50 protein-coding genes and 2 tRNA genes (2 of these 52 only partly in view) are annotated in these 55,373 nt (G+C 72.0%); 22 read left to right on the forward strand and 30 right to left on the reverse strand.

Annotated elements, in window-relative coordinates; genetic code table 11:
* Together IEX47_RS11240 and IEX47_RS11245 are read left to right on the forward strand one after the other, a co-directional pair.
* A protein-coding gene (locus IEX47_RS11240) for an anthranilate synthase component I family protein (RefSeq protein ID WP_188784107.1) crosses the window boundary here: on the forward strand, positions 1–11 show its final stretch. Its footprint begins 1,231 nt before the window's first position; 11 of the gene's 1,242 nt are visible here — the last part of the coding sequence; its start codon lies beyond the left edge, outside the window; its stop codon occupies positions 9–11.
* A 158-nt stretch (positions 12–169) separates the two neighbouring features.
* Positions 170–1,075: an endonuclease domain-containing protein gene (locus IEX47_RS11245; protein WP_188784108.1), complete on the forward strand. Its 906-nt coding sequence runs from the start codon at positions 170–172 to the stop codon at positions 1,073–1,075.
* A 102-nt stretch (positions 1,076–1,177) separates the two neighbouring features.
* Here the strand turns inward: IEX47_RS11245 and IEX47_RS11250 are convergent, their stop codons facing one another.
* The 7 genes from IEX47_RS11250 to IEX47_RS11280 form a co-directional block, all read right to left on the reverse strand.
* Positions 1,178–2,551: a HAMP domain-containing sensor histidine kinase gene (locus IEX47_RS11250; protein ID WP_229662814.1), complete on the reverse strand. Its 1,374-nt coding sequence runs from the start codon at positions 2,549–2,551 to the stop codon at positions 1,178–1,180.
* Positions 2,548–3,255, reverse strand: coding sequence for a response regulator transcription factor (locus IEX47_RS11255; RefSeq protein ID WP_229662815.1), 708 nt, complete (start codon positions 3,253–3,255; stop codon positions 2,548–2,550). The genes IEX47_RS11250 and IEX47_RS11255 overlap by 4 nt, the downstream gene beginning before the upstream one ends.
* Before the next feature lie 63 nt (positions 3,256–3,318).
* Positions 3,319–3,930 carry a UdgX family uracil-DNA binding protein gene (locus IEX47_RS11260; RefSeq protein WP_188784109.1) on the reverse strand — a complete coding sequence of 204 codons (612 nt, stop codon included), beginning with the start codon at positions 3,928–3,930 and terminating at the stop codon, positions 3,319–3,321.
* A 19-nt stretch (positions 3,931–3,949) separates the two neighbouring features.
* Positions 3,950–4,804: a fructosamine kinase family protein gene (locus IEX47_RS11265; RefSeq protein ID WP_188784110.1), complete on the reverse strand. Its 855-nt coding sequence runs from the start codon at positions 4,802–4,804 to the stop codon at positions 3,950–3,952.
* Positions 4,801–5,298 carry a low molecular weight protein-tyrosine-phosphatase gene (locus IEX47_RS11270; RefSeq protein ID WP_229662816.1) on the reverse strand — a complete coding sequence of 166 codons (498 nt, stop codon included), beginning with the start codon at positions 5,296–5,298 and terminating at the stop codon, positions 4,801–4,803. The genes IEX47_RS11265 and IEX47_RS11270 overlap by 4 nt, the downstream gene beginning before the upstream one ends.
* A complete protein-coding gene (locus IEX47_RS11275) occupies positions 5,295–5,675 on the reverse strand; it encodes a phage holin family protein (protein WP_229662817.1) in 381 nt (126 codons plus the stop codon). The genes IEX47_RS11270 and IEX47_RS11275 overlap by 4 nt, the downstream gene beginning before the upstream one ends.
* Positions 5,676–5,918: 243 nt before the next feature.
* Positions 5,919–10,991: a DUF7927 domain-containing protein gene (locus IEX47_RS11280; RefSeq protein WP_188784111.1), complete on the reverse strand. Its 5,073-nt coding sequence runs from the start codon at positions 10,989–10,991 to the stop codon at positions 5,919–5,921.
* A gap of 406 nt (positions 10,992–11,397) precedes the next feature.
* On the opposite strand from IEX47_RS11280, the gene IEX47_RS11285 reads away from it, so the two are divergent.
* The 3 genes from IEX47_RS11285 to IEX47_RS11295 are packed head-to-tail and all read left to right on the forward strand — an operon-like array spanning position 11,398 to position 14,812.
* A complete protein-coding gene (locus IEX47_RS11285) occupies positions 11,398–12,531 on the forward strand; it encodes a thiamine pyrophosphate-dependent dehydrogenase E1 component subunit alpha (RefSeq protein WP_229662818.1) in 1,134 nt (377 codons plus the stop codon).
* Positions 12,528–13,505: an alpha-ketoacid dehydrogenase subunit beta gene (locus IEX47_RS11290; protein WP_188784113.1), complete on the forward strand. Its 978-nt coding sequence runs from the start codon at positions 12,528–12,530 to the stop codon at positions 13,503–13,505. Before IEX47_RS11285 ends, IEX47_RS11290 begins: the two co-directional genes overlap by 4 nt.
* Positions 13,505–14,812: a dihydrolipoamide acetyltransferase family protein gene (locus tag IEX47_RS11295; RefSeq protein WP_188784114.1), complete on the forward strand. Its 1,308-nt coding sequence runs from the start codon at positions 13,505–13,507 to the stop codon at positions 14,810–14,812. Before IEX47_RS11290 ends, IEX47_RS11295 begins: the two co-directional genes overlap by 1 nt.
* 251 nt (positions 14,813–15,063) lie before the next feature.
* Here IEX47_RS11295 and IEX47_RS11300 read toward each other — a convergent pair whose 3' ends face one another.
* Together IEX47_RS11300 and IEX47_RS11305 are read right to left on the reverse strand one after the other, a co-directional pair.
* Complete coding sequence (locus IEX47_RS11300; protein WP_188784115.1) at positions 15,064–16,569, reverse strand: carboxyl transferase domain-containing protein; 1,506 nt, start codon at positions 16,567–16,569, stop codon at positions 15,064–15,066.
* Between the two features lie 95 nt (positions 16,570–16,664).
* On the reverse strand, positions 16,665–18,518 hold the full coding sequence (locus tag IEX47_RS11305) for an acyl-CoA dehydrogenase (RefSeq protein ID WP_188784116.1): 1,854 nt from the start codon (positions 18,516–18,518) through the stop codon (positions 16,665–16,667).
* 163 nt (positions 18,519–18,681) lie between these two features.
* Between IEX47_RS11305 and IEX47_RS11310 the strand changes: the two genes are divergently transcribed.
* Positions 18,682–19,140, forward strand: coding sequence for an RrF2 family transcriptional regulator (locus IEX47_RS11310; protein WP_188784117.1), 459 nt, complete (start codon positions 18,682–18,684; stop codon positions 19,138–19,140).
* Between the two features lie 9 nt (positions 19,141–19,149).
* Here IEX47_RS11310 and IEX47_RS11315 read toward each other — a convergent pair whose 3' ends face one another.
* From IEX47_RS11315 to IEX47_RS11330, 4 genes are all read right to left on the reverse strand, one after another.
* A complete protein-coding gene (locus IEX47_RS11315; protein WP_188784118.1) occupies positions 19,150–19,737 on the reverse strand; it encodes a hypothetical protein in 588 nt (195 codons plus the stop codon).
* A gap of 86 nt (positions 19,738–19,823) precedes the next feature.
* A complete protein-coding gene (locus tag IEX47_RS11320; RefSeq protein WP_188784119.1) occupies positions 19,824–20,447 on the reverse strand; it encodes a DUF2461 domain-containing protein in 624 nt (207 codons plus the stop codon).
* Between the two features lie 9 nt (positions 20,448–20,456).
* Positions 20,457–21,311: an NAD-dependent epimerase/dehydratase family protein gene (locus tag IEX47_RS11325; RefSeq protein WP_188784120.1), complete on the reverse strand. Its 855-nt coding sequence runs from the start codon at positions 21,309–21,311 to the stop codon at positions 20,457–20,459.
* Between the two features lie 152 nt (positions 21,312–21,463).
* Positions 21,464–22,360, reverse strand: coding sequence for a MerR family transcriptional regulator (locus IEX47_RS11330; RefSeq protein WP_188784121.1), 897 nt, complete (start codon positions 22,358–22,360; stop codon positions 21,464–21,466).
* 269 nt (positions 22,361–22,629) lie between these two features.
* Between IEX47_RS11330 and IEX47_RS11335 the strand changes: the two genes are divergently transcribed.
* From IEX47_RS11335 to IEX47_RS11345, 3 genes are read left to right on the forward strand one after another with little or no spacing between them, the layout of a single operon-like run.
* The gene (locus IEX47_RS11335) at positions 22,630–22,869 is read left to right on the forward strand and encodes a hypothetical protein (RefSeq protein WP_188784122.1); all 240 of its coding nucleotides are present in this window, start codon (positions 22,630–22,632) and stop codon (positions 22,867–22,869) included.
* 1 nt (position 22,870) lies between these two features.
* A complete protein-coding gene (locus IEX47_RS11340) occupies positions 22,871–23,737 on the forward strand; it encodes an FHA domain-containing protein (protein WP_188784123.1) in 867 nt (288 codons plus the stop codon).
* Positions 23,734–24,039: a sigma factor gene (locus tag IEX47_RS11345; protein WP_188784124.1), complete on the forward strand. Its 306-nt coding sequence runs from the start codon at positions 23,734–23,736 to the stop codon at positions 24,037–24,039. The genes IEX47_RS11340 and IEX47_RS11345 overlap by 4 nt, the downstream gene beginning before the upstream one ends.
* 60 nt (positions 24,040–24,099) lie before the next feature.
* On the opposite strand, the gene IEX47_RS11350 is transcribed toward IEX47_RS11345, so the two are convergent.
* Together IEX47_RS11350 and IEX47_RS11355 are read right to left on the reverse strand one after the other, a co-directional pair.
* Positions 24,100–24,175 (reverse strand) — tRNA-Gly (locus IEX47_RS11350).
* A gap of 38 nt (positions 24,176–24,213) precedes the next feature.
* Positions 24,214–25,008: an SGNH/GDSL hydrolase family protein gene (locus IEX47_RS11355; protein WP_188784125.1), complete on the reverse strand. Its 795-nt coding sequence runs from the start codon at positions 25,006–25,008 to the stop codon at positions 24,214–24,216.
* Between the two features lie 17 nt (positions 25,009–25,025).
* On the opposite strand from IEX47_RS11355, the gene IEX47_RS11360 reads away from it, so the two are divergent.
* The 3 genes from IEX47_RS11360 to IEX47_RS11370 are packed head-to-tail and all read left to right on the forward strand — an operon-like array spanning position 25,026 to position 26,792.
* Positions 25,026–25,904 carry a hypothetical protein gene (locus tag IEX47_RS11360; protein ID WP_188784126.1) on the forward strand — a complete coding sequence of 293 codons (879 nt, stop codon included), beginning with the start codon at positions 25,026–25,028 and terminating at the stop codon, positions 25,902–25,904.
* Between the two features lie 58 nt (positions 25,905–25,962).
* The gene (gene dcd, locus IEX47_RS11365; protein ID WP_188784127.1) at positions 25,963–26,538 is read left to right on the forward strand and encodes a dCTP deaminase; all 576 of its coding nucleotides are present in this window, start codon (positions 25,963–25,965) and stop codon (positions 26,536–26,538) included.
* Positions 26,538–26,792: a Pr6Pr family membrane protein gene (locus IEX47_RS11370; protein WP_188784128.1), complete on the forward strand. Its 255-nt coding sequence runs from the start codon at positions 26,538–26,540 to the stop codon at positions 26,790–26,792. Before dcd ends, IEX47_RS11370 begins: the two co-directional genes overlap by 1 nt.
* Here the strand turns inward: IEX47_RS11370 and IEX47_RS11375 are convergent.
* Positions 26,773–27,630, reverse strand: a complete 858-nt coding sequence (locus IEX47_RS11375) for a helix-turn-helix domain-containing protein (protein WP_188784129.1) — start codon at positions 27,628–27,630, stop codon at positions 26,773–26,775. The genes IEX47_RS11370 and IEX47_RS11375 overlap by 20 nt on opposite strands.
* A gap of 102 nt (positions 27,631–27,732) precedes the next feature.
* Between IEX47_RS11375 and IEX47_RS11380 the strand changes: the two genes are divergently transcribed.
* Together IEX47_RS11380 and IEX47_RS11385 are read left to right on the forward strand one after the other, a co-directional pair.
* A complete protein-coding gene (locus IEX47_RS11380) occupies positions 27,733–28,365 on the forward strand; it encodes an NAD(P)-dependent oxidoreductase (RefSeq protein WP_188784130.1) in 633 nt (210 codons plus the stop codon).
* A gap of 188 nt (positions 28,366–28,553) precedes the next feature.
* Positions 28,554–29,516 (forward strand): siderophore-interacting protein, encoded by a 963-nt coding sequence (locus tag IEX47_RS11385; protein ID WP_229662819.1) that lies wholly within the window; start codon positions 28,554–28,556, stop codon positions 29,514–29,516.
* A gap of 6 nt (positions 29,517–29,522) precedes the next feature.
* Here the strand turns inward: IEX47_RS11385 and IEX47_RS11390 are convergent, their stop codons facing one another.
* The 3 genes from IEX47_RS11390 to IEX47_RS11400 form a co-directional block, all read right to left on the reverse strand.
* Complete coding sequence (locus IEX47_RS11390) at positions 29,523–29,975, reverse strand: SRPBCC family protein (RefSeq protein ID WP_188784131.1); 453 nt, start codon at positions 29,973–29,975, stop codon at positions 29,523–29,525.
* Positions 29,976–30,332: 357 nt separating this feature from the next.
* Positions 30,333–33,881: a (Fe-S)-binding protein gene (locus IEX47_RS11395; protein ID WP_229662820.1), complete on the reverse strand. Its 3,549-nt coding sequence runs from the start codon at positions 33,879–33,881 to the stop codon at positions 30,333–30,335.
* A gap of 116 nt (positions 33,882–33,997) precedes the next feature.
* Positions 33,998–35,212 carry an MFS transporter gene (locus tag IEX47_RS11400; RefSeq protein ID WP_188784132.1) on the reverse strand — a complete coding sequence of 405 codons (1,215 nt, stop codon included), beginning with the start codon at positions 35,210–35,212 and terminating at the stop codon, positions 33,998–34,000.
* A gap of 92 nt (positions 35,213–35,304) precedes the next feature.
* Between IEX47_RS11400 and IEX47_RS11405 the strand changes: the two genes are divergently transcribed.
* The gene (locus IEX47_RS11405) at positions 35,305–35,625 is read left to right on the forward strand and encodes an ArsR/SmtB family transcription factor (protein ID WP_188784133.1); all 321 of its coding nucleotides are present in this window, start codon (positions 35,305–35,307) and stop codon (positions 35,623–35,625) included.
* A gap of 4 nt (positions 35,626–35,629) precedes the next feature.
* Here IEX47_RS11405 and IEX47_RS11410 read toward each other — a convergent pair whose 3' ends face one another.
* Both IEX47_RS11410 and IEX47_RS11415 read right to left on the reverse strand, forming a co-directional pair.
* Positions 35,630–38,125 carry an amidohydrolase family protein gene (locus tag IEX47_RS11410; RefSeq protein WP_188784134.1) on the reverse strand — a complete coding sequence of 832 codons (2,496 nt, stop codon included), beginning with the start codon at positions 38,123–38,125 and terminating at the stop codon, positions 35,630–35,632.
* The gene (locus tag IEX47_RS11415; protein ID WP_188784135.1) at positions 38,122–39,507 is read right to left on the reverse strand and encodes a YncE family protein; all 1,386 of its coding nucleotides are present in this window, start codon (positions 39,505–39,507) and stop codon (positions 38,122–38,124) included. Before IEX47_RS11415 ends, IEX47_RS11410 begins: the two co-directional genes overlap by 4 nt.
* Positions 39,508–39,638: 131 nt before the next feature.
* Here IEX47_RS11415 and IEX47_RS11420 point away from each other — a divergent pair, with 131 nt between their 5' ends.
* On the forward strand, positions 39,639–40,859 hold the full coding sequence (locus IEX47_RS11420) for a PucR family transcriptional regulator (RefSeq protein ID WP_188784136.1): 1,221 nt from the start codon (positions 39,639–39,641) through the stop codon (positions 40,857–40,859).
* Here IEX47_RS11420 and IEX47_RS11425 read toward each other — a convergent pair.
* From IEX47_RS11425 to IEX47_RS11435, 3 genes are read right to left on the reverse strand one after another with little or no spacing between them, the layout of a single operon-like run.
* Entirely contained in the window at positions 40,835–42,097 is a 1,263-nt protein-coding gene (locus IEX47_RS11425; protein WP_188784137.1) for an MFS transporter, read from the reverse strand. The genes IEX47_RS11420 and IEX47_RS11425 overlap by 25 nt on opposite strands.
* Positions 42,098–42,110: 13 nt before the next feature.
* Positions 42,111–43,310 carry an MFS transporter gene (locus IEX47_RS11430; RefSeq protein ID WP_229662821.1) on the reverse strand — a complete coding sequence of 400 codons (1,200 nt, stop codon included), beginning with the start codon at positions 43,308–43,310 and terminating at the stop codon, positions 42,111–42,113.
* 33 nt (positions 43,311–43,343) lie between these two features.
* The gene (locus IEX47_RS11435) at positions 43,344–43,808 is read right to left on the reverse strand and encodes a SixA phosphatase family protein (RefSeq protein ID WP_188784139.1); all 465 of its coding nucleotides are present in this window, start codon (positions 43,806–43,808) and stop codon (positions 43,344–43,346) included.
* Positions 43,809–43,850: 42 nt separating this feature from the next.
* On the opposite strand from IEX47_RS11435, the gene IEX47_RS11440 reads away from it, so the two are divergent.
* Positions 43,851–44,309, forward strand: a complete 459-nt coding sequence (locus tag IEX47_RS11440; protein WP_229662822.1) for a low affinity iron permease family protein — start codon at positions 43,851–43,853, stop codon at positions 44,307–44,309.
* 73 nt (positions 44,310–44,382) lie between these two features.
* Here the strand turns inward: IEX47_RS11440 and IEX47_RS11445 are convergent, their stop codons facing one another.
* The 3 genes from IEX47_RS11445 to IEX47_RS11455 all read right to left on the reverse strand — a co-directional run bounded on the left by IEX47_RS11445 (position 44,383) and on the right by IEX47_RS11455 (position 48,443).
* On the reverse strand, positions 44,383–47,253 hold the full coding sequence (locus tag IEX47_RS11445) for a PKD domain-containing protein (RefSeq protein WP_188784140.1): 2,871 nt from the start codon (positions 47,251–47,253) through the stop codon (positions 44,383–44,385).
* A 119-nt stretch (positions 47,254–47,372) separates the two neighbouring features.
* Positions 47,373–47,446: transfer RNA gene (locus tag IEX47_RS11450), tRNA-Pro, on the reverse strand.
* A 73-nt stretch (positions 47,447–47,519) separates the two neighbouring features.
* The gene (locus tag IEX47_RS11455) at positions 47,520–48,443 is read right to left on the reverse strand and encodes a metallophosphoesterase (protein WP_188784141.1); all 924 of its coding nucleotides are present in this window, start codon (positions 48,441–48,443) and stop codon (positions 47,520–47,522) included.
* Positions 48,444–48,470: 27 nt separating this feature from the next.
* Here IEX47_RS11455 and IEX47_RS11460 point away from each other — a divergent pair, with 27 nt between their 5' ends.
* Positions 48,471–48,929 carry a GatB/YqeY domain-containing protein gene (locus IEX47_RS11460; RefSeq protein WP_308423273.1) on the forward strand — a complete coding sequence of 153 codons (459 nt, stop codon included), beginning with the start codon at positions 48,471–48,473 and terminating at the stop codon, positions 48,927–48,929.
* Between the two features lie 72 nt (positions 48,930–49,001).
* Here the strand turns inward: IEX47_RS11460 and IEX47_RS11465 are convergent, their stop codons facing one another.
* Complete coding sequence (locus tag IEX47_RS11465; RefSeq protein WP_188784143.1) at positions 49,002–51,392, reverse strand: penicillin-binding protein; 2,391 nt, start codon at positions 51,390–51,392, stop codon at positions 49,002–49,004.
* A gap of 170 nt (positions 51,393–51,562) precedes the next feature.
* Here IEX47_RS11465 and IEX47_RS11470 point away from each other — a divergent pair, with 170 nt between their 5' ends.
* Complete coding sequence (locus IEX47_RS11470) at positions 51,563–51,841, forward strand: WhiB family transcriptional regulator (RefSeq protein WP_188784144.1); 279 nt, start codon at positions 51,563–51,565, stop codon at positions 51,839–51,841.
* A 7-nt stretch (positions 51,842–51,848) separates the two neighbouring features.
* Here IEX47_RS11470 and bagB read toward each other — a convergent pair whose 3' ends face one another.
* Positions 51,849–53,084 (reverse strand): ArsA family ATPase, encoded by a 1,236-nt coding sequence (gene bagB / locus IEX47_RS11475; RefSeq protein ID WP_188784145.1) that lies wholly within the window; start codon positions 53,082–53,084, stop codon positions 51,849–51,851.
* A 64-nt stretch (positions 53,085–53,148) separates the two neighbouring features.
* Positions 53,149–54,168, reverse strand: a complete 1,020-nt coding sequence (gene bagA, locus IEX47_RS11480) for an ATPase BagA (RefSeq protein WP_188784146.1) — start codon at positions 54,166–54,168, stop codon at positions 53,149–53,151.
* An 89-nt stretch (positions 54,169–54,257) separates the two neighbouring features.
* On the opposite strand from bagA, the gene IEX47_RS11485 reads away from it, so the two are divergent.
* From IEX47_RS11485 to IEX47_RS11495, 3 genes are all read left to right on the forward strand, one after another.
* Positions 54,258–54,713, forward strand: a complete 456-nt coding sequence (locus IEX47_RS11485) for a carboxymuconolactone decarboxylase family protein (RefSeq protein WP_229662823.1) — start codon at positions 54,258–54,260, stop codon at positions 54,711–54,713.
* A gap of 70 nt (positions 54,714–54,783) precedes the next feature.
* On the forward strand, positions 54,784–54,939 hold the full coding sequence (gene sp36, locus IEX47_RS11490; RefSeq protein WP_120059925.1) for a Sp36 family protein: 156 nt from the start codon (positions 54,784–54,786) through the stop codon (positions 54,937–54,939).
* Between the two features lie 3 nt (positions 54,940–54,942).
* Positions 54,943–55,373 carry the 5' portion of a RidA family protein gene (locus tag IEX47_RS11495; RefSeq protein WP_188784147.1) on the forward strand. Its footprint extends 31 nt past the window's final position, so only the first 431 of its 462 coding nucleotides appear in the window; the start codon lies at positions 54,943–54,945; its stop codon lies beyond the right edge, outside the window.

Raw genomic sequence — 55,373 nt, forward strand, 5'->3', positions numbered from 1 at the left:
TCGACGCCTGAGCTGTCCGCCCCGCTGCGTCTGCTGATCGTGCAGCGGTTCGGGTCGTCCGGCGGCGCAGTCGGTGCCCGAACCACTGCACGGGATGCGCTTTCGCGCGTGCGCACGGCCTGTGGAGAGCGGTTTGCCCAGGTCGCGGCAGGTCCGCAGAGTCAGGGACGTGAGTGCATTCGACGACCGCGTGCCGTTCGCCGTGGGCGATGCTCGAGCCGCGGGCATCACCCCCGGACTCCTCCGCGGGCCTCGCTACCGGCAGGTCCTGAGGGGTGTGCACGTGCGCGCGGACGTCGCGGACTGCGTCCAGGTGCGCGCCCGTGCCGCACTGCTGGTGCATCCGCCGTCGGCGTACGCCAGCCATGAGACGGCCGCCGAGCTGCTCGGCGTACCGGTCCCGCCGTCGTCGCTGACGCATGTCACCGTGTCCGCGCGCGCCGACCGTCGACCTCGCGACGGCCTCGCGGTCCACGTAGGCGGGGCCGGTGCGACGGCGGTGGTCGGAGGCGTGAGGGTGTCGTGCGGCACCACGCTGTTCCGGGAGCTCGCAGCACGCCTCGAGCTCGTCGACCTCGTGGTCGCTGCCGACCACCTCCTGGCGAGACGGTGGTGCACGCCAGCCCAGCTCGCCGCCACTGCACACGGGCTCAGGGGTGTCGCGCGCTCTGTCGCGGTCCGCGCGGCAGCCCTTGCGGACATGGGCAGTGAGTCGCCGACGGAGTCGCGGCTCCGGGTGCTGCTCGTCCTGGCAGGATTCCCGCCGCCGGTCGTCAACGGGGTCGTCAACGGCGGCGGGTACCGGCTCGACCTGAGCTGGCCCGCGCTACGGCTGGCGGTCGAGTACGACGGGCAGCACCATCGCGGCGACCTGGGCCAGTGGGGCCATGACCTCCAGCGACGGGAGTGGCTGGACACCAACGGATGGCGACTCGTGGTGGTCATCGCGACCGACCTGTTCCGGCGCCCGGACCGCGTGCTCGCGCGCGTCCAGGAGGCCTGGGCGTCCTGCGGGGGTACCCCGTTCGCGCCGTCGCAGGAGTGGCGCCGGCACTTTCGGGTGATCGGCTCGTGACCAAGGAACTGATCGTGCAGCGGTTCGGGTCGTCTGCCGACTGCCGGCGGACCCGAACCGCTGCACGGTCACCGGTGCGGGCCGCGCGTGACGGGGCTGCCGTCAGTCCGGCGAGACCTTGCCGGGGATCCGGAGGATCAGCTGCGCGCCGCCACCGGGCGCCTTGCCGGCCTCGACGCGACCGGAGTGCCGGAGCGCGATCTGGTGGACGATCGAGAGGCCGAGGCCCGAGCCCGGCATGCCGCGCGACTCGGGCGAGCGCCAGAACCGGTCGAAGACGTGGGGCAGGTCCTCGTCGGAGATGCCCGGACCCTCGTCGACGACGCGGAGCTGGCCGGCGGAGAGGGTGACCGTCACGGTGCCGCCGGCGGGCGACCACTTGGCGGCGTTGTCGAGCAGGTTCAGCACGGCCCGCTCGAGCGCAGCGGACTCACCCGTCACCCACCAGTGGTCGGCGTCCACCTGGAAGTGGACCTCCGGCGCGCGGCGCTTCACCCGCACCAGCGCGCGCTCGACGACCTCGGCCAGGTCGACCGGCTCGACGACGTGGGTCAGCGACTCCTCGCGGCCGAGCTCGACGAGGTCGCCGATCAGTGTGGTCAGCTCCTCGATCTGGGCCTGCACGTCCTCGAGCAGCTCCTCGCGGGCGGCGGCGGGGATGTCGACCTCACCCGACGAGGCCTGGGCCAGCAGGTCGAGGTTCGTGCGGAGCGAGGTGAGCGGCGTACGGAGCTCGTGGCCGGCGTCCGCGACGAGCTGGCGCTGGCGGTCGCGGGAGGCGGCGAGCGCCGTCAGCATCTGGTTGAACGCCGAGGCGAGGCGCGCGATCTCGTCGTTGCCGCCGACCTCGATCGGGCGGAGGTCCTCGGTGCGGGCGATGTCCTCGGCGGCGCGGGTGAGGCGGCGTACGGGCCGCAGGCCGGAGCGGGCGACCGCCCAGCCGGCGAGGCCGGCGCCGATGACGCCGGCGCCACCGAGCAGCAGCATGACCAGGCCGAGCCGGCGGAGCACGCGGTCCTGCGCGTCGAGCGACTGGACGAGCACGACGGCACGGCCCTGGTCGCCCTCGGTGGGCCAGGTGGCGGCGCGGTAGCGGTGGCCGTCCTGCGTGATCGTGCGGACGACGCTGGCGCGCTGACCCTCGGCGACGTCGAACTCCGGCTCGCCGAAGTTGGGTGACCCGCCGTAGTCGGCGGAGTAGACGAGGTGCTCGTCGGTCACGAGGAAGAGGCGGACGTCGGAGGCGCCGAGGAGCCAGGTGGGCACGTTGTACTTGGTGCCGCGCACCTCGACCTCGCGAACGGTCGTGGCCACGGCCTTGGCACGCGCGATGAGCGAGGCATCGAGCGAGGCCTGGGTCTGCAGCCGCACCGTCATGAAGGCCCCGAAGGCGACGAAGGCGATCGCGATCGCCACCGCCATCGTGGTCAGCATGGTGACGCGGCTGGCGAGGCTGCGGCGGTACTGGAGGATCACGGACCCTCGCGCAACACGTAGCCCACGCCGCGCACCGTGTGGATCAGTCGCTGCTCGCCCTCGGCCTCGGTCTTGCGGCGGAGGTAGCCGACGTAGACCTCGAGCGAGTTGGCGGTCGTCGGGAAGTCGTAGCCCCAGACCTCCTCGAGGATGAAGCTCCGCTCGAGCACGCGCCGCGGCCGCCGCAGGAACATCTCGAGCAGCGCGAACTCCGTGCGGGTCAGCTCGATCCGCCGGTCACCGCGGCGTACGTCGCGGGAGGCGAGGTCCATCGTCAGGTCCGCGAAGCCGAGGGTCTCGTCGGTCTCCTGCTCGGCCGGGACGACGCGGCGGAGCAGCGCGCGGAGACGGGCCAGCAGCTCCTGCAGCGCGAACGGCTTGGTCAGGTAGTCGTCGGCGCCCGCGTCGAGCCCGTCGACCCGGTCGCCGATCGCGTCGCGCGCCGTCAGCACGAGGATGGGTACGTCGTGCCCCGCCGCCCGCAGCGCCCGGGTCGCCTCGATGCCGTCGAGCCGCGGCATCATCACGTCCATCACGACGACGTCGGGCTTCACGCTGCCGATGCCGGCCAGCGCCTCGGCGCCGTCGGAGGCCATCGAGACCTGGTAGCCGTTGAACTCGAGCGACCGCCGGAGCGACTCACGCACCGCGCGGTCGTCGTCGACGACGAGCACGTGCGGCTTGGGGGCGGGCGTGGTGGGCACGGGGAAACAATGCCACTGCCTCCTGAAGTCGCGCTGAGAAGTCGCGCGACCCAGGCAGCGACCTCAACCCGCCGCGCGGACCGCCACCTGCAGGTCGCCGACGAGCGCGGCGTACGCCTCGGGGAACTCCGGCTTGCCGCGCAGCCGGACCACCGCGGACGGGTGCGTCGTCAGCAGGACCTGGCGTGCGTCGAGCTGCTGCAGGGTGCCGCGCTCAGCGCCGACCTTCACGGTCCGACCGAGCACCGCGCGTCCGGCGGTCGCGCCGAGCACGACGACGACCCGTGGGTCGACGACCTCCAGCTCGGCGTCGAGCCACGGGTGGCACGCCTCGATGTGGCCGACGTCGGGCTTCTTGTGGATCCGGCGCTTGCCGCGCTGCTCGTAGCGGAAGTGCTTCACGGCGTTGGTCAGGTAGACCCGCTCACGGCGCGTGCCCGCGTCGACCAGGGCCTCGTCGAGCAGCCGCCCGGCCGGCCCGACGAACGGCTCGCCGTCGCGGTCCTCGTGGTCACCCGGCTGCTCGCCGACGAGCACGAGCCGCGCCGTGGGCGGTCCCTCGCTGAAGACGACCTGTGTCGCGGGCTTCCAGAGCTCGCAGCCGCGGCAGTCGGGTGCGGCGTGCTGGAGCTCCTCGAGCGTCGGATCGGCGGGGACCCAGGCTGATGCGTCCATGACCGCCCCGTACCCCGATTCAGAGGAAGGCGCGCGCCAGCCGTGCGGCCCGGTCGCCGTAGCTGCCACCGAACATCGCTGCGTGCACCAGCAGCGGGAAGAGCTGGTGCAGCCCGATGCGCTCCTCCCAGCCGTCGGCCAGCGGGAAGACCTCTTGGTACGCCGCGAGGACGCGCGGCAGCTGCGGCAGCCCGAAGAGCGCGAGCATCGCCAGGTCGGTCTCACGGTGGCCACCGTGGACCGCCGGATCGATCAGGTGCGCGCGCCCGTCGGCGCCCCAGAGCACGTTGCCGTTCCACAGGTCACCGTGGAGCAGCGCGGGCGGCTCCACCGGCACGAGCGCGGCGAGGCGGCCCATCGCTGCGGCCACCGCCTCGGCGTCGTCGGCGTCGATGGCACGGCGTTCGAGCGCGAGCCGGAGGTACGGCGCGACCCGCTGGCCGGCGTAGAAGTCCGCCCAGGTCGCAGCCGTCGCGTTGGAGAGCGGCAGCCGGCCGATCCAGCCGTCCTTGTCGCCGCCGAACCCCGCACACGGCGCCTGGTGGAGCGCGGCCAGGTCGCGGCCGAGCTGGTCGGCGGCGTCGGCTGTCGGGCGCGCCGGCTCGATCCACGGCAGCAGCAGGCATGCCTCGTCGTACGCGAGGGGGGTGGGGACGGGTGCTCCCGCCTCGGCGAGCCGCTGCAGGCCGCGGGCCTCGCTGGCGAAGAAGCCGGGCGGCGGCCCGGCCTGCGACTTGAGGAGCACGACGCGGCCGTCGGAGAGACGCAGCCGGGTGGCGGTGTTGATGTCGCCGCCCGCGACGGGGGCCGTCGAGACGACCGCCGTGCCGAGCAGCTGCTCCGCACGTCGCGCGATCGCCGACTGCCGGGTCACGGCTGCGGCACCCCCGCGAGCTCCTTGACCAGGACGTCGGCGGTGCGCTCGATCATGGCCAGCACGTCGTCGAAGCCCTGCGGCCCGCCGTAGTACGGATCGGGCACGTCGCCCTCGCCCTCCGGGTCGAACGCGCGGAACATCAGCAGCCGCTCCTCCGGGACGCCGAGCGCGCGGAGCTCGTCGTGGTGCGAGGAGTCCATCGCCAGCACCACGTCGTACGCCGAGGCGTGGGCGCCGCGGAACTGCTGCGCGCGGTGCCTGCTGGCGTCGTAGCCGGCGGCGGTGAGGGTGGCGGCCGAGCGCCGGTCCATCGGCTCGCCGACGTGCCAGCCGCCGGTGCCGTAGGAGTCGACGGTGACGTCGAGCCCGGCAGTCGCGACGCGGTCGTTGAGCACGACGTCGGCGACGGGCGAGCGGCAGATGTTGCCCAGGCAGACCACCGCGACCCGGTAGCCCGGGCCCTGTGCGGGAGGCAGCGCTGCGGTCGTCACGACCTGTCCTCGTCGGGGAGGAACGCGCGGGTCAGCGACGCGACGAGCGTGATGACCAGGCTGCCGAAGAGCGCCGTCCAGAAGCCTTCGGCGTGGAAGCCGACGTCGAGCTGGTCGGCGAGCCAGCTGGTCAGCAGGAGCATGAGGGCGTTGATGACGAGGACGAAGAGCCCGATCGTCAGGATGATCACCGGGAACGAGAAGAACTTCACGACCGGCTCCACCAGCGACGTGACCAGGCCCAGGAGGACCGCGGCGCCGAGCAGCGGCACGAGCTTGTGCTGCCAGTCGGCTCCCTCGACCGAGATGCCGTCGAAGAGCCAGGCGGCCGCCGCGAGTCCGGCCATGGTCGACACGATCCAGATGAGGAGCTTCACGCAGCCAGATTAGGCCAGCGCCCGTGAACGGCACGCGTCGTCGGGGCGGCGAGGTCCCGGGCGTCCGGGTGCACAGGGGCCGCGACTCTGGTGCACGTGCACCAAAGTCGACCCGACACCGCCCACCGGGAGGTCGATTCAGGGGCACGTGCACCTGAGTCGCCCCCAGGCATCCGCACGACCAACGGCGCGTGGCCCGGACCCTGGCGAACCAGGACCCGGGCCACGCGTCGTACGGGCGGGTCACTCCTCCTTGCGGCGGCGGGTGAGGATCAGGCCGGCGCCGATCAGCACGAAGGCGGCGAAGCCCAGGGGCAGGATCGAGGCGGGTGCTCCGGTCTGGGGGAGCGGCGACCCGTGCGGCGTACCTGCCGGCGGCGGCGTCGAGCCGGGGACGAAGACCTCCGGCGGGGCCGTCATGGAGGCCGTCACGACCACCTCGTTGGAGGTGAGGGTGTGGTGGACCATCGGCAGGGTGGCCATCACCGCGGAGGCCACACGGGCACCCGCTCCGCCACCCGCCGTCCGGGCCAGCCGTGCCACCTGGCCGGCGTCGGAGGCCTCGACGGCCTCGTCCCAGGCGAGGTAGCCGATGTTCCACAGCGTGGAGGTGTAGGTCTCCTCCGGCTGCAGGACCAGGTCGGACGGGGGCTCCGGGAAGACGACGTCCATGACCGCGGTGCCGCCGATGGTGTCGCCGGCTGCCGGGGTGATGTCCCCGATGTCCCACGTGACCAGCTGCGTCACCGGGTCGACCGTGACCGTGCAGGTCAGGCCCTCCGCACACTTCGCGGAGCCGGGGACGAGCGTGGCGTCGAGGGTCGAGACGTTGTCCTCGGGGTTGAAGCCGGGCACGTAGTCGGTGACCTCCACGTTGTGGAAGTTCTTCGGCCCGGTCGCGGCGACCCGGACGACGTAGCGGACCGTGTCGCCGAAGCCGACCTTGCCGTCGCTCTCGACCCAGCTGCCGCCGACCTTCTCGTACTGCTTCTTGGCAACGATGGCGAGCTGGCCCTCGGCGAAGTCGGTCACCACGATCGGTGCCATCTGTCCGCCGCTGACGAAGTTCAGCTCGTCGACCTGGACGCCCATCACCGGGTCCTTCGGCAGGTCGTAGCCGGCAGGTGCACCGGTCTCGACCAGCAGGTAGCACCCGTGCTGGAGGTCGTTGAAGAGCGCCTGCCCATCGGCCTCCGTGACCGCGGTGCCCACGAGCACCTGGCCGTCGGCGCCCGGCTCGACCGAGAAGTCGCAGCCACCCTCGGGCACGGGGCCCAGTGACCAGACCTGGAACGTCGCGCCGGCGAGCACCTCGTCGGTCTCGAGGTCGCGCTTCTCCACGACCATCGTGGTGACCGGCGGGGTGAGGGTCGTGGTCTCGCACTCGGCGTTGTCGTCGGTGCCGCCGGGCACGTCGCCCGGGGGCACGCACTCGCCGCCGTCGTCGGGCGCCGGGGTGGCGATGTTGTGGAGCGTCGCGTCCCAGGCACCGGCGTTGATCTCGACGACGTACGACACGGTGGTGGTGTCGCCCGGTGCGAGGTCGGAGATCGCCCAGCTCAGCGTCGTCCCGTCGAGGGACAGGCCGTCGCCGAGGGAGACGATCGTGGCGTCGTCGAGGACGTCGGAGAGGTCGTCGGTGATGACCGTGTCGACGAGCGCGTGCTCGGTGTCGTTGTGGACGGTGAGCGTGTACTTCAGGTGCTCACCGGGCTCGGCCAGGCCGTCGCCGTCGCCGGGCTCGTCGAGCAGTGCGACGTCCTTGTCGAGCGTGTAGTGCGGCGTGTAGTGCTCGGTCTGGTCGCACGGCTGGTCGTCGACGACCAGGCACGGCACCGGGCCGGGCGTCAGGACGTTGTCGATCTCGGAGTTCCACGCGTCGGCCCCGACGGTGACCGTGTAGGTCAGCGTCAGTGGGGTGTCGCCCAGCTCGTCGACGTGCCAGGTGATCACGCCGTTGCTGATCGTGGCCTCGGCGGGCAGGCCCGAGACCCAGCCGTCCTGGACACCGGTGAGGGTGTCGGTGACGTCGAAGTCCTCGACCGGGACGCCGTTGCCCACCTTGGAGAGCGTGACCGTGTAGTCGATCTGCTCACCGGGCTGGACCGTGGAGCCGCTCGGCGGGTCGGACGTCTTGGAGACCGTCCACTCGCTCGGGATGGCGTGGTTGGTGATCGTGCAGGTCACGCTCGTCGCGAGCGGCACCGTCACGGTCGACCCGCTGAGGTCGAGGGTGTCGTCGCCCGCCACACAGCTCCAGCCGGCCAGGTCCGCGGCGTACGTCGTCGGGCCGGTCTCGGAGAGCACGTAGTCGCCCGCGCTGACCGCCGAGCTGGCGCCGCCCGCTCCGCTGAGGGTCGGCTCGCCCTCGAGCGTCGGGTCGGCCGTCAGGGTGAACGCCGAGGCGGCCGTCTCGTCGCCCGTGGTGCCGTGGTCGATGACCTTGACCAGGGTCAGCTCGGAGGCGCACTGCACGGTGTTGAGGATCGTGTAGTGGTTCGTGCCGGCCCAGACGGTGGTGTCGTACGGCAGGCTCTCGTCCGCGGTGGAGCCGTGGCTCTCCACGAGCCGCGAGCCGGTCTGGCGGCAGAGGTCGTTGCCGATGGTGACGTCCTCGCCGAGCGTGAGCGGGGCGCCGCGCAGGAAGCCGCCGATCGCGGTGTCCCAGTCCTTCGGCTGGCCGTTGACCATGAGCTGCGCGTCGAGCTGCAGGTTCGACGGCTGCGTCCCGTCGAGCATCGGGTCACCACCGTTGACCGACCAGTACTTGTCGACCTCGACGGTGGCAGGCACCGCGACGTTGACGATCGTGCAGGTGATGTCGTCGGCCACGGCCAGGGTGACGGCGTCACCCGTCACGGCCACCGGGTCCTGCGAGGAGTCGACGCACTGCCAGCCATCGGCCCGCGCCTCGTAGCCGATCGGACCCGTCTCGCTCAGGTCGTAGGTGCCGACCATGACGTCTCCGCTGACCGTGGGGCCGGGGCCGCTGAGCGACGCCCGCCCGTCGATCTCCGGGGTCGCCGTCAGCGTGAACTGCGAGGCGTCCGTCAGGTCACCGGTGTCGCCCGGGTCGACGATCTTGACCAGCGTCAGGTGCGGCGCGATCGCGGTGTTGGTGATCTGGCAGGTGACGTCCTGGCCCATCGCCAGCGCGACCGATCCGTCGGTCACGGCCACCGGGGTGGCCCCGGCGAGGCAGCTCCAGCTGCCCGCGGCGTACGTCGTCGGGCCGGCCTCGGTGAGCGCGTAGCTGCCGGCCTTCGTGGCGCCGGAGACGCCGGTGGCGCCGGAGATCGTCGCCTGGCCGCTGATGCCCGAGGGGGTGGCGGTGAGCGTCCACGCGGTCGCGGCAGTGGTGTCGCCGGTGCCGTTGTGGTCGACGTTCTTGACCAGGGTCAGGCTGCCCGGGCTGTCGTGGTTGGTGAACGTGCAGGTGCGCGTCTGTCCCGCAGGCACCTGCACGCTCGTGACCGGGCCGGACCCGCAGTCGATGCCGGTCAGCGTGTAGTGCGCCGGACCGCCGGTCTCGGAGAGGTCGTAGGTGGCACCTGCGGCCACCTGGAAGGTGTGACCAGCGGTGGAGCCCGCAGTGGTCAGGTCGGCACCGCCGCCGGCGGGGGATGCGACGAGTGTGAAGTCGCCCGGTACGGCGGTGCCGCCGTTCGTGTTGGCCACGGCCTTCTTGAGCACGAGCGCGCCACCACAGGTGACCTCGTTGGTGATCGTGGCGTGGTTGGCGCCGCCGCCGAGCGTGACGTCGTGGGGGAGCGTCGTGCTGTCGGGTGTGGTGCCGTTGACCTCGGTGACGCTGCCGTGCGTCGTACCGGCCCAGTCGCAGAGGTCGTTGCCGAAGCTGACGGACTCGCCGAGCGAGACCGACGTGCCCTGGAGGTAGCCGCCGAGCGCGGTGTCCCACGGCTGGTTCGCGCCGTCGACGGTGAGCTGGGCGCCGAGGCCCAGCACGGCGGGCTCGGAGCCCTCCTGCACGGGGTCACCGCCGTTGATCACCCAGTACTTGTCGACCTCGAGCGAGGAGGTCCTGCTGTTGGTGAACGTGCAGGTCACCGCCTCGTCGTCGGCCAGGATGACGCTCACCGCGTCACCGCTCCGGGTGACCGCCTTGCTGCAGCTGATGCCGGTGAGGTTCCACCCGTCGGGGATGTTCACCTCGCCCGCGGTGGTGGTGCCCGGGGGCACGCGGTAGGTCACGCTGTTGGGCAGCGTCGCGTCGTCGTCGTCGTCGAGGTCGAACGTCGCGTCGAGGTTGTTGGGCGCCGCGAGCGTGAAGTGGAAGTCCTGCGCGGCGTTCGGCTGGGCGTCCTTGACGATCGTGATCGTGCCCGCGTCGACGGCGTCGGCCATCAGCTGGTTGTCGCGGTTGCCCGCGTCGCAGCCCCAGGTGCCCGTCGTGCTGGTCAGCGAGAAGTGGTACGGCGCGCCGCTGATCGAGCCGGCGCCGCTGCCGGGGCCGTAGTCGAGCTCGGAGGCGATGTGGCCGCTCCAGAGCAGGGTGGCGGTGGCGTCCGTGGCGTCGGTGATCGTGAACGTGATGAGCACCGAGATCGTGCCGGTCGGCGTCGTCGTGGGCGCCGGCCCGTCGAACCCGGTCGGGTCGGTGGTGCTCGACCAGGTCGCCGTCGCGCCGGTGCTGCCGGTGATCGCGAGGTCGGCGACGTAGTCGTAGGCGTACTTGCCGTTCTTGGTGCGGTCGAACGTGAAGCCGAGCGTGTACGTGCCCGGCACGAGGCGCCCGAGCTCGACCTTCTGCGGCACGTAGTCACCCTCGGCGTAGTTGCTGTTCTGCTGGTTGAGGGCACCGTTGAGCCAGGTCCCGCCGCCGCTCTCGAGCGTGTTCTGGTCGAAGTCGGTGACCGTGCAGTCCGGGTCGGCGGTCGTCGCCGCGGACGTGACCGACGAGGTCTTCAGCGAGGGCTTCCCGCTGCCGGTGGTGCTGCCACCACTGGTGTCCGTGCCGCTCGTGCCGCCGGTGGTGTCGGTCGTCGTGACGTCGGGCGTCGTCTGCTGGTCGGGCGCAGGTGCTTCCTGGGCCGTGGGCGACGGCTCCGTCGGGGCAGGCTCCTGGGCCGCCGACGTGTCCGCCGGCGGCTGGTCAGCTGTCGAGTCCGGTGGCGGATCCACCACCTCCGTCGCTGTCACGTCGCCTGACGCGGTCGCCGCGTCGTCGGCGTACGCCGGAGCGAGCGTGAGGAACGGGACGGTCAGGAAGGCGATCGCAAGCGAGAGCGCCATCCGGAGCAGGCGTACGACGGGTCGCGGACCGGCAGAGCGGTCGCGGGGTGAACTGGTGGTCACGGTCTATCCCCCAACGGTGCAGGTCCTCCGTCGCCCGAGCGGCGTGGCCTGGATGAACTGCACGCCCCGCCGTTGCCGTGGTCGCGGCGATGGTGAGGCCAGAGGCGTCGCGCCCGAGAGAAGCCCCCATGGCTCCCGGCGACGACATGTCAGCGCTTCGATACTTGTGCCGCGCAGGCTCGTGCCGCACTGGGGGACGACCCCGGGCCCTCCTCCGGGGGCACCGGTGCTGGGGGACCCCAGTGCCGGATGGGCGACCCCGGCCCTCGGGTTGACCGCGCCCCGCCGAGTTTGCTGCGCGACACCACGGGAGATGGGTACGTTTGACCTGTGGCCCGGCCCACACCAGTCCTGGTCACGACGTCCGCGACGGCGACCCCGTCACGGCAGATTCAAGGGAGTCGACGTGTCTGACCCGATCCAGCTCCTCACGGCCGACGGCACCCGGGTGGAGCACCCGGACGTCGCCTTCACGCCTGACGCCGCCCTGCTCGCCCAGCACGGCGACGAGGCTGGCGTCCTCAAGGCGCTCCTGCGCGACATGAGCCTGCTGCGGCGTTTCGACGTCGAGGCGACCGCGCTCCAGCGCCACGGCGAGCTCGGCCTGTGGCCGCCGAGCCTGGGCCAGGAGGCCGCGCAGATCGGCGCCGGCCGGGCCCTCGCCCGCCAGGACCACGTCTTCCCGACCTACCGCGAGCACGGCATCGCGTGGTGTCGCGGCATCGACCCGGTCGGCCTGCTCGGCCTCTTCCGCGGCACCGACCACGTCGGCTGGGACCCGGTCGAGAAGGGCTACGAGCCGGTCACGATCGTCATCGGCGCCCACGCGCTCCATGCGGTCGGCTACGCGCTCGGTGTCGTCCATGACGGCGCTGTGGGCACCGGCGACGCGGCGCGCGACACGGCCGTCATGGCCTGCTTCGGCGACGGCGCGACCTCGCAGGGCGACGTCAACGAGGCGTTCGTCTTCGCGGCGTCGTACCACGTCCCGGTCGTCTTCTTCGTGCAGAACAACCACTGGGCGATCTCCGAGCCCCTCGCCCGGCAGACCCGGATCCCGATCGCGCAGCGCGCCGACGGCTTCGGCTTCCCGAGCTACCGCGTGGACGGCAACGACGTCCTCGCGACGTACGCCGTCGTACGCCGGGCGCTCGAGCACGCGCGCTCGGGCCAGGGCCCGGTGCTGGTCGAGGCGGTGACCTACCGGATGGGTGCCCACACGACGACCGACGACCCGACGCGCTACCGCACCGACGACGAGCTCGAGTCGTGGCGCCGCCGCGACCCGATCGACCGGCTGGCGGCGCACCTGCGCGCCGAGGGGATCGCTGACGACGCGTGGTTCACGGCGCTCGACGCGGAGGCCGAAGAGCTCGGTGCCGACATCAGGGCGCGCTGCAAGGCGCTGCCCGACCCGTCGCCGCTCGCCTCCTTCGACGAGACCTACGTCGAGCTCACCCCCACCCTCGCCGCCCAGCGCGCGGAGGTGGTCGAGCTCATGGACCTCGACGGCGCCGAGCACGAGGAGGTGGCCCGATGACCACGCTGACGATGGCGAAGGCCCTCAACGCCGGGCTCCGGCGCGCGATGGAGGGTGACGACAAGGTGGTCCTCCTCGGTGAGGACATCGGCCGCCTGGGTGGCGTCTTCCGGATCACCGAGGGCCTGCAGAAGGACTTCGGCGAGAACCGCGTGCTCGACACCCCGCTCGCCGAGTCGGGCATCGTCGGCACCGCGATCGGCCTGGCGCTGCGCGGCTACCGCCCGGTGGTGGAGATCCAGTTCGACGGCTTCGTCTACCCGGCGTACGACCAGATCGTCTGCCAGGTCGCCAAGCTCCGCACCCGCTCCGGCGGCCGGCACGCGCTGCCGATCGTCATCCGGATCCCGTACGGCGGCGGCATCGGCGCGGTCGAGCACCACAGCGAGAGCCCCGAGGCGCAGTTCGCGCACACGCCGGGTCTCAAGGTGCTGACGCCGTCCAACCCGGTCGACGGCTACTGGATGCTGCAGCAGGCGATCGCCCACGACGACCCGGTCGTCTTCCTCGAGCCCAAGCGGCTCTACCACTCGATGAAGGCCGAGCTCGATCCCGCGCTCGAGCCGGGGCCCCTCTTCGCCTCACGCGTGGTCCGCCAGGGCACCGACGCGACGCTGATCGCCTACGGGCCGACGGTGCAGACCTGCCTCGCCGCTGCCGAGCAGGCCGCGGAGGAGGGTCGCTCGCTCGAGGTGATCGACCTGCGCACGCTCTCGCCGCTCGACCTCGGTCCTGCGGTCGCGTCCGTGACGAAGACCGGCCGCGCCGTCGTCGTCCACGAGGCGCACCGGTCGTTCGGCGTGGGCGCCGAGGTCGCCGCCGCGGTGACCGAGCACTGCTTCTACGCGCTCGAGGCGCCCGTGCTCCGGGTCTGTGGCTACGACACCCCCTACCCGCTCTCCCGCGTCGAGCACGAGTGGCTCCCCACCGTCGACCGCGTGCTCGACGCCGTCGACCGGGCGGTGGCCTTCTGATGGCGGACTACCTCCTGCCTGACGTCGGCGAGGGGCTGACCGAGGCCGAGATCCACGCCTGGCACGTCGCTCCGGGCGACGTCGTGAAGGTCAACCAGGTGCTGCTCGAGATCGAGACCGCCAAGTCGATCGTCGAGCTCCCCTCGCCGTTCGCGGGCACGGTCGAGTCGCTGCTGGTCGACGCCGGCCAGACCGTCACCGTCGGCACCCCGCTGGTCCGCATCGCCGACCCGTCGGCGCCGCCGACCTCCACCAGCCCGCCGGCCCACACCGAGGACGTCGCCACCGGCACCGCGGAGCAGGGCGGCGGCTCCGACGGACCCGAGACGCTCGTCGGCTACGGCCCCCGCGAGACCGTGTCACGCCGCCGCCGGCGGGGCGGGGTCCATGCCAACGCCCTGGCGCCTGCGCGCCCGGCGCCGGCCCCCGTCGCGGTGCCTGCCCGTGCCCTCGCTGCTCCGCCGGTCCGGCTGCGCGCGCGTGAGCTGGGCGTCGACCTCAACCAGGTCCGGTCCTCTCGTGCCGACGGCGTCGTCACGATGGGCGACCTCGCCGCACACGCGAGTGGCGCGGCCGCAGCACCCGAGATGCCCGAGCTGAAGGACCGCGAGTACCGCGAGCCGGTCAAGGGCGTACGCCGGATGATGGCGCAGGCGATGGTGGAGTCGGCGTACTCCGCTCCGCACGTCACGCTCACCGTCGAGATCGACACCACCCACTCCGTCGACCTCGTGCGCGAGCTGCGCCAGGACCCGCGCTACGCCGGCGTCCGGCTCACCACGCTGACCCTGATGGCCCGCGCCTGCATCCTCGCGCTGCGCGAGTACCCCGAGCTCAACGCGCGCTGGGACGGCGAGGCGGTGACGTTCCGCCGCTACGTCAACCTCGGCATCGCGGCCGCCACCCCGCGCGGGCTGATCGTGCCCAACATCAAGGACGCCGCCGACCTCTCCGGGCCCGACCTCGCCCGCGCCGTCGAGGGGCTGACCGAGACCGCCCGCGCCGGCAAGAGCCAGCCCGCCGACCAGACCGGTGGCACGTTCACCATCACCAACATCGGCGTGCTCAAGGTCGACTCCGGCACCCCGATCATCAACCCCGGGGAGTCCGCGATCCTCGCGGTCGGCGCCATCCGGCGGAAGCCGTGGGTGATCGTCACCCGCGACGGCGGCGAGGCGATCGCGATCCGCGACGTGGTGACCTTCTCGCTCTCCGTCGACCACCGCTTCATCGACGGCGAGAAGGCCTCGCAGTTCCTCGCCGTGATCGCGGCGTTCTCCGAGAACCCCGCCGGCCTCGGCCTGTAAGGGCGCGTCTCCCCACGACGTACGCCGGTGCCGGCCCCCTCGAGGGGACCGGCACCGTGAGGGCGGGTCCGGCGGCGGTCCCACGGCCCGGGACCGTCACCGGACCCCGCGGTGGGAAGCCACGCGGTGCGTAACGCACGTGGCTGCCCGCCGCAGGGACAGGGAGGCTGACGCCGTGGCCGCAGTACCCGGCCCGTGGGTGGTCACACTCGCAACCGGAGGTTTCCGCAGAAGATTTCTGGCGGTGCCCGTCAGAAGGCGTAGCGCGCCGCGCGGTCGGCGGCCGAGCCGGCGCCACGCTCGCGGAGAGCGGCGAGCTCCGTCGCCACGACGGAGCCGAGACGGTCGAGGAACGCCGCAGCCTCGTCGGCCGCGTCCGGCAGCTCGGGTACGACGACGTCGACCGCACCGCGGGTCGCCAGGCCGGTCGCGAGCACCTGCTGCGAGCGGGCCATCTCGGCGGCGTGGTCGGTGTCGCGGTGGACGATCGCCGACGCGCCCTCGGGCGGGAGCGGGGAGAGCCACGCGTGCTGCGCGGCGACGACGCGGTCGGCGGGGAGGAAGGCGAGCGCCGCGCCGCCGTTGCCCTCGCCGAGCATGAGGCACAGGGTGGGCGCGGTGCACGTGACGAGGTCGGCCAGGCAGCGCGCGATCTCGCCGGCGATGGCCCCCTCCTCGGCGGCCGCCGACAGCTCGCCGCCCTTCGTGTCGATGACGGTCAGCACCGGGAGCCGCAGCTCGGCGGCCACGGCGATGCCCCGGCGCGCGGTGCGCAGCTCGGCCGGCCCGAGCCGGTGGCCGGCGGCCTCCGCCGCGCGGTCCTGCCCGACGACGACGCACGGCTGTCCGTCGAAGCGGGCGAGCGCGAGCAGCAGCGCCGGGCCGGCCTCGCCGGCCTGGGTGCCGGAGAGCTCGACGACGTCGGTGGCCCGGGCCGCGAGCAGGTCGCGCACACCCGGTCGCTCGGGGCGTCGGGTCCGCGTGACCGCGTCCCACGCGTCGAGCTCGGCGAAGCCCGCCGCAGCCGGCTCGCCGGTGCGGAGGTCGGCGCCGGTCAGCTCGTGGTCCGCCGGCTCGTGGTCCGCCGGGGTGAGGGCGCGCAGGACGGTGGCGAGCCGCTCGCGCAGGTCGTCGGGTGCGACGACGGCGTCGATCACGCCGACCTCTGCGAGGTGCTCGGCGACCTGGACGCCGGGCGGGAACTCCTCGTCGTACAGGGCGGAGTAGACACGCGGGCCGAGGAAGCCGGCGAGCGCGCCGGGCTCGGCGTACGTGATCTGGCCGAGCGAGCCCCACGTGGCCATGACGCCGCCGGTGGTCGGGTTGCGGAGGTAGGCGACGTACGGCAGGCCGGCGGCGCGGTGCGCGGCGATGGCCGCGCCGATACGCACCATCTGCACGAACGCCGGTGTGCCCTCCTGCATGCGCGTGCCACCCGAGCAGGTGAGGCCGACGAGCGGCAGCCCCTCCTCCGTGGCGCGCGCGATGCCGGCGACCAGCCGGTCCGCCGATGCCCGGCTCACCGAGCCGGCGAGGAAGCCGAACTCGCTCGCGATCACCGCGACGGGCTGGCCCTCGATCGTGCCGCGCCCGCTCAGCACCGACTCGTCGAGGCCCGACTTCGCCTCCGCCCGCTCCAGCTCCGCGACGTACGCCGGGGCGAGGCCGCTGCGGTCGGCCGGAGCGTCCCAGCGGGTCCAGGAACCGGCGTCGAGCAGGCGCTCGATCAGGTCGGGGGCGGTGTGGCGGTCGGTCACGCGGGTCACCTTAGGGGTCGGGTCGGCCGACAGGCCTCGGGATGGGCGACGCCCCGGCTGCCAGGGGCAACCGGGGCGTCGGGTGGAGCGTCAGATCAGAACGCAGCCTCGTCGAGCTCCATGAGCTCGAGGTTGGTCGCCTTGGCGATCTCGAGCTCGGCGGCGATCTTCGGGAGGACCTGCGCGGCGAAGAACTTCGCGGCCGCGACCTTGCCCTCGTAGAAGGACTTGTCCTTGCCGGAGGCGCCGGCGCCCAGGGCGTCGAGGGCGACCTCGGCCTGGCGAACCAGCAGCCAGGCGCAGACGACGTCGCCGAGGGCCATCAGGACGCGGGTGGTGTTCAGGCCGACCTTGTAGATCGACTTGATCTCGTTCATCGCGTTCATCAGGTCGTTGACCGCGAGCTGGACCAGCTCGCCGGCCTGGGCCAGACCGGTCGCGAGGAGCTCGCGCTCGACCTTGAGCTCGGCCGAGCCGTTGTCGATCGTGTTCTGGATCTCGGCCTGGATGTGGCCGAGCGCCACGCCCTGGTCCTTGACGATCTTGCGGAAGAAGAAGTCCATGCCCTGGATCGCCGTGGTGCCCTCGTAGAGGGTGTCGATCTTGGCGTCACGGATGTACTGCTCGATGGGGTACTCCTGCAGGAAGCCGGAGCCACCGAGGGTCTGGAGCGACTCGGTGCCGAGCAGCGTCCAGGCCTTCTCCGAGCCGTAGCCCTTGACGATCGGGAGGAGCAGGTCGTTGACCTTCGCGGCCAGCTCGGCGTTGTCGCCACCGATGAGGACCTGGTCCTTCCAGTACGCCGTGTAGACGTACAGCGCGCGCATGGCCTCGGCGTACGACTTCTGCGTCATCAGCGAACGACGGACGTCGGGGTGGTGCGTGATGGTGACCTTGGCGGCGTTCTTGTCCGCAGCCTCGGTGAGGTCGGGACCCTGGACGCGGAGCTTGGCGTACTCGAGGGCGTTGAGGTAGCCGGTCGAGAGCGTGCCGATCGCCTTGGTGCCGACGAGCATGCGGGCGTTCTCGATGACGTCGAACATCTGGCGGATGCCGTCGTGGACCTCGCCGAGGAGGTAGCCGACGGCCGGCTCGCCGCCGCCGACCTGCGGGTCGCCGAAGGTGACCTCACACGTGTTGGAGGCCTTGATGCCCATCTTGTGCTCGAGGTTGGTGACGTAGGCGCCGTTGCGCTCGCCGGTCAGCTCGCCGCTCTCGAGGTCGAAGTGGAACTTCGGGACGAGGAAGAGCGAGAGACCCTTGGTGCCCGGGCCGCCGATGCCCTCGACGCCCTTCGGGCGGGCGAGGACGAGGTGCATGATGTTCTCCTGCAGGTCGCTCTCACCGTTGGTGATGAAGCGCTTCACGCCGGAGACGTTCCAGGTGCCGTCCTCGTTGGGGGTGGCGAAGGTCTTGCCGGCACCCACGTCGGAGCCCGCGTCGGGCTCGGTGAGGACCATCGTGGCGCCCCACTGGCGCTCGACCATGTGCTGGGCGATCTTGATGTCGCGCTCCACGCCGTTGGCGTTGTGGTAGACGACGGAGGCGAAGAACGGACCCGCCGAGAACATGTAGATCGGGGCGTGGGCGCCGAGGATCATCTCCGCGGCGGTCCAGACGACGGTGGCGGGAGCCGGCTGGCAGCCGATCTCCTCGGGCAGGCCGAGGGCCCAGAAGCCCGACTCCATGTAGGTGTCGTAGGACTTCTTGAACGCCGCCGGGACCGGCGCGGTGTGGGTCGTGGGGTCGAAGACCGGCGGGGTGCGGTCGGACTCGACGAACGACGCGGCGAGGTCCTCGCGGGCGATGCGCTCGATCTCCTTGAGGGACTCGAGAGCGGTCTCCTGGTCGAAGCCGGAGAACGCCGGGGCGTCCATGTACTCCTGGACCTTGAAGACCTCGAACAGGTTGAACTCGATGTCGCGGAGGTTGCTCTTGTAGTGGCTCACTGATGCACCTTTTCGGGTGAGGAGATGCGGGGATGGGACGAGCGCATTACTCGCCAGTAACATAATGATGCAACGCCGAGTTACAGCATGCAAGGCAGCGGCCGGATGATCTGGGCCACCTTCGCTCCCGACAAAGTCGAGCGATTCCTGCGACAATGCGGCCATGCGAGTCTCCGCCAAGTCCGACTACGCCCTGCGTGCGCTCATCGAGATCGCGTCGCGTGACGACGCGCGCCCCGTGAGCGCCGAGGAGCTGGGCCGCCTCCAGGAGATCCCGCACGGCTTCCTCCAGGCGATCCTCGCCGACATGCGGCGTGCCGACATCGTGGTGTCGCAGCGCGGCCAGTCCGGTGGCTGGCGCCTCGCGCGCCCGGCCGAGTCGGTCACGATCGCCGACGTGATCCGCGCCGTCGACGGGCCGCTCGTGTCGGTCTACGGGCTGCGGCCCGAGGCGGTCAGCTACAACGAGAAGGCCGACGGGCTCCAGCAGGTCTGGATCGCGGCGCGCTCGGCCCTGCGCGACGTCTTCGAGAAGGTCACCATCGCCTCGCTCGCGGAGCGCTCGCTGCCCGACGAGGTCACCTCGCGCACCGCCGACGAGGACGCCTGGCAGCCGCACTGATCGGCGAGGTCAGGCGGAGCGGAGCTCCTCGAGCTGCTCCTTGAGCTCGGCGCGCTTCTTCTTCAGCTTGCCGATCCTCTTCTCGAGGTCGGCCTCGTGCGCCTCGCGGGCCTGCTCGACCGCCCGCGCGAGCACGGCCTCGAGGCCGTCGCCGGCTTCGAAGGTCACGACGTGGAGCCGGGTCGGCTTCACCTGCGTGGCCCACGCGTCGATCAGGTCGTCGAGCCCGGGCTGGCCGCGCTCCGCGGTGATCACCACGTGGGTGCGGAACCCGCTCATCGCGTCGAGCAGCAGGGAGCGCTGCGTCGCGTCGATGCCGGCGTACGCCGGGTGGCCGAGGATGACGGCCGCCTTGCGCTTCTCGGCCCGGCGTACGACGCGGGCCAGGCTGCCCTCGACGTCCTTGCGCGTGAGGCCCTCGGCCTTGTGGGTGCGGAGCAGCTCGATCGCCGAGCGGTCCAGGTCGGCCTGGTTGACGTCGGGCGTGGTGAGGCCGGCGGTCGTGAGCAGGTCCTGGGCGCCGGTCAGCGTCTCCTGCAGGCGGTCCGCGGAGGGGAGCGCGGGACCGACGAGGAGGAAGGCGTTCTTCTTGGCCATGGGTCCAGCGTCGCAGCGTCCGGCGGCATGCGGGTGAACAGGCCGGAAACGGACGTGCGTCGGGCGTGTGAGGCCCGACTCACGGCTCAGAGCGCGGCGAGCCAGTCGACGAGGGCCCGGAGTCGGCGCCAGTCCTCGCGGACCACGTCGATGAGCTCCGCGGTGTGGATGACCGGCTCGAAGCCGAGCAGCCGCCCGGCAAAGAGCTGCTTGTGGCGCAGCAGCTCGATCCGCGGGTGCTCCTTGTCGTAGCCGCGCGGCGCGGTCTTGAGCGTCTCGCCGCCGATCTCGAAGCCGCCCTGCTCCAGCCCCTTCATGATCGAGGCGAGCTGGGTGCCGCGCTTCTCCTCGGCCACGGCTTCGCGGTACGCCGCCATCCGCTCGCCGCTCGCCTCGTAGAAGCCGGCGCCCGTGCGGACACCGCGCGCGGAGAGCTCGAGGTACCACCCGGTGGCCGGGACGACACCGACGAACGCTCCCTGGTGGGTCTTGTACGGCGTCTTGTCCTTCGCGAAGCGCACGTCGCGGTAGGGACGGAACACCTTCGCGGTGCCGAACTCCTGCTCGAGCGCGGCCGTCAGGGCCTTCATCGGCGCCTCGACGGCCTCCTTGTAGACCGCCTTGTGTGCCTCCCAGAACGACTTCGTGTTGTCGACCTCGAGGTCGTCGTAGAAGTCCAGCGCCGCGGTCGGGAAGCCTTCGAAGCTCATGCGGCCAGCCTAGGGGTGGCGCGTTCCCTGTCCGGCGAGGATCGCGCGGTACCCCTCGGCGTACGTCGGGAAGGCGGGGGCCCAGCCCGTCGCGCGCAGGCGGGCGTTGCTGCAGGCGCGGTCGGCGCCGCGGCTGCTCGGCTTCTCGGCCTGCTGGGGCTCGGGGGCGCCCATCGCGGCCGCGAGCCGGCGGACCACCTCGCCGTACGGCGCGGGCGCGTCGTCGACGACGAGGTAGGTCTCGTCAGGGGCCGGGCCCATGGTCGCGAGGTGGACGATCGCCGCAGCCGCGTCGTCGCGGTGGATGCGGGCCGTACGCCGGTCGGGGGTCGGGATCGCGGCGGTGCCGGAGCGGACCAGGTCGAGCAGCCGCGTGCGGCCGGGGCCGTAGATGCCGCCGAGACGGAGCACGCTCGCGCGGGTCGGCGTTGCCGCCAGGCGGTCGAGGAAGAGGCGCTCGGCCTCGAGCATGACCGTGCCGTTGAAGGCCGTCGGCTCGGTCGGGGAGTCCTCGTCGCAGTCGCCGGAGAACGAGCCGTAGACGGCAGTGGAGCTGACGAAGAGCGCCCGTCGCGGTGTCACACCGTCGCGATCGAGCGCGTCGAGGACCCGCTCGGTGCCGTCGAGGTAGGCGGCGCGATACGCCTCCTCGCTGTGGCCGTCGGCGGCGAGCGCAACGACGAGGGTGTCGACGTCGGAGGGGACCCGCGGGGCCTTGGTGCGCAGGTCGGCCGCGACGCCCTCGAGGGCAGCCGGCAGCTTCTCGGGAGAGCGGCGCCACCCCGTCACGTGGTGACCGGCAGCGACGAACCGGAGACCGGCTTCGGTGCCGAGGTCCCCGCAACCGGCGATCAGGACTGACATGAGCGCGGATGACGAGACGCGAACCCGCGACATCGACCTCGGGAAGGGCGCCTGTCGCGTGGTGGTCCCTGGTCCCCTCACCTCCTGCGGGTGTTCTCGATGGTCGGTCTCGTGACGGTTGATGACGCTACCGGCACATCGTGGCGGGCGCGTCAGGTCGGCCGGGCGGCGGCGAGGCGCTCGGCGAGGAAGGCGGCGCCGGGGCCGACCTGGTGCCCCAGCCTGACGCACCACGGCGGCGCGGATTCCTGCGCCGAACCGCCGACGGCCACGAGAAGGTCCGGGCGGGCCGCACGAAGGGCCTCGGCGATCTCCCGTACGGCGCTCGCATCGGCCTCGGTGGGCGCAGCCAGGACGGCGCAGGACACTTCGCCGACCGCTCCGGTGGTGGCCGCGGTGATCCACTCCGCGGTCGGGACGTCGGCACCCAGGTAGATCGTGGAAAGCCCGGCGCGCCGCGCAGCCGTGGCGAAGGCGAGGAGGCCGAGCTCGTGCCGGGCGCCCGGAGGCAGGCCGATCAGGAGCCGAGGTCCCATCAGGTTGTCGCCCGCGGCGTCGTAGGCGGCAGAGAGACGACGAGTGATCGCGTGGGCGGCCATGTGCTCGCCCGCCACCGTGATCTGCTGCGACTTCCATGCCGCCCCCAGCGCGTGGAGCGCAGGCAGCAGCCACCTGTCCGCGACGGCCTCGAACGACGCCGCGCCGAACTGCCGGTCGAGCAGTGCGCCGAGCGCCGGAGCGTCGAGCGCCGCGGCGACCCGGATCAACGCAGCCGTGTCGTCTCCGTCCTCCGCGCCGGAGTCGACCGGGGCCGGGCGACGCTCTTCTGACGCCATCCGTCGGCGCATCTCGTCGGCGGCCGCCTGCGCGGGCCAGCCGTCGTCGATGAGCGCACGCATCAGGCCCAGCGCATGCAGGTCGCGTCCGTCGTACAGGCGGTAGCCGGACGCCGTGCGTTGAGTGGCGCCGACGCCGTAGCGACGCTCCCACGCGCGGAGCGTCGACTCGCTGATGCCGACCTGCTCCGCGGCGCGCTTGATCGTGTACACGAACCCGTCCGCTCAGCCAGAAGCCGCGCGCAGCGCAGCAGCTCGTTGGGTACTTCTCACGCCTGCTCCAACCTTGGACAACTCCTCGACAGTGTCCCGCGCAGCATACGCGCGGTCCGGTGCGCCGCCCCGAGCAGATGACCGCGCCTCCGCGCTCCAGCCAGGCCGTGCGACGACACGACGACGACGCCGAAATAACCTTTGACAAACCTTGTACGTAGATCGTACGTTCCTTAGACAAAGTCATCAACGTCACGTGAGGAGTCGAGATGAACCTGAGCAGCCAGCGACCCGACAACGGGAGCGACGAGATCGTCGACTGGACCGACCTCGGCATGCGGATGTGGAACTTCCTGACCGGCCGGGAGGCAGCGATCAACTACGAGTTCCACGACATGGTCGTGGAGGTCCCGCGTGACACCGGCAGCAACGCGCCCCGGGCCACCTGGCGCGTCGACGGGCTGCTCCGGGTCACCACCGACGACAACGCGACCCAGCGGCCGGCCTGACATGTTCACGCGCGTCACCGCGGACCTCCGGTTCAGCGTGGGGACGGCCGACGGCCGGACGGTCGACGGCCGAGTCCACGGCGACGGACGCCGGCTGCAGCTCGAGATGGCCGACCCGGCCGCATTCGCCGGCTTCGCGGACGCGCCTGCCGTGGCAGGCATCGCCGAGGCGCTGGCGCACCGTGGCCTCGTGCTCGACGTGATGGAGGGTCCGGGCAGGCGACTGCTCTCGCTCGGTGCCGTCCATGCGCCGTGGTGGCAGCGCAGGATCACCGGGTCGAAGCGGATCCGGCTCGCCGGATGGCGGGCGCTGCGCGCCCCCAGTCGCGCGCGGCTGCGTGAGCTCGCCGGCCGGGTCCAGGGCAAGGAGCCTGCAGGCGGACTCCTGCCGCCCGCCACGCCGTTCCCGCTGGCGCCGACCTTCGCCCGTCGCGTCCACGTTCGTCCGACGGGAACCAACGACCCCGCCCGTGGAGGTCAGCCGCGACTGGTGCTGGTCCGCGACTCCTACCGGCCCGGTGAGCGCCAGCCCATCTACTGGCTGGCGGAGGGGTCCTGCCGCATCGGTAGCGGCGCCGACTGCGACATCCGTCTGCCGGGCCTGCGTGAGCTGCACGCCGAGGTCATCCACGACGACAAGGACGAGTTCGTCGTGGTGGCACACGCCCCCGCCACCTACGTCCATGGTGCGCCGGCGATCCGGGCGGTCCTGCGGACCGGAGCCAGGCTGCAGGTCGGCGCGTGGACGCTGGCCTTCGCCCGCGCCGAGTACGCCGACCACGGACGCCCGTTCGCGGGTCGGCTCGGCGGCGAGATCGGGCACCAGCGTCCACAACCGGCGCTGTCCCAGCGTGGGGGGTCGAGATGAGCGACGCACCACGCGCGGGGAACTGCCCCGTGGCGGCAGCGCGCGGACTCCTGCTGCAAGCCGGCCGCGGGGACCGCGACGCCTTCGCCGAGCTGTACGACGCCACGTCCGGCCTGGCCTGGCGGTTCGCTCGCTCCCTCGCCGGTGAGGCGAATGCGGCCGAGGTGCTGGTGCAGGGCTATGTGGAGGCCTGGCGTGCCGCACCCCGGTTCGACCCGGCGCAGGGCTGCGCTCTCGCGTGGCTGCTGCGCCACGTGGAGCGCGCCGCCAGCGAGCAGTGGTCGGGCGGGGTCGCTTCCTAGTGTCGTCCGATCGGGATCGCGACCGACGGTGACCCGGGAGCGAGGCGCACATGTGGAACGTGGAGCGGATGACGAGACTCGAACTCGCGACATCGACCTTGGGAAGGTCGCGCTCTACCAACTGAGCTACATCCGCATGCCCCGCTGCGTTGCCGCGAGCGGGACGACGCGATGCTACCGGACCGTGTCGGGGGTCACCGAGGAGGCCGGGGTGATCGGCTGCAGGGTCGGTCGCTTCGGCGTCACGCCGTCGCCGGACGAGCGCCCGGTGATCCGGCGGTGCACCCAGGGAGCGAGGTGCTCGCGGGCCCACTGGGCGTCGGTCGCGAGCTGCTCGCGGCGGGTCAGCTCCGGGACGTCGGGGAACGCCGGCGGCACGGTGCCGTGCTCGATGCCGAGCGCGTCGAGCACCTGGACCGCCATGTACGCGTGGCCGACCGGGCTCATGTGCAGCCGGTCGACGTCCATGATCTGCGCAACCTTCCAGCCGCGCATGCGCCACATGTCGACGAGCGTCGCGCCGTGCTTCTCGGCGATCTCGCGCGCCCACTCGTTGAAGACCGCGACGCGTCCGCGCGCGAACTTCAGCGACGGGTTGAGCCCCGGGTCGGCGATGGTGAAGAGCGCGACGTGGGCGCCCGCAGCGGTCAGCCGCCCCACCCCCTCGTCGTACGCCGCGGCGAGGGCGTCGAGGTCGACCCGCGGTCGCAGCACGTCGTTGCCGCCGCCGTGGATCGTGACCAGGTCGGGCTGCAGGGCGATCGCCGGCTCGAGCTGCTCCTCGAGGATCGCCGGCAGCTTGCGGCCGCGGATCGCGAGGTTGGCGTAGCCGAAGTCGTCGGTCCTGCTGGCCAGGACCTCGGCGACGCGGTCGGCCCAGCCGCGGACGCCGTTGGGCCGCGACGGATCGGCGTCACCGACACCTTCGGTGAACGAATCTCCCAGAGCGACGTACCGGTGGAACTCCATGGCCCCATGATGACGGAATGGTGCAACGGACTGCCGGTCGGACCGCCCTGCTCGTCGCTGCGTCGGCAGCCGTCGTGGGGGTCCTGGCCGTGGGCACGATCGCCGGTACGCCGTCCGCACCGCGGCCCGGGGATGCGCCGATGTCCGCGAACCCGACGCCACGCTCGCAGGCGGCGCTCTTCTCCTGCCCGTCGCAGCACCCGGTCTTCACGCGGCACGCCCCGCCGATCATGGACATCCAGGAGGAGCGGGCGAAGGCGCACGCCGTCGAGCAGGCGTCGGGCACGGGCTGGAGCGTCGCCTTCGCCCAGCCCACGCGGCTCGGGGTCTTCGCCTTCGTCGACGGCGACCTCGAGGCCGCACGTCCGGTGCTGACAGGGCTCGGGGCGACGCACGTCTACCGGCGCGACATGGGGCCGGAGTTCGGCGACGGCCACGACGAGGACGCACTCGTGGACCAGGCCATGCAGTGGGCCCTCGAGAAGCCGATGCAGGACGTACGCCGTGCCCTCCGCCGCCTGCCGAAGGACGGCGAGCTGGCCTACTGGGACGCGGCCGGAGCGATCTTCGTGCAGTGGAAGTCGCCGCTGCCGCCGCAGGTCGCCGCGCTGGCCGAGCTGCACCGGCCCGACGGCGTCCTGGTGGTCGTCGAGGAGACGCCCTACTCCCCGCGCGAGATCGTCGCCGCGCAGAATCGGGTCTTCACGCGGCGGCACGAGAAGGAGGTCGGGGCGCGGTTCGTCATGGCCGGCGCCTGCGGGGACAACTCCGGGGTCCTGCTCGGTGTCGAGCCGGACAGCCTGCGGAACCGCCGGTCCGAGCTTCAGGAGAAGCTGGCGCGCATCGCCGGCATGCCGGTCCACGTCGTCCCGCAGGCGCCGATCCGGGGATTCTGAGGCTGCCCGCCACCCGGGCGCCCGGCCGCGGGGCGCGGCGTACGACTAATCTGCGGACATGCTGCTCTCCGACCGGGACATCCTCGCCGAGATCGACGACAAGCGGATCGTCATCGAGCCCTACGACCCCGCGATGGTGCAGCCGTCGAGCATCGACTTCCGGCTGGACAAGTTCTTCCGGGTCTTCGACAACCACAAGTACCCCACCATCGACCCCGCGGCGGACCAGTCGGACCTGACCCGCATGGTCGAGGTCGAGGGCGACGAGCCGTTCATCCTGCACCCGGGTGAGTTCGTGCTCGGCTCGACCTTCGAGGTCGTCACGCTGCCCGACGACCTCGCGGCGCGCGTCGAGGGCAAGTCGTCGCTCGGCCGCCTCGGGCTCCTGACCCACGCCACGGCCGGCTTCGTCGACCCGGGCTTCTCGGGCCACGTGACGCTCGAGCTCGCCAACGTCGCGACGCTGCCGATCAAGCTCTACCCGGGCATGAAGATCGGCCAGCTCTGCTTCTTCAAGCTCACGTCGCCGGCGCTGCACCCCTACGGCTCGGAGAAGTACGGCTCGCGCTACCAGGGCCAGCGTGGCCCGACCGCGTCCCGCTCCTACGCGAACTTCCACCGCACCGAGATCTGATGCTGACCGCGCGGCGGGCCCACCTGGCCGTCGCGCTGGTCGCCAGTGCGGGGCTGGTGCCGCCTCTCCTCTGGCTGGCCCACACCCTGGTGCGGGGGGCTGTGACCGGCTTCTACCCGTATCCGTTCCTCGACGCCGGTGAGCGCGGCTACCCCGTGGCCCTCGCGACGTGCCTGGGCGTGGCCGTGCTCTTCCTGGTGCTGGCGTGCGCAGCAGCCCGCCTCGACGATCGGCTCAGCGCGCGGAGGTCCTGAACGCTGCTGGTGTGCGGCCGTCGCGGAGCCGGAACCAGGCTCCGAAGTTCGAGGCGTCGTCGAACCCGATCGTCTCGCCCACCCGCGCGACGCTGAGGTCGCTGTGCGCGAGGAGGCGGCGGGCCTCGAGGAGGACCCGCTCGTCGACGAGCTCCTTCGGCGTGCGGCCGGTGGCGGCGCGGGTCGCGCGGGCCAGGGTGCGCGTCGACCAGCCCAGCCGGGCGGCGTACCAGGCGACGTCGTGGTGGCGCGTGTGCTGGGCCTCGAGCAGGTCGCGGAAGGCGAGCCACGCCTCCGAGCCACTGGGCGCGTCCGGCCGCGAGCTCGCCTGGGCGGTCAAGCGGAGGAGCAGTGCGGCGAGGAGGTGGGTGAGGGCCGGTGCGCGGAGCGAGCGCGGCATCGCCTCGTCGGCGGCCAGGTCGGCGATCTCCTCCGCCAGCGCCGGTACGCCGGCGGCAACGGCGTCCTCGGGCGACCACCAGCGAGCGCCGTCCGGCGAGCTCGCCCCGGTGAGCTCGGCCGTGCCCGGGTCGAGCAGGCCCGCCGGGAAGATCACCACCCTCCCGTCGTACGCCGCGAGGTCGCCCCACCGCTGCACCTGCCCGGGCCGGACCCAGAGCACCGAGCCGGGCGTGAGGAGATGGTCGGTGAAGTCGAGCATGTGGGTGCCCGTGCCGCTGGTCGGCAGCAGGAGGAAGTGGAACTCGGGACGCTGCACGTCGGCGAAGGCGGCAGCCCCGGCCCGCTCCAGCATCGACGCGATCGTCGTCGCCTCGACCTCGCCGGCCTTGCCCTCGGGTGGCTGGTAGGCGACGGGGGAGATGGGTTGCTGTCGCACATTCACCATCGTAGGTCGTGCAGTGACCGTGTGTGCGCGGTTGACGGCCGCCAGACTGGAATCACCAGAAGGAACTGATCCACCATCGAAAAGGACACTGACATGACCAGCATCGCAATCCTCGGCGGCACCGGCTACGCGGGCTCCCACATCGCCCGCGAGGCGGCGAGTCGCGGGTTCGACGTCACCGCCGTCTCCCGCTCAGCCGCTGAGGTCCCCGCCGGTGTGACCCACCGCGTCGGCTCGCTGGCCGACGCCGACCTGGTCCGCGAGCTCGCGGGCAAGCACGACGTCCTCGTCGTCGCGACCCACGCCCTCGGCGAGCCCGACCTGCGCGAGGCGCTGCCCCAGCTGATCGAGGCGGCCCGCGACGGCGAGGCGCGCCTGGCGTTCGTCGGCGGCGCCGGCTCGATGCTGGTGGCCGAGGGTGGCCCGCGCCTGGTCGACACCGACGCGTTCCCGGCGGAGTACAAGGGTGAGGCGCTCGCGCACGGCGAGGTCCTCGAGGCGCTGCGGGCGCAGTCCGACGCCGACTGGTTCTACGTGTCCCCGGCTGCCGTCTTCGGCTCCTGGGCTCCGGGCGAGGCGACGGGCTCCTACCGCACCTCGGCGGACGTCCTCCTCGCTGACGAGCAGGGCAACTCCGAGATCTCCGGCGCCGACTTCGCGAAGGCGTTCGTCGACGAGATCGAGACGCCGGCCCACGTCAACCAGCGCTTCCAGGTCGCGCACTGACCCTCCACTGCCAGTAAGGCTCGCCTAAGTAAGGTTTGCCTTACATACTGGACGTGCCACTCCCGGTCGGTCATCACGGAAAACGCCTGCGCCACCAGGCCGGCCGACCGGGCTCCCGACGGCCGCCCCGCTCACCTCGTGCGGGGCGGCCGTCGACAACCCCGGCCACGAGCCGGAGATGGAGAAGCATGTCCACGCAGGTCGCCCCCGCGCTCCCCATGACGCTGACCGAGGTCCGTGTCGCCGCCGTCGAGCAGCTGTCACCCTCCTTCGTCCGGGTCGAGCTCGCCTCCCCGGACCTCGCCGACTTCGGCGTCGAGGGCCAGCCCCTTCTCGACCAGCGCATCAAGCTGGTCTTCCCGAACGCCGCAGGCGCACTGCCCGACGTGGCGGAGGTCGTCGAGGAGGGCTTCGCGGCCTGGCTACAGCGGCCCGCCGCGGCGCGCGGCCAGGTGCGGACCTACACGGTCCGCTCCGTCGTCGGCTCGGGACGGCAGACCCGCGTGGTCGTCGACATCGTCGTGCACGAGCCGCCGTGCGGTCCCGGCTCCACGTGGGCACGCTCGGCAGTCGTCGGCGACCGGCTGCTGCTCCTCGGCCCCCGTCGCGGCTTCCCGTACGGCGGCATCGAGTTCGCGCCGCACGCCGGCGCGCAGGAACTGCTCCTCGTCGGCGACGAGACCGCGCTGCCGGCTGTTGCCGCGATCCTCGCCGACCTGCCGGAGACCGCGGTCGGGCGCGCATTCCTCGAGGTCCCCGTCGCCGAGGACATCCAGGACCTCGTGGCCCCGCCTGGCATGGCGGTCACCTGGCTTCCGCGCGAGGGCGCCGAGCACGGCACCCGCATCCTGGCCGCGGCGGGCGAGCGACTCGCCGTACGGGCTGCGGCGGAGCCGGCTTCGCTCGCGCTGGCTGCCGACGACGAGATCGACCCCGACCTGTGGGAGACGCCGGAGTACTCCTCCTCGGGCGAGGAGCTCGCCCGCGGCGGGGCCGACGGGAAGGTGCTGCCGGGGGTCTATGCGTGGATCGCGGGGGAGTCCGCGATGGTGACCAGCCTGCGCCGCTACCTCGTCAACGAGGTCGGGCTCGACCGCTCGCAGGTCGCCTTCATGGGCTACTGGCGGCGCGGTGTGGCGATGCGGGGCTGAGCGGGCTCAGCCCTCGGCCGCGGCCTTGAGCCGGGCGAGGCCCTTGTCGAAGTCCTTGCCGATCAGGTTGTCGAGGAAGAGCCGTCCGGCGAGCTCGAGCAGCACGTTGCGCTGGCCGGCCATCGCCCAGACGACCCGGGTGCCCTCGGGGTTGCCCGTGACCTGGAACTGCCCCGTGTTGCGCGCCTTGATCGGCTTGAGGAAGACCAGCTCGATCTCGATCTCCTCGTCGGTCGCGCCGACGATCTCCATGCTCCCGGCGCCGGCCTTCTTGTTGCCCTCCCAGGCGTAGCGCGCGCCTACGCCACGCGCCGGCCCGGAGTACGTGCGCTTCAGGTCAGGGTCGAGCCCCTCCCACGGCGACCACCTGGTCCACTCGTGGAAGTCCTCGATCAGCGCGCGGACGGTCGCCGGGTCCGCCGCGATCTGGATGGAGCGGGAGTTCTCGAAGTGAGGCATGCCGGCAAGGCTAGCGACGTACGCCGACAGCGCAGGGTGAGCCGCGGAGCAGGTTGACGCCGGTGATCCGGCCGAGGTCGTCGTGTTCCACCTCGCCCGTTCCGTCACTGCTGAGAGCCGGTGAGCGTGGCACTTCGGTTCCGCTGATCTCGGAGAGGGCAGAGTCGGCGCGTTGACTCAGGTGCACGTGCGCCCAGGTGGTCCCCGCAAGGTGGGCCCAGTGGCTGGATCTACGGGCACGTGCACCTGGATCGTCGTACGGCGGTGCGTGCGGCGCGGACCCCTCGGCGGGGCCGCGGAAATGCGGCGACGGCCGCCCGGTCAGACCGGGCGGCCGTCGTTGCTGGGTGCTGTCGGTCAGATGTCGAACAGCGAGGACGCGCCGTGGATGTCCACGTCGGTCTTGGGGGTGTGCGTCGCACCGCTCGACTTCGGGGCCTCCGCGGGCGCGGCGGGCGCGGCCGGGGCCGGCTCCTGCGCAGCGGGGGCCTCGACGGGCTCCTCGGCCGACGGGGCGGCCTGCTCCTCCGCCGGCGCCGCGGAGGCGTCGTCGGCGTCGAGGATCGTCTCGGGGTCCTCGGCGGGAGCCGGGGTCTCCTCGACGGCCGGAGCCGGAACCTCGGCAGCGGGGGCCTCGGCCGGAGTCGCAGCCGGGCCGGCAGCGGCAGGAGCCGCGGCAGCAGCCGGGGCGCCACCCTCGGGCCACGGGATGTCGAACAGCGACGAGGCACCGTGGATGTCGACGTCCATGCGCGGCGTGGTCGCGGAACCCGACGAAGCCGGAGCAGCCGGAGCGGCAGCCGGAGCAGCCGGAGCGGCGGCGGCCGGAGTGGCCTCGGCGGCGGGAGCCTCGACCTCAGCGGCCGGAGCCGCCTCCGCCGGAGCCTCGGTTGCGGACGCTGCCTCGGCGGGTGCCTCGACGTCAGTTGAGGCGGGCTCGGCGGCCGTGTCGGCAACCGGGGCCTCCTCTGCAGCAGCCGGAGCGGCGGCAGCGGCCGGAGCAGCGGGCGCCGCAGCCGGGATGTCGAAGAGCGATCCGCCCGCATTGAGGTCCTGGGCCGGGGCAGCCGGAGCGGCCTCCGCCTTCGGAGCCTCGGCGGGAGCAGCCTCAGCCGCCGGAGCCGCGGGAGCAGCCTCGGTCGGCGCAGCAGCCGGAGCCGCCTGCGTCGGCGCGACGTCGAAGAGCGAACCACCGGCGTTGAGGTCCTGGGCCGGGGCAGCCGGAGCGGCCTCCGCCTTCGGAGCCTCGGCGGGAGCAGCCTCAGCAGCCTCGGTCGGCGCGACGTCGAAGAGCGAGCCACCGCCGCCCAGGTCGGCCGCCGGCTTCGTCTCCGCGGCCGGCTTCTCGGCCGGAGCGGCCTCGGCGGGCGCCGGGGTGTCGAAGAGCGAACCACCGGAGGCCGGCTTGGCCTCGGCCGGAGCAGCCGGAGCCTCGTCGAACAGCGAGCCCCCCGACGCGGGCTTGGCCTCGGCCGGAGCGGCCGGGGCGTCACCGAAGAGCGAGCCGCCGGAAGCCGGCTTCGACTCCGCCGGAGCAGCCGGGGCGTCACCGAAGAGCGAGGAGCCGCCCGCGGCGGTCGAGCCCGCACCACCGGCGGTCTCGGCACCCGCGACGCCCGAAGCGGCCGGCTCGCCCTCGGCAGCCGGAGCAGCCTCGGTCGCAGCAGCCTTCGCGGCCGGGGCGGCGACAGGAGCCTCGCCCGGCTTGTACTTCGTGGCGACCTCGCCCTTGACGGACGCGAGCAGCATCTGCGCGACGTCCAGGACCTCGACCTCGGGACGGGCGTCCTCGTCGGCCTGCATCTTGGTCAGGCCGTCGGCCAGCATCACGCGGCAGAACGGGCAGCCGACCGCGATCTGGTCGGCGCCGGTGCCGACAGCCTCTTCCGTGCGGTTGAGGTTGATGCGCGAGCCGATGTTCTCTTCCATCCACATGCGGGCGCCACCGGCACCACAGCAGAAGGACTTCTCCTGGGAGCGGTCCATCTCCTTGTACTCGGCGCCCGGCAGGATCTCCAGCAGGTCACGCGGCGGCGTGTAGACCTGGTTGTGGCGACCGAGGAAGCACGGGTCGTGGTACGTGATGGAGCGCTTGTGCGCACCCTCACCCGTCTTGACCGGGGTCAGCTTGCCCTCGCGCACGAGGCGGTTGAGCAGCTGCGTGTGGTGCACGACCTCGAGCTCGATGCCCAGGTCCTTGTACTCGTTCTTCAGGGTGTTGAAGCAGTGCGCACAGGTCGACACGACCTTCTTGACCTTGAACTCCTTGAAGGTCTCGATGTTCTGCTGCGCGAGGCCCTGGAAGACGAACTCGTTGCCGGCGCGGCGAGCGGAGTCACCGGTGCAGGTCTCGCCGTTGCCGAGGACGCCGAAGGAGACGTCGGCCATGTGCAGCAGCTCGGCGACGGCACGCGTCGTCTTCTTGGCACGGTCCTCGTAGGCACCGGCACAGCCGACCCAGAAGAGCCACTCGACCTCGTCGAGCGACTCGATGTCGTCACCGACGACCTTGACGTCGAAGTCGAGACCCTGCGCCCAGTCCATGCGCGCGTTGGGGCTCATGTTCCACGGGTTGCCCTTGTTCTCCAGACCCTTGAAGAGGCCGTTGAGCTCAGCGGGGAAGTTCGACTCGACGAGCACCTGGTAGCGGCGCATGTCGACGAAGTGGTCGACGTGCTCGATGTCGACCGGGCACTGCTGGACGCAGGCGCCACAGTTGGTGCAGGACCACAGGGCGTCGTCGGAGATGACGAAGTCGCCACCCTCGGGGTTGTAGAACCAGTCCTGGGCGTCCTCGAGGTGGCCGTCCACCTCGGCGTGACCGACCAGGGAGCGTCCGGCTGCGTCCTCGTCGCCGGCGGCCTTGGCGTAGGCGTGCTCGCGCAGGCCCATCATCATCAGCTTCGGCGAGAGCGGCTTCTCGGTGTTCCAGGCGGGGCACTGCGACTGGCAGCGGCCACACTCGGTGCAGGTCGTGAAGTCGAGGATGCCCTTCCAGGAGAAGTCCTCGATGGAGCCGACGCCGAGGACCGAGTCCTCGTCGAGGTCGTCGATGTCGTCGAGCGTGATCGCCTTGCCGTTGGAGGTCAGCGGCTTGAGGCCACCCAGCGCCGTACGGCCGGAGGACTCACGCTTGAGGAAGATGTTGAACCACGCGGTGAAGCGGTGCCAGGCGACACCCATCGTGAGGTTCGAGGAGATGACGATCAGCCAGAGCATCGCCGAGGTGACCTTGAACATCGCGATCGCGAAGATCCAGTTCTTCGCGCCCTCGGCGTCGGTCGGGAAGAGGCCCGAGAAGAACTGCGAGAGCGGGAAGTGGAAGCCGGTCGCGTGGACCGCGCCCTCGCCGCCGGTGGCCTTGGCCAGGTTGTACTCCGCGCCGCGGATGAAGAGGATCGCGATCGACTCGAGGAAGACCATCGCCTCGACGAAGTACGCCTGCCACATCGTGGAGCCGTAGAAGCGGGTCTTGCGCGACGGCGTGTTGGCCGGGCGGTGCGTGAGGCGGTAGGCGATCAGCGGGAGGATCGCCAGGGCGCCGGCGGCACCGATGAGCTCCTCGAACCACTCGAACGCGAAGAACTTGCCGATGATCGGCCACGCGAACTCGGGGGAGAAGAGCTGCACGACGCCGGCCATGACCGCGGTCGAGAGCACGAGGAACGCCATGTAGGCGAACCAGTGGAGCGCGCCGACCCACCAGATCTGGAACATGCGCGTGTGGAGGAAGGTCTCCTTCAGCAAGTTCAGGCCTCGGGCGACCGGGCGGTCGGTGCGACCGATCGCCGGCTGGCCCTGGCGGATCACCTTCAGCATCTGGCGCACGGCGCGGGTGGTGAGCACGACCGCGACGGCGGTGAACGAGAGGCTCACCACGAGCGCGATGATCTGCATCAAAGACATGGAGGACGGCTCCTTGCGAGTCGGTTCTACCCGTGGGTAGGGCTGGCGGCATCCTAGCCCTCGCCGGGGCCGCGTCTCGCGTGACAGGAATCGCTTAGGTGACCCTTACCTGCAGGTCAGCGCGTCGACGGGCGGATGCCCAGCCAGCCCGCGACGAGGCACGCGGCGGCCGCCAGCGCGGCGAACCACGGGTAGATCGCGTCGAGACCCCACTCGGTCGCCGCCCAGCCGGCGCCGATCGTCGGGAACGCCATCGCGGAGTACGCCAGCAGGTAGTACGCCGACATCGTCTCGCCGCGCCGGCCCGCCGGCACGACGTTCGAGAGGTGGCGGAGGGAGCCGCCGAAGCTCAGTCCGAACGCGGCGCCGAGGACCGCGGAGATCGCGAAGACGGCGTACGGGTTGTGGCTGGCGAGGGCGGGGATGGTGAGCAGCAGCGAGACCGCCATGCCGAGGTCGCCCACGAGTGCCGAGCGCCGGGCCTCGAGGTCGGTGGCCGCGAGCTGGACCAGGGCCGCGGCGAAGGCCGAGACGGCGACGACCGCGCCGCCGAAGACGAGGTTGTGCACGCCGGTCTTCTGCGCGGCCAGGGTCGGGAAGAGCGAGAGCAGCACGCCGAGCACGGACCAGGCCGCCATCACGCCGAGCGCGGCGAACCAGAAGTCGCCGCGGATCTCGGAGGGGACCGACGGCTTCGCGACGCGCAGCGAGGACTGGCCGCGCTCAGTGTGGGTCTCGCGGAGGGCGAGCAGCCCGACCCCGATCGCGACGACGAGGGCGCCGATGACGACGAACGGCAGCCGCAGCGGGTACGGCGCGTACTGCGCGAGCAGCGAGGAGCCGAGGATCGCGAACGTGATGCCGATGTTGAACGCCGCCCCGCTGAGCTGACCGGTCCGTCGGCCGTGGTCGGGACGGAGGTCCATCAGTGCGGCGGCGCCGGCGACGACGATCGAGCCGACCGCGGCGCCGTGCAGCATGCGGGCCAGGAGCAGCATCCACACGTTCTGGGCGAGCAGGAAGACGACGAGCCCGACGACGAGGGTGGCGGTCGCGGCGAGCAGGACCGGCTTGCGGCCGACCGCGTCGGAGATCGTGCCGGAGACGAGCACGGCCGCGAGTGCGGCGAAGGCGTAGACCGCGAAGATCACCGTCGTGGTGAGCGGGGTCAGGTGCCACGTCGACTGGTAGATGCCGTAGAGCGGCGCCGGCATGCCGGAGACGCCGAGCGCGATGCCGGTCAGGGTCAGCACCAGGGAGTAGGCCCAGGTCTGGCCCGTGTGCGTGTCCGACAGGGCGTCGAGGCCGGGTGTGGCTGCTGCGCTCGTCATCGCGTACCTGCTTCCGGTAAGTTTGATGTACGTCGAACCCCAACCGTACGCCTGGTTCGATGATCGTCAAACTTCTTTCCGAGGTGACCCGCATGACAGCGCAGCCCGAAGCCGACCAGCTTCCCGTGGCGGGCATCCAGCAGCTGCTCGCGGCCCTGCAGGACCCGGTGCGTCTCGAGATGGTCCGCCGCCTGGTCGACGCCGGCGGCGAGGCGCAGTGCAAGCTCCTCTACGACGGCGTCGGCAAGTCGACGGCCGCGCACCACTTCAAGATCCTGCGCGAGGCCGGCATCACCGAGCGGCTGACGGTCGACGGCACGGTGCACCAGCGGCTGCGCGCCGCCGACGTCGACGACGTCGCCCCCGGCCTGCTCGACGCGGTCGTCGGCGCGGCCCAGCGCGCGACCGACTGACCCGTCAGCCCACCCGTCGTACGCCGGTGACCGCGCCGGAGGCGGAGAAGTCGACCGCCATCCGGGCCGTCGTGCCGCCGCCTCCGGCCGCGCAGGTCGTGTAGGTCCGGCCGAGCCGCTCGTAGGGCTGCCCGATCGCGTCGAGCACCTGGCGGGTGGTCATCCCGGTGGCGACCTTCGAGCGGAAGGTGTCGACGTCGACCTGCAGCGAGGGGTTGCGGCAGGAGTCGGGCGCGACGCCGACCGCGCGCTCCCACATCTGCAGGTAGGCCTCGGCGCCGCGGCTCATGTCCTCCTTGAACCCGACGCCGTCGGCGCCGGCCACGTGGGAGGCGTCCTCGATCCAGTCGGGGTAGAGGCCGTACTGCGCGACGCCGTCGGTGTTGATGTCCCAGACCCGCTTGCCGCTGACGCCCTTGTCGAGCGTCACGCCTCCGAGGCCGGTGAACGGGTAGGTGACCGGGTTGGCCGCCGAGGCTCCGCGGGGCGAGCCCTGCGCGCCGAAGCCGTTCATGTCCGCGCCGTAGCCGAAGCCGAAGTAGTAGCGCGGGTCGGCCCAGCCCAGGTGCTGCCTCCACTTGTCGACGAAGCCGGGGGAGTCGCCGGCGTACGGCGTGATGAAGCCGCCGAGCTTGTAGATCCGCGGGTAGGCGTCGGGGGTCGACCACGAGTGGCTCGACAGGATGCCCGGGTGGCGCCCGTCGGCGGCCGCCTGCTCGTAGAGGTCGAGGGCGGCGTTGCGGCCGTTGACGCTCATGTGGTCGGGGTCGAAGAGCATCCCGTTGTCGATCATCTCGTTGAGCAGCCGCTTGCCGAGGTCGGTCAGGCCGCGGGTGTTGCAGTGCGGGCCGGGCGGGTACGCCGGCAGCGGCTGCACGCCGAGCAGGCCGTAGAGCTGGCCGATCGCGCCGAAGATCGCGTCCTGCTGCGGGAGCGCACCCTCGGGAGCGGTGAGCGGGCCCTGCAGCTTGTCGTGCTGCTCCGGTCCGTACGACGACGGGCAGGTCTGCATCTGCAGGAACGAGCCGGTGTTCACGAAGTTGCCGAGGTTGGTGATCGTGCCGGTGCTGCCCTCGTCGCCGGTGACGCCGGTCAGCGCGTTGTCGAACTTGTTGGTGATCTCCATCTGCCGCACGCCGAGCGCCTTGACCTCCGCGAGGCCGGCGTCGAGCTGCTCGGGCGTGCAGGTCGGGGAGCCTGCGCGCACGTTGCAGCCGAACGGCACCGAGGTCTCGATGCCCATGATCACCGCGAGCCGGCCGCTGTTGATCACCGCGCGCGCCTGGAACGGGTCGGTGACGATGCGGTACCAGCCGCGGCCGGGGCCGCCGTACTGCGCGTCGATGTAGTCCTGCATGTCGTACATGTCCTTCGCCTGCCGGCGGATGGAGTCCATGTCGTTGCAGTTGTGCTTCTTGAGCGGGTAGAGCTCGCAGAGCACGTTGTTCTCGACGAGGAGGTTCGTGTAGACGCGCAGGCCGCCGCGCCACGACCGCTCGAGCCACTTCCAGTAGACGCCCTGGTGGGTCAGCGAGTGCGGGTTCGGCCAGTAGCCGAACGTCGGCCAGCCGACCGGGTCGTGGCCGGTCCCCGGCGTACGGCCGGCGAGGAAGTCCTCCAGCACGGCGCCCTTGCCGTTCGCCACCTGGTGGTCGGGGCAGTCGACGAGCGCGTACGCCACGCCGTACCGGTGCCAGGGCGGGCTGCAGATGACCTGCCCGCCGAGGAACTCGTGGCTCATGCCGTGCGTGTGCGGGTCGACGTAGCCGCGCACCTCCTGGAACGGGCTGGTGCCGGCGAAGGGGCCGCCGGTGACGTCGGTGTCCACCTCGGGGTACGGCGTGCAGCCGGTCGTGCGGGCGAGCGGGAACGCCGTCGGGGTGCCGGTCGCCAGCCCGCCGGTGAGGGTGCGGTGGAGCGCCTTGCCGTTGGCCAGGGTGAAGGTGAAGCCGCCGGAGCTGGTGCGCTGCACGGTCCAGTCGGACGACGGGGAGGGCTGCGCCATCGGCGCGACGCCACCGAGCAGCGTGACCCCGAGGAAGCGCCGGTCCGGCGTGTAGAGCAGGTAGCTGCCCAGGTCGGTCGCCTGGAAGAGGTAGGGCTTGCCGTTGAGCGTGTAGCAGCCGCCCGCCATCGCGTAGCGGTCCTCGGGCACGGCGAGGCGCGGGCGCCCGATCGTGGCCGTCGTGAGCGTCGGGTCGGTCATGGCGCGCTCGGAGGCGACGTACGCCTCGGCGGCGGTGCGCGCAGTGTCGCTGGTCGGGTCGACGGTGAACGCCGCCTCGGGCGAGCGGCTGAGGGCGTTCTTGACCGCGAGGTCGTTCTCGTCGTGCTCCTCGCGCGCCTGGATCGCGACGAGGCTGCTGGTCGTGCCGTGCACGGCGGCGACCGGGTTGCCGGACAGGCCGGCACCGGTCGAGCCGGTGGCGACCAGGCCGCCGGCGACGACCGCCCCGGCGAGTGAGGTGGCGAGGCCGAGGCGGAGTGCGTTGCGGTTCATGACCAGGCTCCGATCGTGGTCTCCGGGACGACGCCGTGGCGGATCCGCTGGGGATGGTCGCCGACGGGCAGGTAGGCGAGCTCCTCGCCGGTGTGGAAGTCGATCACCGCCACCGAGTCGGCGCCGCTGAGCGAGGCCCAGCAGGTGTCGCCGAGCCCCTCGGTGGTCCAGTAGGGCTTCAGGTAGTCGTGGCCCGTGGTGGTCGCGTCGAAGAAGCGGGGCCGGCCGGTCGCGCGGTCGACCAGGGCGACGTAGTCGTCCATCGTGCCGGCGGCGCACAGCGTCTTGCCGGTGTCGTCGATGGAGAGGCCGTGGTGGGCGGAGTCGTTGACGTACTCCTCCAGCGGCATGTCCGGCACACGGTTCGGCAGGGGGATCAGGCGGGTCACCGCGCCCGTGCGCGGCTCGGGAAGGCCGCCCGCCGTGTAGGTGACCACGCCGTCGCCGTCGGGCGCCTGCGTGTCGAACTCGACGATGCCGTGGAAGTAGGAGACCTGGAAGTAGATGAACCGCTCACCCGGCGCGATCGCCATCGGGCGGACCGCGGCGCTCATGCCGGGGTAGCCGGCCTCGGCCAGCTCCTTGCCCATGTCCCACCGCTTCTGGACCCCGAACGACGCGTTGTCGACGATCTCGAACCAGCGGTCGCCCTTGAGCTCGTCGTGGAGCGGGCCGATCGGGACGGGGCCCACCGTGGTCTCGTCGCCCGGCGTGTAGACCTTGCCGATGCTGGCGTGGAAGATCCGGGTCCCGTCGGCGGAGTAGTTGCTCTCGTGCGGCGTCTCGCCGGAGACGAAGGTCCGCAGCCGGTCGCCCATCCGGACGGCCTTGCCGTCGACGGTCTCGTTGACCATGGAGTACTCGATCACCTGGCGCGAGGTCGAGTCCGAGACGAGCAGGCGTCGTCCGTCGGGGGAGAGCCCCATGTGGTCGGTGCGGTAGCCGTCCATCGACTGCTCGCGCACGATGCTGTCGCTCCGGCCGGCGGTCGCCTTCGCGATGTCGATCCAGACCACGTCGCCGAAGCTCGGCCGCGAGACGGCGAGGTAGCGGCCGTCGCGCGTCGTGAACATGTCGTCGACGTACTGGTCGTGGCCCTCGCCGGGCCCCTGCTGGATCAGCAGGTAGTAGGCGAGGCGCACCGGGTCGAGGTAGATCGCGGCGAGCTCCTGCGCCTTGTCGGGCACGAGGTTCACGCCGCTCCGGAGCACGGTGAAGGTGCGGGCGTCGACGATCGACGCCGTGCCGGCCCAGTTGTTGCCGACGAACATGACGTCCCGCAGCGCCGGCGTCGCGGCCGGCGAGGGTGTGGCCGCGCCCGCCGTGACGACGGTGCAGGCGAGGGCTCCGGCCAGGGCGGCCCGGCTGATGACACGACGCATGAACGACTCCCCATGAGCTGTGCACGCCGTCACAGCGAGGCGCGCCCTCTCATGTTCCGACACAAACAGACAGGGTGATCCGGTGGTCTGAGCCAGATTCTGCGGCACATCGTTGTGTTCCAATACAAGGCATGGTCCTGACCCTCGGCGGTGAGCCGCTCCACGTGCAGCTCTCACGCGACCTCGACGCCATCGTCAGGTCCGTGGTCGAGAGCGTGGCCGACCTCGCCCCGACGTACGCCTGGCTGCCGCGGGAGCAGGTCCTGCACGAGTTCGCCGCGATCGTCGCGACGACGACGCGGGCCTTCATCGAGGTGGTCCGCACGGGGGAGATGCCGTCGGCCGAGGAGCTCGAGCCGATGGCCGCCGCTGCCGGGCTGCGTGCGGAGGAGGGCTTCCCGCTCAGCGACATCCTGACCGCCTACCACGTGGGCATCAGCCTCGTCTTCGACGACGTCGTCCCCCGTGCGGGCGCCGATGACCAGGAGACGCTCAACCAGGTCTACAAGCTCCTGCTGGGCTTCCTCGCCCGGGTGATGGAGGCCGCGAGCAGGGGCTGGCTGGCCGCGAGCAGCGAGACCCTCCGCGAGGCGCACGGCGCGCGCCAGGCCCTGCTCGACGCAGTCCTGGGCGGCGACGAGGCACGGGCGACGGCCGAGCGCGTCGGGCTGCGCCTGCCGCCGGCGTACGGCGTGATGGCGCTGCGGATCGGCGCCCACCCCGACGAGGTGACCGAGGGGGTCGATCCAGCCGTCGCCGCGCGCCGCAAGCTCCGCCGGCTCCGCCACGCGCTCGAGATCGCACAGCCCGAGGCGCTGGCCTCGATGACCGCCACCACGGCCACCGTGCTCGTCCCCTCGAGTGCGACCCTGCAGCACCCGGAGCCCGAGCGGATCGTGCAGGACATGGCGCGGGCGGCGGGCGCACCGATCCTCGCGGCGTACGAGGCGGCGCCGGTGGCGGGTGTGGGCGAGGCGCTCGAGCTCGCGACCGACGTGCTCGACGTGGCCGCCGGACTCGGCTGGACGACGGGTGTGGTCCGGCTCCAGGACGTCGCGGTCGCCTACCAGCTGACCCGCCCGTCCGCGGCGACCTCACGGCTGGCGGAGCTGCTGGCGCCCCTGGCGGAGCAGCCGGACCTGCTGGCGACGCTCGACGCGCTCGCGGCGGAGCGGCTCAACCGCCGGCGTACGGCGAAGGCGCTCAACGTCCACGTCAACACGGTCAACTACCGGCTGAACCGGGTCCGCGACCTCACCGGCCTCGACCTCGTCGACCCCGTCGACACCCAGACGCTGCTCGCCGCGCTCGCTGCCCGGCGTGCTGCTCAGGCGGAGCGGGTGACGCGGTAGCGCACGAAGCTGGGCACGGCGACCGCGGCGAGCACGACCAGCACCACCACGAGCACGCCGCCACCCGCAGCCGCCGCCGCAGCGCCGGTGAGCGCGGCGGCACTGCCGTGCGCGACGTCGGCGATGCGCGGCCCGCCCGCGACGACCACGACGAAGACGCCCTGGAGGCGCCCGCGCATCTCGTCCGTGGCGGCGCTCTGCAGCATCGAGGTGCGGAACGCCGCGGAGACCATGTCGGCCGCACCGCCGATCGCCAGCAGCCCGGCGGCCACCCACAGCACGACGGTCGTCGGCCACGGCGCGACCATGATCACCAGCCCGAAGCCGGCCATCGCCAGGCCCCACACGACGATCGCGGCGACGACGGCGAGGCCCTGCCGGGAGATCCGTGAGATCCAGCCGGAGAAGACGCCGCCGACGACCGCGCCGATCGGGATGGACGCGAAGAGCAGCGCGTAGGCGAAGCCACCCTGCGTCGGCCCGTGGAACGCCTCGTGGGCGAGCTGCGGGAAGAGCGCCCGCGGCATGCCGAAGACCATCGCGATCAGGTCGACGACGAACGACATCAGCAGCACCGGCTGGGTCGCGAGGTAGCGGAAGCCGTCCACGACGCTGCGCAGGCCCGGCGTACCGCTGGCTCCTTCGACGGGGAGCGACGGGAAGCCGGTCACGGCCCACAGGGTGGCGAGCAGGCACAGTGCGTCGAGGCCGTAGAGCCAGGCGAAGCCGGTGAGCGGCAGCAGTACGCCGGCGAGCAGCGGCCCCGCGATCGCGCCCGCCTGCATCACGGTCATCATCAGCGCGTTGGCGGCGGGCAGCAGGTCGTCCGGCAGCAGGCGCGGCAGCACCGCGGAGCGCGTCGGGCTGACCACGGCGAAGAACGCCTGCTGCACCGCGAAGAGCACGAGCAACAGCCACGGGTCCGTGTTGCCGAGCAGGGCCTGTAGCCAGAAGAGCGCACTGCTCACGATCAGGCCGGTCGTCGACACCTGCAGGATCCGCCGCCGGTCGAAGTGGTCGGCCAGCGCGCCGCCCCAGAGCCCGAAGACGATCAGCGGGACGAGGCCGAAGAGGCCGGTCAGCCCGACGTACGCCGAGGAGCCGGTGTCGGCGTAGATCTGCGCCGGCACCGCGACCACCGTCAGCTGCGCGCCGACCATCGTGATCACGTGCGCGGTGAAGAGCCGCCGGAAGTGCGCGTGGCGCAGTGGCCGGGTGTCGGCGAGCAGGCCCTTCACGAGAGCAGGTCCTTCACGCCAGTGGCCTCTCGTCGCGGGTGGGCACGAGAGCGATCGCGGCTAGCGGGAAGAGCGCCGACAGCGCGAAGGTCGCCGGGTGGCCCCAGTGCGTGATCGAGGCGCCGGCGAGGGGCGCGCAGAGCGACGCGGTGAGGTACTGCGCCGTGTTCTGTACGCCGAGGGCGCGGCCGCTCCAGTACGGCCCGGCACGCTCGGCGGTCGCGGTGAAGGCGAGGCCGTTGTCGGCGACGGTGATCGTCGTCGCTGCGGCGAGCAGCAGGATCGAGACCGCCCAGCCGAGCCACGCGGTCAGCCCGAGCAGCGCCATCGTGACGGCCGCGCCGACCGCGATCCACCGCATCGGCCGCATCCGGCCGCCGACGACGTCGGAGAGCGCGCCGCTGGCGATCCGGCCCAGGGCGCCGAGCAGCTGCGTGCCGGCGACGAGCAGGCCGGCCGGGCCGGGCTCCCAGCCGCGGTCGTCGAGCAGCCAGACCAGCGCGTAGGTCCAGACGAGGAACTGCGGGACGACCAGCAGGATGCTCGCGACGTGGATCCGCTGGAGGTAGGAGCTCTGCCGGTAGGGGTTGGCGGTGTGCTCGACGTGGCGGGGCGGGCGCGGCGGGTCGAGCACGATGACCGCGACCGCGACGGCAGCGACCGCGGCGGCGACCGGGGAGACCGTGAGGGCGGCGGTGATGCCCTGGTGCGCGGAGATGACGGGGATGGTCACCGCGGCGATGCCGACGCCCGCCGGCTGGGCCATCTGCCGGATGCCCATCGCCAGCCCGCGTCGCGCCGGCGGGAACCAGCCGACGACCACGCGTCCGCTCGCGCTGGAGGTGCTGGCCGCGAAGGCACCGCCGAGGAAGAGCGCGGCCCCGAGCGGCACGGTGCCGTCGACCAGCAGCGCGAGGATGCCCGCCAGCGTCGTGCCGCCGAGGCCGGCGAGCAGGACCGCCCGCTCGCCGTACCGGTCGACCGCCGCGCCCCACAGCAGGAGCGTGCAGAGCACGCCGACCAGCGGCAGCGCCGCCAGCGTGCCGGCCTGGGTCAGGCTCAGGCCACGGTCGTGGACCAGCACCGGGATGAGGAACGCCGCCCCGTTGATCGCCACGCTCGCCGCGGCCTGCGCGAAGGTGCTCACCGCGAGCATCGCCCACCGCCGGCGCTCGCTCACCGCGCGCTCGGCGGAGGCGGGGACGGTGGACACGACACCCATTCTCCCGGTGCCCTCCACCCGTTTTCAGGCGGGTGGGCGGCCGTGCGTCTCCAGGTGGGCGGCCCCACTCCAGTCGCCCGCGAAGGTGATCACCGCGACAGCCGAGGTCGGCAGCTCGATCCCTTCGCCGGTCAGCTCGGCGACCAGCTCCTCCAGGCCGGGGTTGTGCCCGACCAGGGCCACGGTCGACGCGGCCTCGGGAAGCGCCCGGACGAGGGCGGCGAGGTCGCGTCCCCACGCGGCGTACACGCGGTCGTCGGTGCGGACCTCGGGTGCCTCCGGCAGCGCGTCGGCGACGAGCTCCCAGGTCTGCTGCGCGCGGCGGGCGGGGGAGACGACGGCGAGGTCGACGCCCGGGTGGTGCGCCGCGATCCAGGCGCCCGACGCGGGCACCTGCCGCAATCCGCGCTTCGCGAGCGGCCGCTCGCGGTCCGGTTCGTCACCGGCCCAGTCCGACTTGCCGTGGCGGACCACGATCAGCGTGCGCATGACAGAAGCGTGCCACGCCGTACGCCGGGGTACGGGCGCCGCATGTCTGAGCACGAGCGCACGGGCGTCATGCCCTCCCACGAGTCCGAGCACCTCGGCTTCTTCGACCGGTTCGCGACGGCCACGGCCGGGCTGGTCAGCCGGGCGCCCTTCTTCGCGATCGCGGTCGGGCTGGTGCTCGCCTGGATCCTCGAGGGCGTCGTCGTCGCCGTGGTGACCGGCGACCCGGGCACGTTCGTCGCCGACACCTACCAGCTGCAGATCAACACGCTGACGACGATCATCACGTTCCTGCTCGTGGCGCTCCTGCAGAACACCCAGACGCGAGCGGACAAGGCGACGCAGGCGAAGCTCAATGCGATCGCCGACGCCCTCGCCGACCTGATGAACGAGCTCGCCGAGGACAGGGGCCGCGAGGACCTCCGCGGCGATGCGCACGAGCTCACGCAGGCGGTCGGCCTCGAGGAGATCGTGAGCGCCGACGACCACGGAGGTCGCTGACGACGCGCGACGGCAAAGCAGGACGCCCCCGCCGCGTGAGCGACGGGGGCGTTGCCTGGTGGTGAGCTGAGCGTCAGCCGAGCGCGCCGAAGACCAGCAGGTTGTCGATGTTGCCGATGCCCTTCGCCTGGCGGACCACGATCGTGTGCTTGCCGGCGGCGAGGCCGGTGAAGACCCGCCGTCCGTCCCACGTGAGCGTGGTCGACGTCGACGCCATGCTGACCGAGCCGACGTAGCCGCCGTCGACGTACACGTACGCCGTGCCGCCTCCGCTGACCCGCCCGAAGGTGAGGCCGAAGCGGGTGCCGGACGCGGTGACCGTCATCCGGCCCTTGCCGGCGACGGTGTTGCGGCAGCTGTGGCCGCCCTCGGCCTGGCTGGTGACGCTCTTCCAGTAGCCGTCACGGGTGACGCTGGTACCCCCGCAGGAGACCGCGCGGGCGACGGCGACGCTGCGCGTCAGCGTCGTCGAGGCGCCCTGCGGGTCGGTGACGGTGAGCGCCACGCGGTGCGTGCCCGCGGTGGTGAAGGTCGGCGCCACGGTCGGGCCGGTGACGGGCGCGGCGCCGTCGACGGACCACGCGTAGGTCAGCGAGCCCGGCGTCTCGGTGTCACCCGAGCCGGTGGCGTCGAAGGTGACGCTCCGGCCGGTCAGCGGGACGGTCGCCGAGCGCGTGAACGCCGCCGTCGGGGCGTCGTTGACGACGCTGACCGCGACCGTGGTGCTGGCCGACGAGCCGTGGGTGTCGGTGACGGTCAGCTGCACCGTGCGGCCGCCGGCGGTGTCCCAGGTGTGGCTGGCCGAGCTGCCGGTGGCCGTGGAGCCGTCAGGGAAGGTCCACGCGTAGGTGAGCGCGTCGCCGTCGGCGTCGGTCGAGCCGGTGCCGTCGAACGTGACCGGGCTGCCGACGTGGGTGGTCGTGGGCGTGGCGGTGGCCTTCGCGACCGGGGCGTGGTTGGCGACCACGACGTCCACCGTGGTGGTGTGGCTGGCGCTGTGCGTGTCGGTGACCTCGAGCGTGACGTGCTGCGTGCCCAGGGTGGAGAACGTGTGCGTCGTCGTCGCGGTGCTGGCGGTGGAGCCGTCCGGGAAGGTCCAGGCGTAGGTCAGGGCGTCGCCGTCGGCGTCGGTGGAGCCGGTGGCGTCGAACGTGACCTGCTGGCCGGGGTGCGCCGGGTTCGGGGTGGCGGTGGCCTTGGCGACCGGGGCCTGGTTGGCGACCACGACGTCCACCGCGGTGGTGTGGCTGACGCCGTGCGTGTCGGTGACCTCGAGCGTGACGTGCTGCGTGCCCAGGGTGGAGAACGTGTGCGTCGTCGTCGCGGTCGTCGCCGTGGAGTCGTCCGGGAAGGTCCACGCGTAGGTGAGCGCGTCGCCGTCGGCGTCGGTGGAGCCGGTGCCGTCGAAGGTGACCTGCTGGCCGATGTGCGCCGGGTTCGGGGTGGCGGTGGCCTTGGCGACCGGGGCCGCGTTGGCCAGGACGGAGACGGTGATCAGCTTGCTCGTGATCGCGCCGACCGGGTCCTTGACCCGCAGCGTCGCGGTGCGGCTGCCGGCGGTCGCGTAGACGTGCGTCGCCACCGGGCTCGCGGCGTACGCCGTGGCGGCGGTGCCGTCGCCGTACGTCCAGGAGTAGGTCAGGCCGTCCGGGGTCTCGGCGTCGCTCGAGCCCGAGGCGTCGAAGGTCACCTGCTGCAGCGCGTACGCCGGCTGCGGGGTCACGGTGGCCGCCGCCGTCGGGGCGGTGTTGCCGACGGTGATCGTGATCGTCGCGGTGCCGGCCTGGCCGTTGGCGTCGGTCACCGTGAGGGTGACGGGGTAGCTGCCGGTCGCCGCGAAGGCGTGGCTGGTCGTCGGGCCGGTCACCGTGCTGGCGTCGGTGCCGTCGCCGAAGCTCCAGGTGTAGGCGAGCTGGTCGTGCGCCGTCTCCTGGTCGGAGGAGGTCGAGCCGTCGAAGCTGACGGTCTGGCCGACGTTGGCCTTCGTCTGGCTGGCGGTCAGCGTCGCGACCGGCTTCTTGTTGGCGGCGACGGCGAGGCTCCACGACTTCGTGTTCGCGAGGCCCTGCGGGTCGGTCACGGTGAGCTTGACCGGGTAGCTGCCGGACGCGGCGTACGTGTGCGCGGGGGTGGGCGTGGTCGCCTTGGCCGAGCCGTCGCCGAAGTCCCAGCTGTAGGTCAGCGAGGCGGGGGTCTCGGCATCGGTCGAGGGCGAGCCGTCGAACGTGACCGCCTGGCCGGCGCTCGGGGCGGCAGGGGTGATCGTGCCGGCGGCGGTGGGCGCTGTGTTGGTGACCTGCACGGTCAGCGTCGTCGTGGCAGCGACGCCCTGCGGGTCGGTGACGGTGAGCGTGACCGCGTAGGTGCCGGCCTTGGCGTAGGCGTGCGTGGGCGCGACGCCGGTGCCGGTGGTGGTGTCACCGAAGGCCCAGCTGAAGGAGAGGCCGGCGTCGGCAGTCTCCTGGTCGGCACTGCCCGAGCCGTCGAAGGCCACAGCCTGCTCGACCTTCGCCGGCGACGGGGTCGCGGTGGCGTGGGCGACGGGCGCGGTGTCGTCGACGTTCACGACGACCTGGTCGGTGTCGCTGGCGCCGTTCGGGTCGGTGACCGTCAGCGTCGCGGTGTAGACGCCGGCGTTCGCGTAGACGTGGTCGACCGAGATGTTGGCGCTGCTGGAGCCGGTGGCGGCCGAGCCGTCGCCGAAGGTCCAGGCGTACGCCAGCTGCGCCGTGGCCGTCTGCTTGTCGGTCGAGCCGTTGCCGAGCAGTGTCACCGTGTCACCGGCGTGGGCGGGGTTCGGCGTCGCGCTGGCGACCGCGGTCGGCGGCGAGTTCAGGATGTCGAGCGCCTGTGCAGGCGCGGCGAGCGCGATGCCCGACAGGGTGAGGCCGGCGACGAGACTGCCGGTCAGGCCTCGGAGGGCAGGGGACAGCGCTCGCTGCATCGGGACATCCTTCGCATGTGTGGACAAACGCTGGGCTAACGACAGTCCGGTGCTGGAGGTATGGCCACGGGGAAATGCAGTGAGGGGCCGGACCCTTGCGGATCCGGCCCCTCGACCTGTCGGGCTGACAGGATTTGAACCTGCGGCCTCTTCGTCCCGAACGAAGCGCGCTACCAAACTGCGCCACAGCCCGATCGTGAACCACGTGGGCTCACGAGCAAGGGAGCATAGCGGGTTCTGAGGCCCGGCCTGAAATCGGGTCCGGTTCAGCGGGGGACGAGCGTCATGAGCGTCGCCTCGGGGCGGCACGCGACCCGGAACCGCACGAACGGGTTGGTGCCGAGACCCGCGCTGACGTGGAGCCAGGCCGACTCCGGGTCGCCCGGTCGCGAGTCGGCCGGGTGGCGGTTCAGGCCCTTCACGCGTGCAGGCTCGAGGTCGCAGTTGGTAGCCAGTGCGCCGTAGAACGGCAGGCAGACCTGGCCGCCGTGCGTGTGGCCCGCGACGATCGCGTCGTACCCCTGCGTGGTGAAGCGGTCGAGCGCACGGAGGTACGGCGCGTGGACGACGCCGAGCCGGACGTCGGCGTCGGCGGGGGCCGGGGGCACCGACGTGAGGTCGTCGAGGTTGATGTGGGGGTCGTCGACGCCGGCGAACGCGATGTCGGTGCCGCCGACGGTCAGCCGGCCCGGCTGGTTGGAGAGGTCGAGCCAGCCGGCATCGGTGAAGCCGCGGACCAGCTCGCGCCACGGCAGCTTCGGGCGGTCGAGGTTGCGCTTGCCGGTGTCGGGCAGGAGGTAGCTGACCGGGTTGCGCAGCCCCGGGTCGTAGTAGTCGTTGGAGCCCAGCACGAAGACGCCCGGGCGCTCCAGCAGCGGCGCGAACGCGTCGAGCGCCGCGGGCACCGCCTGCATGTGCGCGAGGTTGTCGCCGGTGTTGATGACGAGGTGCGGGTCGAGGTGGACCAGTGACCGCACGAACTCCTGCTTCTTGTGCTGGCCCGGCGTCACGTGGAAGTCGGTCACGTGCAGCACCCGCAGCGGCTCGCTGCCCGCCGGGAGCACGGGGACGGTCACGCGGCGCACCGTGTAGGCGCGCGCCTCGCACGCGGCGTACGTCGCGAGGGCGGCGCCGGCGACCACGCCGCCGCCGATCACACGGGAGGCGAGGCGATAACCGCTGCGGGACATGCGCTCAAGGCTGCCACAATGGCCGGCATGGGACTCAAGGACCAGCTCCGCACCGACCTGACCACCGCCATGAAGGCGCGTGACAAGGAGACGTCCGGCACGCTCCGCATGATCATGACCGCGATCGGCGCCGCAGAGGTCGCCGGCAAGGACCGCGTCGAGCTCAGCGACGAGCAGGTCCTCGCCGTGCTCACCACGGAGGCGAAGAAGCGTCGCGAGGCTGCTGCGGCGTTCGACGAGGGCGGTCGGGCCGACATGGCCGACAAGGAGCGCAGTGAGCTCGCGGTCATCGTGACCTACCTGCCCGAGCAGCTCACCGAGGACGAGATCGCGAAGATCGTCGCCGACGCCGTCGAGAAGACCGGTGCCGCGGGCGAGGGCATGCGCGCCATGGGCAAGGTCATGGGCCTGGTCCAGCCGCAGGTCAAGGGCCGCGCCGACGGCAGCATCGTCGCCGCCGAGGTGAAGAAGCAGCTCGGTTCCTGACCCCACGACGTACGACGAAGGGCGCGGATCTCGTCGATCCGCGCCCTTCGTGCGTGGCAGGCCAGCCTGCGGCTAGTGGTGCCCGCCGCCTCCGCCACCCGGCTTGGTGGTGGTCGTGGGCGTCGCCGTCGCCGACTGCTTCTTCTTCTTCGTGGGCTTCGGCTTCGGCGGCGGGGGCGGCGGCGTGCCGTCGCTGATGTAGATCGTCACCAGGCTGCCGCTGCCGGTGGTCGCGCCGGAGCCCGGGCTCGTGTAGGCCACCGTGCCCTGGGGGTAGCTCGAGTCGACCTGGCCGCCGGCGATGGTGACGGTGAAGCCGGCGTCCTCGAGCGTCTTCTGCGCCTGCTCCGGGCTCTGGCCGTAGACCGCGGGGACCGTGACGATGACGCCCTTGATGTCCTCGGCCGACGGCACGTGGAACGGGATGTCGGGCAGGAACGGCGCGATGGCCGTCATGACCGCCGCCCAGATGGGACCGGTCGTGCCGGCACCGGATCCGTTGCCGATGTAGCGACCGCCGATCGAGTGGCCGTTGAGGCTGTCGGGGTGGCCGGCGGAGTTGACGCCCGCGATCATCGCCGACATCGCGATGTTCGGCGTGTAGCCCGTGAACCACGTCGCGAACGACTCGTTGGTCGTGCCGGACTTGCCGGCGGTCGGCTGGAGCACGGGCAGGCCGTAGCCGGTGCCACCGGGCTTGAAGACGCCCTGGAGCACGTCGTTGACGGCGTCCGCAACCGGGGTGGGCAGCACCTTCGAGCACTGCTTGGGGTACGACTTCACGACGTTCTTGTTGCTGTCGAGGAGCGCCGTCACCGGGCGCGACGCGCAGTGCTCGCCGCGCGCGCCGAACGTCGCATAGGCCTCCGCGATCTCGAGCGGGGAGGCGAGGCCGACGCCGAGGGTGAAGGTCGGGACGAGCTCGTTGCCCGGGTTGTCGAGGCCGACGCCCATCGCCTTGGCGAGCTTGTAGGGCTTGCAGACGCCGGTCTTCCGCTCGAGCTGGGCGTAGAACGTGTTGATCGAGCCCGCGGTGCCCGTGTAGAGGTTGCGGTTGCCGCCCTGCTCGCCACCGGCGTTGTGCCAGACGTGGCTGCCGACGAAGTTGCCGCGACCGGGACAGTTCGCGTAGTCGGCGAGGTTCGTGTAGAGCTGCGGCGGCGAGTTGAAGGTGGTCGTCAACGGGATCCCGTCGCGGATCGCCGTCGCCAGCACGAACGCCTTGAACGTCGAGCCCGGCTGGAAGCCGCCCGAGCCGCCGTACTCCGGAGGGACGACGTAGTTGATCATCGACTCGCCACGCGCGGCCTTGAGGCCCATCGGGCGCGACTGTGCGATCGCGCGGACCGCGCCGGTGCCCGGCTCGACGAGGGCGATCGCGCCGACGGCGCTGTCGGTCGGGTAGACGTAGCGCTGCACGGCCTCGTCGGCGGCGTCCTGGAAGCGCGGGTCGAGCGTCGTCTTGATCGTCAGGCCGCCCGACTGGAGCAGTGCCTTGCGCTCCTCGCGGGAGGCGCCGAGGGCCGGGTCCTTGAGGAGGTAGTTGACGACGTAGTCGCAGAAGAACGGCGCGCGGCTGAACATGCAGCCGTTGCGGCTCGGGGTGATGTCGAGCCCGAGGCCCTTCTTCGCCTCTGCCTTCGCCTTCGCGACCGGGATGACGTGGAGCTGCGCCATGCGCTCGATGACGATGTTGCGGCGGTCGAACGCCTTGCTGGGGTTGCGCGTCGGGTCGTAGCCGACGGGGTTCTTCACCAGGCCCGCGAGGAGCGCGGCCTGCCGCAGCGTCAGGCGCTTGGCGTCGGTGGAGAAGTAGTGGCGCGCGGCCGCCTGGACGCCGTAGACGCCGTCGCCGAAGTAGGCGAGGTTGAGGTAGCGCTCCAGGATCCAGTCCTTGGAGTGCTCCTCCTCGAAGGCGATCGCGTAGCGGAGCTCCTTGATCTTGCGCGCGACGCTCTGCTCGGTCGCGGCCCGCTGCTCGGCCTTGGTCTTCGCCTGCGACAGCAGGGTCAGCTTGACCATCTGCTGGGTGATCGACGAGCCGCCCTGGACCGTGCCGCCTGCGGCCGAGTTGGTCGCCAGCGCGCGCAGCGTGCCCTTCAGGTCGATCGCGCCGTGCTGGTAGAAGCGGTAGTCCTCGATCGAGATGATCGCCTGGCGCATCACGGTGGCGACCTGGGTGAGCGGGACGTTGACGCGGTTCTCGTCGTAGAGCGTCGCGATCGGCGTGCCGTCCTTGGCGACGATCCGCGAGGCCTGGGCCAGCGGCTTCGTCTCGAGCGACTCAGGCAGGTTGTTCATCGAGTCGGAGACGTCGCGGGCGGCGAAGCCGAGGACGCCGGCGAACGGGATGGCGAGGCCGGCCACGACGATGCCGAGAACGGCGGCGACCATCGCCATCACACCCAGGTGCGCGAGCACCTGGTTGGGCGGAATCCGGTCGTCGTCCAGGGGGTCAGACATGGCGTCAGAGTACGTGAGGACGCGGACAGGTCACTTCGGACTAGTCCGAAGTGACTACCCGGTACTGGTTGAGTCGTGTCTGGTTAGGCCAACTGTCCAGACCTACCTTTCCAGTGGGGACAGATACGGGGACCTTCCAACGGGCCCCACTCTCGGATCGGGGTCAGCACATGTGGGTTGACGAGTGGTCGGGGCAGGCAGCCTGCCGCGACACCCAGCCGGACACGCTCTTCGTCAAGGGCGCGGAGCAGAACAAGGCGAAGCAGGTCTGCTCGAGCTGCCGCGTCCGCTCGGAGTGCCTCGCCGAGGCCCTCGAGAACCGCATCGAGTGGGGCGTCTGGGGCGGTCTGACCGAGCGCGAGCGTCGCGCCCTGATCCGCAACAACCCCGGCGCCTCCTGGGCCGAGGTCCTGCGGGCGGCCAAGTCCGCCGACCGCGTCGGCGTCTGACGCAGCCTCAGCCCTGGTCGGCGAGGAGCTGACCGATCCGGCGCAGGCCGTCGAGGTCGTGGACGTCACCGGCGAGTGCCGGGACGACCGCTGTGGCGACGCCCGGGTGAGCGGTCGCGAAGCGTGAGCGCAGGGTGCGCTCGCGCTCGACGATCCGCACGCGGTCCGCGTGCAGGCGCAGCAGGCCTGCGGTGAGCTCGTCGCCGGAGTCGGCGTCGCCGTCGCGCAGCTTCTCCGCCGCAGCCATCGCGGCGTCGGCCGACAGGTTGCCGGCCGGCAGCGGGCTGGCCCGGTTGACCACCAGGCCGGCGAGCGGCATCCGGTCGCCGGTGAGCCGCTCGACGAAGTACGCCGCCTCGCGCAGCGCGTCGGGCTCGGGAGCCGCCACGACGAGGAACGCCGTGCCGCGATCCTGGAGCAGCGCGTACGTCTGCTGGGCCCGCTGGCGGAAGCCGCCGAAGAGCGTGTCGAACGCGGTGACGAACATCTTGAGGTCGGTCAGCACCTGGGCGCCGATGATCTTGGTGAGCGCGCTGACGACGAGGGAGAAGCCGGCGCCCATCACCTTCGCGGGCCCCTTGGCCGGCGCGAGCAGCAGCCGGATGAAGCGTCCGTCGAGGAAGCTGGAGAGCCGCTCGGGGGCGTCGAGGAAGTCGAGCGCCGAGCGCGACGGCGGCGTGTCGACGACGATCAGGTCGTAGGTGCCGGCAGCGCGCGCGTCGCGGTGGAGCTGGCCCAGCTTCTCCATCGCCATGTACTCCTGCGTGCCCGCGAACGAGCTCGACAGCGCGATGTAGAAGGGGTTCTCCAGGATCGCCTTCGCCTTCTCGGGCGTGGCCTGCGCCTCGACGACCTCGTCGAAGGTGCGCTTCATGTCGAGCATCATCGCGTCGAGGCTGCCCCCGGCCGCGGCGTCGCCGGCCGAACCGACGCCGGGCACCGGGCGCGGGGTGTTGTCGAGCTGCTCGATGCCCATCGACTGCGCGAGGCGGCGGGCGGGGTCGATGGTCAGCACGACCACCTTGCGCCCGAGCTCGGCAGCGCGCAGTGCGAGGGCGGCGGAGGTCGTCGTCTTGCCGACGCCGCCGGAGCCGCAGCACACGAGGATGTGCGTCTCCGGGTCGGTGAGCAGGGCGTCGATGTCGAGCGACGGCGTGGTGGCCGGCGTACCGGGAGGGGTGGCGAGGGGGCCGCGGCGCACCTTGGTGTCGGCCGGGCGGCTCGTCGGTGTCTGTCGGCTCATCGGGGTCCCCGATCGATTGCGTGCGGGGGAGCGCAGCGGAGGAGCGGGGAATCGAGTGGGGTGATCATGCCAGTCCCTGCTCCCGGAGCATGCCGGCGAGCTCGTAGAGCGCACCGAGGTCGACGCCGCCCGCGATCCGCGGCAGCTCGTACGTCGCGGTGCCCATGCCGGCGACGAGCGCGCGCTGGCTGTCCTCGAGCGCGCGGCGCTCGGCGTGGTCACGCGCCTCGGCGAGCAGTCCGTCGACGACCGCGTCGTCAGCGGCGACGCCGACCTCGCGCAGGCGGGCCGCGACCGCGGAGCGGTCGACGGTGTCGTCGGTGATCGAGGCGAGCGTCTCGGAGGAGAGGTCGCGCGGGCGGACCAGGTTGACGATGACGCCACCGACGGGGAGGTGGGCGGCGCGGAGCTCGGCGATGCCGTCGGCGGTCTCCTGCACCGGCATCTCCTCGAGCACGGTGACCAGGTGGACGGCCGTCTGCGGCGAGCGGAAGAGCGTCATCACGGTGTCGGCCTGCGCCTTGACCGGGCCGACCTTCGCCAGGCCGGCGAGCTCGCCGTTGACGTTGAGGAACTGGGTGATCCGGCCGGTCGGCGGTGCGTCGAGCACGATCGCGTCGTAGCCGAGGCGGTCCTTCGACGACGTGCCCTTGCGGCGTTCGGTCTTGGCCGCCTCGAAGACCTTGCCGGTCAGCAGCACGTCGCGCACACCCGGCGCGATCGTGGTCGCGAACTCGATGACGCCGAAGCGGTCGAGGGCACGGCCGGCGCGGCCGAGCTTGTAGTACATCGCGAGGTACTCCAGGAACGCCGACTCCGCGTCGATGTGCAGCGCGTGCACCTCGCCGGGCGTCTCGCCGTTCGCACCGAGCAGGCCGGTCGCGATCCGGCGCTCCTCGTAGGGCAGCGGCGGCACGTCGAACATCTGGGCGATGCCCTGGCGGCCCTCCACCTCGCAGAGCAGGACGCGCTTGCCGGTGCTGGCCAGCGCGAGCGCGAGGGCGGCGGCGACGGTGGACTTGCCGGTGCCGCCCTTGCCGGTGACGACGTGGAGTCGCACCTTCGCCTTGTCGCTCGTGCTCACGCGCCCGACACTAGCGGGCGCCCCGCGGGTCGGGCGCGGGAAGGGCGGCCGACTTCGTCACGGTTTCGCGCGCGGGCGATGATGGGCGGGTGAAGCCCCACTACCTCGACAAGGCCAACCCCGACGTGTACGCCGCGATGCGGGGCGCCGCCGACCTCGTCGCCGAAGCAGCGTCCGCGGCCGGGCTGTCGAAGCTCCTCGTCGAGCTGGTCAGCGTGCGGGTCTCGCAGCTCAACGGCTGCGCGTACTGCCTCGACGTCCACACCACGAAGCTGCTCGCCGCAGGGGAGACCGCGCGGCGGCTCGGGGTGCTCCCGGCCTGGCGCGAGACCGGCCTCTTCGACGAGACCGAGCGGGCCGCGCTCGAGCTGGCCGAGGCGATCACGACCCTGCCGGCACCCGAGGAGCGGCTCGCGATCGAGTACCGCGTCCGTGAGGTGCTCAGCGACGCAGAGTTCGCCGCGCTGTCGTGGCTGGCGATCTCGATGAACGCCTTCAACCGGGTCTCGATCACCAGCCGGCACCCGGTCCGCCCGAAGCCGTAGCTGCCCCGCGCGCGACCCGCGCGCGACCCGCGCCTGACGCGCCGTCGGCGCGGGTGACTAACCTCGACCCATGACCAAGTGGGAATACCAGGTGGCGCCCGTCCTCAACCACGTCGCGGGCCAGATCCTCAACAACTTCGGCCAGGACGGCTGGGAGCTCGTCACCATCACCGACAACGGCTCGGGCAACCTCGTGGGCTACTTCAAGCGCCCGCTGGAGGGCTGAGCCGTGACGGTCGAGGCGCGTCTCGCCGATCTCGGGCTGACCGTCCCGGACGTCGTGCCCCCCGTGGCGGCGTACGTCCCGGCCGTGCGCTCGGGCAACCAGGTCTTCACCGCCGGCCAGCTGCCGATGCGTGACGGCTCCCTGATCGCCACCGGCAAGGTCGGCGACGGCGTCACGCCCGAGCAGGCCGCCGAGTGCGCCCGCCAGTGCGCGCTCAACGCGATCGCCGCGGTCAAGTCGGTCATCGGCGACCTCGAGAAGGTCGTGCGCGTGGTCAAGGTCGTCGCGTTCGTCGCCTCCACGCCCGACTTCACCGGCCAGCCCGGCGTCGCCAACGGCGCCTCGGAGCTGCTCGCCGCGGCGTTCGGCGACGCGGGCATCCACGCCCGCTCCGCGGTCGGCGTCCCGGTGCTGCCGCTCGACGCGCCGGTCGA

Origin of the sequence: Nocardioides phosphati (genome assembly GCF_014646375.1) — a bacterium.
Taxonomy (GTDB): domain Bacteria; phylum Actinomycetota; class Actinomycetes; order Propionibacteriales; family Nocardioidaceae; genus Nocardioides; species Nocardioides phosphati.

What these genes read in the sequence shown, in the direction of transcription:
- IEX47_RS11290 (WP_188784113.1), top strand. Translation starts at nt 12,528, where the DNA reads ATGACCACGCTGACGATGGCGAAGGCCCTCAACGCCGGGCTCCGGCGC.
- IEX47_RS11380 (WP_188784130.1), top strand. Translation starts at nt 27,733, where the DNA reads ATGACCAGCATCGCAATCCTCGGCGGCACCGGCTACGCGGGCTCCCAC.
- sp36 (WP_120059925.1), top strand. Translation starts at nt 54,784, where the DNA reads ATGACCAAGTGGGAATACCAGGTGGCGCCCGTCCTCAACCACGTCGCG.
- IEX47_RS11260 (WP_188784109.1), bottom strand. Translation starts at nt 3,930, where the DNA reads ATGGACGCATCAGCCTGGGTCCCCGCCGATCCGACGCTCGAGGAGCTC.
- IEX47_RS11315 (WP_188784118.1), bottom strand. Translation starts at nt 19,737, where the DNA reads ATGGCCAAGAAGAACGCCTTCCTCCTCGTCGGTCCCGCGCTCCCCTCC.
- IEX47_RS11340 (WP_188784123.1), top strand. Translation starts at nt 22,871, where the DNA reads ATGTTCACGCGCGTCACCGCGGACCTCCGGTTCAGCGTGGGGACGGCC.
- IEX47_RS11385 (WP_229662819.1), top strand. Translation starts at nt 28,554, where the DNA reads ATGTCCACGCAGGTCGCCCCCGCGCTCCCCATGACGCTGACCGAGGTC.
- IEX47_RS11320 (WP_188784119.1), bottom strand. Translation starts at nt 20,447, where the DNA reads ATGAGCTTCGAAGGCTTCCCGACCGCGGCGCTGGACTTCTACGACGAC.
- dcd (WP_188784127.1), top strand. Translation starts at nt 25,963, where the DNA reads ATGCTGCTCTCCGACCGGGACATCCTCGCCGAGATCGACGACAAGCGG.
- IEX47_RS11470 (WP_188784144.1), top strand. Translation starts at nt 51,563, where the DNA reads ATGTGGGTTGACGAGTGGTCGGGGCAGGCAGCCTGCCGCGACACCCAG.
- IEX47_RS11395 (WP_229662820.1), bottom strand. Translation starts at nt 33,881, where the DNA reads ATGTCTTTGATGCAGATCATCGCGCTCGTGGTGAGCCTCTCGTTCACC.
- IEX47_RS11390 (WP_188784131.1), bottom strand. Translation starts at nt 29,975, where the DNA reads ATGCCTCACTTCGAGAACTCCCGCTCCATCCAGATCGCGGCGGACCCG.
- IEX47_RS11325 (WP_188784120.1), bottom strand. Translation starts at nt 21,311, where the DNA reads ATGTCAGTCCTGATCGCCGGTTGCGGGGACCTCGGCACCGAAGCCGGT.
- IEX47_RS11455 (WP_188784141.1), bottom strand. Translation starts at nt 48,443, where the DNA reads ATGTCCCGCAGCGGTTATCGCCTCGCCTCCCGTGTGATCGGCGGCGGC.
- bagB (WP_188784145.1), bottom strand. Translation starts at nt 53,084, where the DNA reads ATGAGCCGACAGACACCGACGAGCCGCCCGGCCGACACCAAGGTGCGC.
- IEX47_RS11415 (WP_188784135.1), bottom strand. Translation starts at nt 39,507, where the DNA reads ATGCGTCGTGTCATCAGCCGGGCCGCCCTGGCCGGAGCCCTCGCCTGC.
- IEX47_RS11405 (WP_188784133.1), top strand. Translation starts at nt 35,305, where the DNA reads ATGACAGCGCAGCCCGAAGCCGACCAGCTTCCCGTGGCGGGCATCCAG.
- IEX47_RS11440 (WP_229662822.1), top strand. Translation starts at nt 43,851, where the DNA reads ATGTCTGAGCACGAGCGCACGGGCGTCATGCCCTCCCACGAGTCCGAG.
- IEX47_RS11345 (WP_188784124.1), top strand. Translation starts at nt 23,734, where the DNA reads ATGAGCGACGCACCACGCGCGGGGAACTGCCCCGTGGCGGCAGCGCGC.
- IEX47_RS11355 (WP_188784125.1), bottom strand. Translation starts at nt 25,008, where the DNA reads ATGGAGTTCCACCGGTACGTCGCTCTGGGAGATTCGTTCACCGAAGGT.
- IEX47_RS11400 (WP_188784132.1), bottom strand. Translation starts at nt 35,212, where the DNA reads ATGACGAGCGCAGCAGCCACACCCGGCCTCGACGCCCTGTCGGACACG.
- IEX47_RS11420 (WP_188784136.1), top strand. Translation starts at nt 39,639, where the DNA reads ATGGTCCTGACCCTCGGCGGTGAGCCGCTCCACGTGCAGCTCTCACGC.
- IEX47_RS11310 (WP_188784117.1), top strand. Translation starts at nt 18,682, where the DNA reads ATGCGAGTCTCCGCCAAGTCCGACTACGCCCTGCGTGCGCTCATCGAG.
- IEX47_RS11435 (WP_188784139.1), bottom strand. Translation starts at nt 43,808, where the DNA reads ATGCGCACGCTGATCGTGGTCCGCCACGGCAAGTCGGACTGGGCCGGT.
- IEX47_RS11370 (WP_188784128.1), top strand. Translation starts at nt 26,538, where the DNA reads ATGCTGACCGCGCGGCGGGCCCACCTGGCCGTCGCGCTGGTCGCCAGT.
- IEX47_RS11465 (WP_188784143.1), bottom strand. Translation starts at nt 51,392, where the DNA reads ATGTCTGACCCCCTGGACGACGACCGGATTCCGCCCAACCAGGTGCTC.
- IEX47_RS11295 (WP_188784114.1), top strand. Translation starts at nt 13,505, where the DNA reads ATGGCGGACTACCTCCTGCCTGACGTCGGCGAGGGGCTGACCGAGGCC.
- IEX47_RS11410 (WP_188784134.1), bottom strand. Translation starts at nt 38,125, where the DNA reads ATGAACCGCAACGCACTCCGCCTCGGCCTCGCCACCTCACTCGCCGGG.
- IEX47_RS11445 (WP_188784140.1), bottom strand. Translation starts at nt 47,253, where the DNA reads ATGCAGCGAGCGCTGTCCCCTGCCCTCCGAGGCCTGACCGGCAGTCTC.
- IEX47_RS11335 (WP_188784122.1), top strand. Translation starts at nt 22,630, where the DNA reads ATGAACCTGAGCAGCCAGCGACCCGACAACGGGAGCGACGAGATCGTC.
- IEX47_RS11360 (WP_188784126.1), top strand. Translation starts at nt 25,026, where the DNA reads ATGGTGCAACGGACTGCCGGTCGGACCGCCCTGCTCGTCGCTGCGTCG.
- IEX47_RS11460 (WP_308423273.1), top strand. Translation starts at nt 48,471, where the DNA reads ATGGGACTCAAGGACCAGCTCCGCACCGACCTGACCACCGCCATGAAG.